At 69.7% G+C, this 56,233-nt stretch carries 55 protein-coding genes (2 of these 55 only partly in view); 20 read left to right on the top strand and 35 right to left on the bottom strand.

Annotation, left to right across the window (positions count from 1 at the left end; all coding sequences use genetic code 11):
• Both IEZ09_RS07180 and IEZ09_RS07175 read left to right on the top strand, forming a co-directional pair.
• Window positions 1–1,017, top strand: partial view of a sugar ABC transporter substrate-binding protein gene (locus IEZ09_RS07180; RefSeq protein ID WP_189252795.1) — the 3' portion only. It extends 18 nt beyond the left edge of the window; only the last 1,017 of its 1,035 coding nucleotides appear in the window; its start codon lies off the left edge, out of view; its stop codon occupies window positions 1,015–1,017.
• Window positions 1,014–2,936, top strand: coding sequence for a putative bifunctional diguanylate cyclase/phosphodiesterase (locus tag IEZ09_RS07175; RefSeq protein ID WP_189252794.1), 1,923 nt, complete (start codon window positions 1,014–1,016; stop codon window positions 2,934–2,936). The genes IEZ09_RS07180 and IEZ09_RS07175 overlap by 4 nt, the downstream gene beginning before the upstream one ends.
• A 142-nt stretch (window positions 2,937–3,078) precedes the next feature.
• Here the strand turns inward: IEZ09_RS07175 and IEZ09_RS07170 are convergent, their stop codons facing one another.
• Window positions 3,079–3,858, bottom strand: coding sequence for an aminoglycoside phosphotransferase family protein (locus IEZ09_RS07170; protein ID WP_229812314.1), 780 nt, complete (start codon window positions 3,856–3,858; stop codon window positions 3,079–3,081).
• A gap of 155 nt (window positions 3,859–4,013) precedes the next feature.
• On the opposite strand from IEZ09_RS07170, the gene IEZ09_RS07165 reads away from it, so the two are divergent.
• Window positions 4,014–6,842 carry a hypothetical protein gene (locus IEZ09_RS07165; RefSeq protein WP_189252793.1) on the top strand — a complete coding sequence of 943 codons (2,829 nt, stop codon included), beginning with the start codon at window positions 4,014–4,016 and terminating at the stop codon, window positions 6,840–6,842.
• Between the two features lie 60 nt (window positions 6,843–6,902).
• On the opposite strand, the gene IEZ09_RS07160 is transcribed toward IEZ09_RS07165, so the two are convergent.
• From IEZ09_RS07160 to IEZ09_RS07150, 3 genes are all read right to left on the bottom strand, one after another.
• A complete protein-coding gene (locus IEZ09_RS07160; protein WP_189252792.1) occupies window positions 6,903–9,914 on the bottom strand; it encodes a DPP IV N-terminal domain-containing protein in 3,012 nt (1,003 codons plus the stop codon).
• A gap of 78 nt (window positions 9,915–9,992) precedes the next feature.
• Complete coding sequence (locus IEZ09_RS07155) at window positions 9,993–10,424, bottom strand: SRPBCC family protein (RefSeq protein WP_189252791.1); 432 nt, start codon at window positions 10,422–10,424, stop codon at window positions 9,993–9,995.
• 34 nt (window positions 10,425–10,458) lie between these two features.
• Window positions 10,459–10,848: a hypothetical protein gene (locus IEZ09_RS07150; RefSeq protein ID WP_189252790.1), complete on the bottom strand. Its 390-nt coding sequence runs from the start codon at window positions 10,846–10,848 to the stop codon at window positions 10,459–10,461.
• 217 nt (window positions 10,849–11,065) lie between these two features.
• Between IEZ09_RS07150 and IEZ09_RS07145 the strand changes: the two genes are divergently transcribed.
• Window positions 11,066–13,909, top strand: a complete 2,844-nt coding sequence (locus IEZ09_RS07145) for a S8 family serine peptidase (protein WP_189252789.1) — start codon at window positions 11,066–11,068, stop codon at window positions 13,907–13,909.
• 194 nt (window positions 13,910–14,103) lie between these two features.
• Window positions 14,104–15,258, top strand: coding sequence for a metallophosphoesterase (locus IEZ09_RS07140; RefSeq protein WP_189252788.1), 1,155 nt, complete (start codon window positions 14,104–14,106; stop codon window positions 15,256–15,258).
• Here IEZ09_RS07140 and IEZ09_RS07135 read toward each other — a convergent pair.
• The 6 genes from IEZ09_RS07135 to IEZ09_RS07110 form a co-directional block, all read right to left on the bottom strand.
• On the bottom strand, window positions 15,245–15,775 hold the full coding sequence (locus tag IEZ09_RS07135; RefSeq protein WP_229812312.1) for a histidine phosphatase family protein: 531 nt from the start codon (window positions 15,773–15,775) through the stop codon (window positions 15,245–15,247). The genes IEZ09_RS07140 and IEZ09_RS07135 overlap by 14 nt on opposite strands.
• A complete protein-coding gene (locus tag IEZ09_RS07130; protein ID WP_189252787.1) occupies window positions 15,772–16,692 on the bottom strand; it encodes a hypothetical protein in 921 nt (306 codons plus the stop codon). Before IEZ09_RS07130 ends, IEZ09_RS07135 begins: the two co-directional genes overlap by 4 nt.
• Window positions 16,693–16,970: 278 nt before the next feature.
• The gene (locus IEZ09_RS07125; RefSeq protein WP_189252786.1) at window positions 16,971–17,270 is read right to left on the bottom strand and encodes a DnaJ domain-containing protein; all 300 of its coding nucleotides are present in this window, start codon (window positions 17,268–17,270) and stop codon (window positions 16,971–16,973) included.
• A gap of 6 nt (window positions 17,271–17,276) precedes the next feature.
• Window positions 17,277–17,666: a hypothetical protein gene (locus IEZ09_RS07120; RefSeq protein WP_189252785.1), complete on the bottom strand. Its 390-nt coding sequence runs from the start codon at window positions 17,664–17,666 to the stop codon at window positions 17,277–17,279.
• Window positions 17,663–17,848, bottom strand: coding sequence for an Rv3202a family protein (locus IEZ09_RS07115; protein ID WP_189252784.1), 186 nt, complete (start codon window positions 17,846–17,848; stop codon window positions 17,663–17,665). Before IEZ09_RS07115 ends, IEZ09_RS07120 begins: the two co-directional genes overlap by 4 nt.
• A gap of 250 nt (window positions 17,849–18,098) precedes the next feature.
• Window positions 18,099–18,392, bottom strand: a complete 294-nt coding sequence (locus tag IEZ09_RS07110) for a hypothetical protein (protein WP_229812311.1) — start codon at window positions 18,390–18,392, stop codon at window positions 18,099–18,101.
• Between the two features lie 119 nt (window positions 18,393–18,511).
• Here IEZ09_RS07110 and IEZ09_RS07105 point away from each other — a divergent pair, with 119 nt between their 5' ends.
• Window positions 18,512–18,829 (top strand): MerR family transcriptional regulator, encoded by a 318-nt coding sequence (locus tag IEZ09_RS07105; protein ID WP_189252782.1) that lies wholly within the window; start codon window positions 18,512–18,514, stop codon window positions 18,827–18,829.
• 105 nt (window positions 18,830–18,934) lie between these two features.
• Here IEZ09_RS07105 and IEZ09_RS07100 read toward each other — a convergent pair whose 3' ends face one another.
• Complete coding sequence (locus IEZ09_RS07100; RefSeq protein ID WP_189252781.1) at window positions 18,935–19,840, bottom strand: coiled-coil domain-containing protein; 906 nt, start codon at window positions 19,838–19,840, stop codon at window positions 18,935–18,937.
• Between the two features lie 68 nt (window positions 19,841–19,908).
• Entirely contained in the window at window positions 19,909–20,364 is a 456-nt protein-coding gene (locus IEZ09_RS07095) for an Hsp20/alpha crystallin family protein (protein WP_189252780.1), read from the bottom strand.
• A 141-nt stretch (window positions 20,365–20,505) separates the two neighbouring features.
• On the opposite strand from IEZ09_RS07095, the gene IEZ09_RS07090 reads away from it, so the two are divergent.
• Complete coding sequence (locus IEZ09_RS07090; RefSeq protein ID WP_189252779.1) at window positions 20,506–21,612, top strand: hypothetical protein; 1,107 nt, start codon at window positions 20,506–20,508, stop codon at window positions 21,610–21,612.
• On the opposite strand, the gene IEZ09_RS07085 is transcribed toward IEZ09_RS07090, so the two are convergent.
• The 3 genes from IEZ09_RS07085 to IEZ09_RS07075 form a co-directional block, all read right to left on the bottom strand.
• Window positions 21,590–22,768, bottom strand: a complete 1,179-nt coding sequence (locus tag IEZ09_RS07085; protein WP_268247606.1) for an MFS transporter — start codon at window positions 22,766–22,768, stop codon at window positions 21,590–21,592. The two genes, IEZ09_RS07090 and IEZ09_RS07085, sit on opposite strands and share 23 nt — an antisense overlap.
• Before the next feature lie 64 nt (window positions 22,769–22,832).
• On the bottom strand, window positions 22,833–24,185 hold the full coding sequence (locus tag IEZ09_RS07080) for a gamma-glutamyltransferase (protein ID WP_229812309.1): 1,353 nt from the start codon (window positions 24,183–24,185) through the stop codon (window positions 22,833–22,835).
• A gap of 72 nt (window positions 24,186–24,257) precedes the next feature.
• The gene (locus IEZ09_RS07075) at window positions 24,258–25,043 is read right to left on the bottom strand and encodes a hypothetical protein (RefSeq protein WP_189252777.1); all 786 of its coding nucleotides are present in this window, start codon (window positions 25,041–25,043) and stop codon (window positions 24,258–24,260) included.
• 182 nt (window positions 25,044–25,225) lie between these two features.
• On the opposite strand from IEZ09_RS07075, the gene IEZ09_RS07070 reads away from it, so the two are divergent.
• Window positions 25,226–25,819 (top strand): DedA family protein, encoded by a 594-nt coding sequence (locus IEZ09_RS07070; RefSeq protein WP_229812308.1) that lies wholly within the window; start codon window positions 25,226–25,228, stop codon window positions 25,817–25,819.
• Here the strand turns inward: IEZ09_RS07070 and IEZ09_RS07065 are convergent.
• The 3 genes from IEZ09_RS07065 to IEZ09_RS07055 form a co-directional block, all read right to left on the bottom strand.
• Complete coding sequence (locus IEZ09_RS07065) at window positions 25,726–26,952, bottom strand: MFS transporter (protein WP_229812307.1); 1,227 nt, start codon at window positions 26,950–26,952, stop codon at window positions 25,726–25,728. The genes IEZ09_RS07070 and IEZ09_RS07065 overlap by 94 nt on opposite strands.
• Window positions 26,953–26,966: 14 nt before the next feature.
• Window positions 26,967–28,172, bottom strand: coding sequence for an MFS transporter (locus IEZ09_RS07060; protein ID WP_189252775.1), 1,206 nt, complete (start codon window positions 28,170–28,172; stop codon window positions 26,967–26,969).
• A gap of 153 nt (window positions 28,173–28,325) precedes the next feature.
• Complete coding sequence (locus IEZ09_RS07055) at window positions 28,326–29,021, bottom strand: carbonic anhydrase family protein (RefSeq protein ID WP_189252774.1); 696 nt, start codon at window positions 29,019–29,021, stop codon at window positions 28,326–28,328.
• A gap of 248 nt (window positions 29,022–29,269) precedes the next feature.
• Between IEZ09_RS07055 and IEZ09_RS07050 the strand changes: the two genes are divergently transcribed.
• Together IEZ09_RS07050 and IEZ09_RS07045 are read left to right on the top strand one after the other, a co-directional pair.
• The gene (locus IEZ09_RS07050; RefSeq protein WP_189252773.1) at window positions 29,270–30,514 is read left to right on the top strand and encodes a serine hydrolase domain-containing protein; all 1,245 of its coding nucleotides are present in this window, start codon (window positions 29,270–29,272) and stop codon (window positions 30,512–30,514) included.
• Window positions 30,514–30,864, top strand: a complete 351-nt coding sequence (locus IEZ09_RS07045) for an MmcQ/YjbR family DNA-binding protein (protein ID WP_189252772.1) — start codon at window positions 30,514–30,516, stop codon at window positions 30,862–30,864. Before IEZ09_RS07050 ends, IEZ09_RS07045 begins: the two co-directional genes overlap by 1 nt.
• Here IEZ09_RS07045 and IEZ09_RS07040 read toward each other — a convergent pair.
• Both IEZ09_RS07040 and IEZ09_RS07035 read right to left on the bottom strand, forming a co-directional pair.
• Entirely contained in the window at window positions 30,861–31,760 is a 900-nt protein-coding gene (locus IEZ09_RS07040) for a YncE family protein (protein ID WP_189252771.1), read from the bottom strand. The genes IEZ09_RS07045 and IEZ09_RS07040 overlap by 4 nt on opposite strands.
• A gap of 83 nt (window positions 31,761–31,843) precedes the next feature.
• Window positions 31,844–32,713, bottom strand: coding sequence for an MBL fold metallo-hydrolase (locus IEZ09_RS07035; protein ID WP_189252770.1), 870 nt, complete (start codon window positions 32,711–32,713; stop codon window positions 31,844–31,846).
• 82 nt (window positions 32,714–32,795) lie between these two features.
• On the opposite strand from IEZ09_RS07035, the gene IEZ09_RS07030 reads away from it, so the two are divergent.
• From IEZ09_RS07030 to IEZ09_RS07020, 3 genes are all read left to right on the top strand, one after another.
• Window positions 32,796–33,617, top strand: a complete 822-nt coding sequence (locus IEZ09_RS07030; protein ID WP_189252769.1) for a LysR family transcriptional regulator — start codon at window positions 32,796–32,798, stop codon at window positions 33,615–33,617.
• Between the two features lie 75 nt (window positions 33,618–33,692).
• Complete coding sequence (locus IEZ09_RS47670; RefSeq protein WP_189252768.1) at window positions 33,693–35,087, top strand: fatty acid desaturase; 1,395 nt, start codon at window positions 33,693–33,695, stop codon at window positions 35,085–35,087.
• A complete protein-coding gene (locus IEZ09_RS07020) occupies window positions 35,084–35,641 on the top strand; it encodes a TetR/AcrR family transcriptional regulator (protein ID WP_189252767.1) in 558 nt (185 codons plus the stop codon). The genes IEZ09_RS47670 and IEZ09_RS07020 overlap by 4 nt, the downstream gene beginning before the upstream one ends.
• A gap of 44 nt (window positions 35,642–35,685) precedes the next feature.
• Here the strand turns inward: IEZ09_RS07020 and IEZ09_RS07015 are convergent, their stop codons facing one another.
• Window positions 35,686–36,093, bottom strand: a complete 408-nt coding sequence (locus IEZ09_RS07015; protein ID WP_189252766.1) for a MarR family winged helix-turn-helix transcriptional regulator — start codon at window positions 36,091–36,093, stop codon at window positions 35,686–35,688.
• 55 nt (window positions 36,094–36,148) lie between these two features.
• On the opposite strand from IEZ09_RS07015, the gene IEZ09_RS07010 reads away from it, so the two are divergent.
• Window positions 36,149–36,838 carry an alpha/beta fold hydrolase gene (locus IEZ09_RS07010; protein ID WP_189252765.1) on the top strand — a complete coding sequence of 230 codons (690 nt, stop codon included), beginning with the start codon at window positions 36,149–36,151 and terminating at the stop codon, window positions 36,836–36,838.
• A gap of 35 nt (window positions 36,839–36,873) precedes the next feature.
• Here IEZ09_RS07010 and ctaD read toward each other — a convergent pair whose 3' ends face one another.
• The 4 genes from ctaD to IEZ09_RS06990 form a co-directional block, all read right to left on the bottom strand.
• Window positions 36,874–38,589, bottom strand: coding sequence for an aa3-type cytochrome oxidase subunit I (ctaD, locus tag IEZ09_RS07005; protein WP_189252764.1), 1,716 nt, complete (start codon window positions 38,587–38,589; stop codon window positions 36,874–36,876).
• A gap of 97 nt (window positions 38,590–38,686) precedes the next feature.
• Window positions 38,687–39,079, bottom strand: a complete 393-nt coding sequence (locus tag IEZ09_RS07000) for a hypothetical protein (protein ID WP_189252763.1) — start codon at window positions 39,077–39,079, stop codon at window positions 38,687–38,689.
• A 68-nt stretch (window positions 39,080–39,147) separates the two neighbouring features.
• The gene (crtI, locus tag IEZ09_RS06995; RefSeq protein WP_229812341.1) at window positions 39,148–40,608 is read right to left on the bottom strand and encodes a phytoene desaturase family protein; all 1,461 of its coding nucleotides are present in this window, start codon (window positions 40,606–40,608) and stop codon (window positions 39,148–39,150) included.
• A 13-nt stretch (window positions 40,609–40,621) separates the two neighbouring features.
• Window positions 40,622–41,698 (bottom strand): polyprenyl synthetase family protein, encoded by a 1,077-nt coding sequence (locus IEZ09_RS06990; protein ID WP_189252761.1) that lies wholly within the window; start codon window positions 41,696–41,698, stop codon window positions 40,622–40,624.
• A gap of 120 nt (window positions 41,699–41,818) precedes the next feature.
• Here IEZ09_RS06990 and IEZ09_RS06985 point away from each other — a divergent pair, with 120 nt between their 5' ends.
• From IEZ09_RS06985 to IEZ09_RS06975, 3 genes are all read left to right on the top strand, one after another.
• Window positions 41,819–42,745: a phytoene/squalene synthase family protein gene (locus tag IEZ09_RS06985; protein ID WP_189252760.1), complete on the top strand. Its 927-nt coding sequence runs from the start codon at window positions 41,819–41,821 to the stop codon at window positions 42,743–42,745.
• A 10-nt stretch (window positions 42,746–42,755) separates the two neighbouring features.
• Window positions 42,756–43,718 carry a DUF5914 domain-containing protein gene (locus tag IEZ09_RS06980; protein ID WP_189252759.1) on the top strand — a complete coding sequence of 321 codons (963 nt, stop codon included), beginning with the start codon at window positions 42,756–42,758 and terminating at the stop codon, window positions 43,716–43,718.
• A gap of 81 nt (window positions 43,719–43,799) precedes the next feature.
• Window positions 43,800–44,087: a WhiB family transcriptional regulator gene (locus IEZ09_RS06975; RefSeq protein ID WP_189252758.1), complete on the top strand. Its 288-nt coding sequence runs from the start codon at window positions 43,800–43,802 to the stop codon at window positions 44,085–44,087.
• Between the two features lie 89 nt (window positions 44,088–44,176).
• Here IEZ09_RS06975 and IEZ09_RS06970 read toward each other — a convergent pair whose 3' ends face one another.
• From IEZ09_RS06970 to IEZ09_RS06955, 4 genes are read right to left on the bottom strand one after another with little or no spacing between them, the layout of a single operon-like run.
• Window positions 44,177–45,703 carry an FAD-dependent oxidoreductase gene (locus IEZ09_RS06970; RefSeq protein WP_189252757.1) on the bottom strand — a complete coding sequence of 509 codons (1,527 nt, stop codon included), beginning with the start codon at window positions 45,701–45,703 and terminating at the stop codon, window positions 44,177–44,179.
• A complete protein-coding gene (locus IEZ09_RS06965) occupies window positions 45,703–46,380 on the bottom strand; it encodes a class I SAM-dependent methyltransferase (RefSeq protein WP_189252756.1) in 678 nt (225 codons plus the stop codon). The genes IEZ09_RS06970 and IEZ09_RS06965 overlap by 1 nt, the downstream gene beginning before the upstream one ends.
• Window positions 46,367–46,678, bottom strand: coding sequence for a lycopene cyclase domain-containing protein (locus tag IEZ09_RS06960; RefSeq protein WP_189252755.1), 312 nt, complete (start codon window positions 46,676–46,678; stop codon window positions 46,367–46,369). Before IEZ09_RS06960 ends, IEZ09_RS06965 begins: the two co-directional genes overlap by 14 nt.
• On the bottom strand, window positions 46,671–46,997 hold the full coding sequence (locus IEZ09_RS06955) for a lycopene cyclase domain-containing protein (protein ID WP_189252754.1): 327 nt from the start codon (window positions 46,995–46,997) through the stop codon (window positions 46,671–46,673). Before IEZ09_RS06955 ends, IEZ09_RS06960 begins: the two co-directional genes overlap by 8 nt.
• Window positions 46,998–47,181: 184 nt before the next feature.
• Here IEZ09_RS06955 and IEZ09_RS06950 point away from each other — a divergent pair, with 184 nt between their 5' ends.
• Window positions 47,182–48,546 (top strand): alpha-amylase, encoded by a 1,365-nt coding sequence (locus IEZ09_RS06950; RefSeq protein ID WP_229812306.1) that lies wholly within the window; start codon window positions 47,182–47,184, stop codon window positions 48,544–48,546.
• Between the two features lie 2 nt (window positions 48,547–48,548).
• Here IEZ09_RS06950 and IEZ09_RS06945 read toward each other — a convergent pair whose 3' ends face one another.
• Window positions 48,549–49,079, bottom strand: a complete 531-nt coding sequence (locus tag IEZ09_RS06945) for a class I SAM-dependent methyltransferase (protein WP_229812305.1) — start codon at window positions 49,077–49,079, stop codon at window positions 48,549–48,551.
• A 67-nt stretch (window positions 49,080–49,146) separates the two neighbouring features.
• On the opposite strand from IEZ09_RS06945, the gene IEZ09_RS06940 reads away from it, so the two are divergent.
• Complete coding sequence (locus tag IEZ09_RS06940) at window positions 49,147–50,322, top strand: SGNH/GDSL hydrolase family protein (RefSeq protein ID WP_189252752.1); 1,176 nt, start codon at window positions 49,147–49,149, stop codon at window positions 50,320–50,322.
• Between the two features lie 24 nt (window positions 50,323–50,346).
• Window positions 50,347–50,853 carry a GNAT family N-acetyltransferase gene (locus tag IEZ09_RS06935; protein ID WP_189252751.1) on the top strand — a complete coding sequence of 169 codons (507 nt, stop codon included), beginning with the start codon at window positions 50,347–50,349 and terminating at the stop codon, window positions 50,851–50,853.
• Window positions 50,854–50,858: 5 nt separating this feature from the next.
• Here IEZ09_RS06935 and IEZ09_RS06930 read toward each other — a convergent pair whose 3' ends face one another.
• The 5 genes from IEZ09_RS06930 to IEZ09_RS06910 form a co-directional block, all read right to left on the bottom strand.
• The gene (locus IEZ09_RS06930) at window positions 50,859–51,368 is read right to left on the bottom strand and encodes a hypothetical protein (protein WP_189252750.1); all 510 of its coding nucleotides are present in this window, start codon (window positions 51,366–51,368) and stop codon (window positions 50,859–50,861) included.
• Between the two features lie 74 nt (window positions 51,369–51,442).
• A complete protein-coding gene (locus IEZ09_RS06925; RefSeq protein WP_189252749.1) occupies window positions 51,443–52,372 on the bottom strand; it encodes a hypothetical protein in 930 nt (309 codons plus the stop codon).
• Entirely contained in the window at window positions 52,372–54,411 is a 2,040-nt protein-coding gene (locus IEZ09_RS06920; protein WP_229812304.1) for a PQQ-dependent sugar dehydrogenase, read from the bottom strand. Before IEZ09_RS06920 ends, IEZ09_RS06925 begins: the two co-directional genes overlap by 1 nt.
• 166 nt (window positions 54,412–54,577) lie before the next feature.
• A complete protein-coding gene (locus tag IEZ09_RS06915; RefSeq protein ID WP_189252747.1) occupies window positions 54,578–55,369 on the bottom strand; it encodes an ABC transporter ATP-binding protein in 792 nt (263 codons plus the stop codon).
• A protein-coding gene (locus IEZ09_RS06910) for an ABC transporter substrate-binding protein (protein WP_189252746.1) crosses the window boundary here: on the bottom strand, window positions 55,366–56,233 show its 3' portion. It continues 137 nt past the right edge of the window; the window shows 868 of its 1,005 coding nt (coding positions 138–1,005); the start codon falls outside the window, past its right edge; it ends in the stop codon at window positions 55,366–55,368. The genes IEZ09_RS06915 and IEZ09_RS06910 overlap by 4 nt, the downstream gene beginning before the upstream one ends.

Genomic DNA, 56,233 nt, shown 5'->3' with positions numbered 1-56,233 from the left:
GTGCTGGGTCTGGTGGTCTTATCCGGGTGCGGTGGCGCCGCGAAGTCCGACGCGCTGCCGCACGTGGGTTTCGTCGTCAAGCGCACCGGCGGCTCCTTCGCGCAGGAGATGACCAGCGGGTTCCACGAAGGCGTCGGACGCATCGGCGGCGTCAGCGCCACCGTGACCGGGCCACCCGGCCAGGACGGGCACAAGGAAGTCGAGTTGTTCGCCGATTTGACGCTCGCCGCGAAAGGCGGAATCGCGGTCGCCACGTCCGAACCCGCGCTGATGGCGCCGGCCATCGGTGACGCGCTCGCCCAACACGTCGCCGTAGTCGGCGTGGACATGCGACTCACCACGAGTTCCGGGGTGAAACTGCACATCGGTAACGACAACTACGAACTCGGCGAAAAGCTGGCTGACGAGTTGATGCGCCGATTGCCCTCGGACGCGACCGGAACAGTGGTGCTGGGAAACACCTCGCCGGGACTCGCCGGGTTCGACGACCGGGCAGAAGGCATTCGAGGGCGATTCGCCGAGAAGCTACCGGGAGTACTCGTGCTGGGGCCGTTCGACACGCAACGTGACGATGAAGCGAATCGTGACGCGTGGCGCCGGCTCGTCACCGCGAACCCGGACGCGCTGGCGTTCGTTGGGACCGGTGACTGCGACGGGGTCAATCTCGCCGCGTTGAGAACCGAGAAGTCGGCGAGGTGGCTGGTGGGCGGTTTCGGGGTGGACCCGAGAACGTTGCAGGCGGTGCGGGACGGCGCGATGGTGGCGACGATCTCGCCCGAGCACTACCTCAAGGGCGCCGTCGCGGGCTGGCTGCTCGCACGGCACGCGACGGGCGCGGCCCCGTTGCCGGAGGGCTGGATCGAGACACCGGGGCTGACGGTGACCACCGCGAACCTCGAGCAGATCCTGCACCGGCAGGAGTCCGAGAGGGCTCGCAAGGAGTTCTTCCAGCCGCAGATCGACAGCTTCGTCGAGGACCCGGCGAGCTGGGTGCGACCGTTGGAGCAGGCACGGTGAGCTTTTGGGAAGGCCGCGCCACCGCGAGGGTGGCGACGGCGGGGCTGACGGCCGGGCTGCTGGTCCTGGCGGGACTGGCGCTCGTGAGCAGCGTCAGCGCGCAGGCGACGACCGCGCACGTGCGGCAGATCAACAACTCCAGTGAGCGGTGGAGCCGTGTGCTGGAGCACATCAACATCGCCGACAACGCGCTGCGGGACCTCCAGGTCGCCCGCACCCCGCAGACGATCGAGCCGTTGCAGAACTCGGTCGGCTCCGCGCGCGGAGACCTGGAGTGGCTGCGGACCCAGGGCCAGCCCGACGACATCGCGGACGCCACCAGCCTGCTGCCGCTGTACGACCAGACCACCGACATGCTGCGCAAGGTGATCGCCGGCGACAACCCGCTGCAGGCGGACCAGGCGAACCTCGCGCACTCGTCGCTGCGCCGCCAGATCTCCTCGACGATCGGCTCCAAGCGCCTCGACACCACCGAGTACCTGCGGGCCGCCGACGAGAAGAACTCGCGGCTGCGGCTCGCGCAGATCATCGCGTTCGTGCTGGACGCGTTCCTCGTGGCGCTGTTCGGCATGGTGCTGCTCGGCCACCGCCGCAAGATCCTGCGCCAGGCCGCCAAGAACGAGCACGAGGCCCACCACGACGCCCTGACCGGCCTGGCCAACCGCACGCTGCTCGCGCGCCGCATGGAAACGGCCGTCGCGAAGGCGTGCAAGAAGAACGAGCCGCTGGCGTTGCTGATCGTCGACCTCGACCGGTTCAAGGAGGTCAACGACTCGCTCGGGCACCACTCCGGCGACCTGCTGCTGCGCCAGGTGGCCAACCGCCTGTCGTGGGCCGTGCGCGACACGGACCTGGTGGCACGGCTGGGCGGCGACGAGTTCGCCGTGCTGCTGCCCGGCGTCGGCTCGGCGGACAACGCCCGCATGGTCGCCGAGAAGATCCTCTCGGCACTGGCCATGCCGGTCACCCTGGAAGGCCTGGAACTCGAGATCGCGGGCAGCGTCGGTGTGGCGTTGTGCCCTGCGGACTCGATGGACGGCCACGAGCTGCTGCGGCACGCGGACATCGCGATGTACGCGGCCAAACGCGAGAAGTCCGGTGTGGCCGTCTACGACGCACGCCTGCACGAGCGCGGCGCCTCGCAGCTCACCGCCGTCACCGAACTGCGGCACGCGATCGACCGCGGCGAGCTCTTCCTGCACTACCAGCCCAAGGCGCTGGCCAACACGGGCGCGGTGTGCGGGGTCGAGGCACTGGCCCGCTGGCAGCACCCGACCCGCGGCCTGGTGAGGCCCGACGAGTTCATCCCGATCGCCGAGGAGAACGGCCTCATCGAGCCGCTGACCCGCTACGTCATCGACGCCGCGCTGCGCCAGTGCCGGGCGTGGCAGGACGCGGGCTGGGAGGTCCCGGTCTCGGTGAACGTGGGCGCCGCCTGCCTGCTGCACGCCGAGTTCCCCGGCGACGTCGCCGACCTGATCAAGCGGCACGGCCTGCCGGCACGCCTGCTGACACTGGAGATCACCGAGTCGGCGATCATCTCCGACCCGGACCGCGCGGTGGAGGTGCTGCGCGGCCTGACCGAGCTCGGCGTCCGGCTGTCGATCGACGACTTCGGCACCGGCTACTCGTCGATCTCCTACCTGCGCAGCATGCGCGTGCACGAGATGAAGCTCGACCGTTCGTTCGTCACACACATGTGCACCGACGCGGGCGACAGCGCGATCGTGCACGCCCTGGTCGCCCTGGCCCGCAACTTCGGCCTGCAGGCCGTCGCCGAGGGCGTCGAGGACCAGGACACCTGGACGGCGCTGGCCGAAGCGGGCTGCGACGTCGTGCAGGGCTACTTCCTCAGCGAGCCGTTGCCCGCCGAGGAGATCGTGGCCTGGCTGGGAGACCGGGCGGCAGCTCACGCATAGGGTTCCGTGTCCCGCCACTGGTTGATGAACGGCTTCATGAACTCGACCATGGCGGGCAACTGGTCCGCGCACGAGAGGTAGGCCAGCACCCGGATCGCACCGACCGCGTTGACGAACCTGAGGACGTCCCTGTCGAGCGGCCTCAGGCGTTCCTGGCCGCACCGCGGTCGTACGCGGCTTCGAGCTCCGGCCCGAGGCCGCCGAGGTCCCACTCGACCGGCCCCTTCGTGATGAGCTCGAAGTCGGAGAACAGCGGCCCGTTCGTGCTCGCGAAGATGTTCGCGGGCGGCGAGTCGCCGTGGATGGGCTGCACGTCGACACCGGGAAACGCTTTCCGGAACTCGCTCTCGTCGCTGATGAGCGGTTCCAGGACCTGCCACTCCTTCTTGGCGCGCCGCACGTCGGCGGGGTCGACGACGTCCGGCTCGAGCCGGTCGAGGCCTTCCGTCACGAACCGCGGCTCCGCGGAGGACAGGAAGTCCAGCTCGCCGGGATAGTCCCGCAGCGCCTTGTGCAGGTCCGCGGTCAGCTCGGAGTTCCTGACGTAGTCGGGTTCCGAGCCCTTGTCCTCCTCGGTGAACGGCCAGAACGTGATCGAGAACCCGTCCCGCCGCACCGGCCTGCGCGGCACGAGCGGGCTGGGCGGGATCACCGGCGTGCCCTGGTCGTGCAGCCACTGCGCCACGTCGAGCTCCTGCTGCTGGCGCCGGGTCAGGTCGTCGGGCGTGGTGGTGTGCGGCAGGACCGTCGGGATGCGGGCCACGACCGGCGCCGGGGCGAGGTGCACCACGACGGAGAACAGCTCGTAGAGCACCTTGCCTTCGGTGATCTCGAGCCCGAGGTCGCGACCCGCTGCCACGGCGGCTTCCTTGGCCGCGTTGGTGCGGTGGGCGATCTGCTCAGGGGTCGCGAAGTCCGTCATGACAAGATCGTGTCACGACCCGCCAATCATCCGCAGATCATTTACGTCCCGCGCCAGACTGCGGCAAACGGGTGAACTTTCGTTGCTCCAGTCACGCCAGTCGGCGCAGCTGCGACGTTCCGGGCACAGATCTTCCTCAGGTCCGGAGGCCGCCCGTGGTGATCATGGTGGCGTTGGTGGCAGCCGTGGTGTTGGTTCTGCTGGTGCTCGCGGCGTCCTGGGTGCTGGTCGCGATGGGCGCGATGAACTCGCTGCTCGCCTCGGTGCAGGTCTCGACGGAGCAGGCGGGCGGCGTGGAGTCCCTGGCGTGGCGGCTGCCGCCGACCGGCGTCGTGGTGGACACGCAGTCGATCCTGAAGGCCTGGACCTTCAACGGCGAGATGTACGACATCGTCGGCGATGTCATGTTGGCGTACTTCGTCGCGGACTTCGCGTACATGGTCCTGTACACGGCGATCCTCTATCTCCTGTGGAGCTCCGCCCGCCTGACTCTGCAGCTCTTCCCGCCTGCCAGGCAGACGTGGCTCGGAACTTTGACGATGCTCAGGGGTCGACGGCGGCTGCGGCTGCTGCTCATCCTTCCCGTGGTCGACCTCGTCGAGAACTCGTTGCGGTTGTTGATGTTCGTCCACGCGCGTTCCGGCGTGCCGAAGGGTGTGATCTGGACTTCGTTCTCCGTCACCGCCCTGAAGTGGCTGCTGGTGCTCGTCATCGCGGGGATCTTCGCGGAGTGCCTGCGATCGCCTGCTCTCTGGGCGGTGCTGCGAGAGCGGGCGTGGCGGCTCGCCAAGGTGGTCTGGCGCGCCAGGCTGGCCACGGTCGCGGTGGCGCTCTTCGCCGGGCTCGTGTTGCTGGAGCCCACCGGACAGGTCAACGACCTGATCCGCCAGTGGTACGGAAACTTCTGGAGCGGTGTCGGCGTCGTTGCAGCCACCTGCGTGCTCGGTTTCGCCGCCGGCAGATCGGTGCACAGGCTGCTGATCGACTGCTATCCGGAGGACCCGAGTGCGGTCGCGCTCCGGCGTCGGGAGAATGCGCTCCGGCTGACGACCGCCGTCACGTGCGTGGTACTCGCCGGACTCGCCGTCGGGTTCAAGCTGCATCCCCTCTGGGGAATCTCCGGCGTGCTCGTCGGAATCCTGCTGCTCGAACTGCTCTGGCGCCATGCGTCCACTGTGGACTCCGACACCGCGGCGGCGGCTGCCCAGAAGGACCGGCGTCGGGACGCCGGTGATCCCGATCCCGTCGACGAGCCGATGATCCGTCTGCTCGCAGCCGTGCTCACCTGCGTGCCGCTGCTGGCGTTGCTGCTCGGAGCGGTGAAGGCCTACACACCCGCGTTGTTCGTGGTGGAAGAGAACACGATCAGCCGGGATGTCATCGTGCTCGTGTCGGGCATCCTGCTGGCGGGCATCGCACTCGGCGTTTTCCTCTGCTGCCTTGCCGCCAAGTTCCCCGCGGTGCTGGGCGCGGGCGTGGCCGTCCTCATCGAGATCGCAGTGTTGTCGACGGTGACGGACCGGATGCCGATCCCCTCGCTGGTCGTGCTCACGGTGTTCCTGACGTTGTTCCTCAGTGGACTGACTGTGGCGCAGCGGTTCTCGGAGCGGTGGCCGGTGCCGAAGGGGTTGCTGGTGCTGGGCTTCTCCCGGATACCCGTGGTGCTGCTGCTGGCCGCCATTCTCGGTGTGTGCAGCCTGATCGCGGACGGTTCCGCACACGACGCGCGACGCACGAACGACGCCTCGCCTTCATCGGACGGAATCAAGCTCAAGGATACCTGGACGGCCTGGAAAGCCGCGAACTGCGCGGACGGCACGGAGAGCGGGGAAGTCCCGCTGGTCCTCGTCAGCAGTCCGGGCGGAGGACAACGTGCCGCATACTGGACCGCCTCCACGCTGACCGACCTGTTCGGCACGAAGCTGGGCAATGGGTGCGGCGGCAATCCGGCGGCCGCGGTGTTCGCGCTCGGCGGCGCTTCCGGCGGAAGCCTCGGCAACACGGCATGGGTCGCCACCCTCGACGGTGCGGCGAAGGACAACCCGACCTGGTACTCCGCGCCGTTCGCCGAGTCCGATCCGTTGACGCAGCCACTCGCGTGGATGCTCTCGGTGGACCTCGCCCGGGCCTACGTCGGCTTCGGCGGACCCGATCGGGCAGCCGTTCTGGAGGACGGCGTCGGCCGCCGGGTGAACGGCCTGCACTCCAGCTTCTTCAGCGACGTCTACGGCACCGGCGGCGAACGCCCGCTGCTCGTGCTGACGGGCACGCAGGTCGAAACAGGCTGCCGCATCGCCATTTCACCCGTGCGGCTCGCCAGGGCCGGCCAGACGTGCAACGGCGTCACCGGCCACACCGGCGCCCCGATGACCAGCGACGTCCTCGACTACCTGTGCGCCGAGGACAGCACGGTGCCGGGCGGGCTGCGACGCTCGACGGCCGCACTGCTCTCCGCGCGGTTCCCGTACATCTCGCCGTCCGGCCGGATGTACCGCTGTTCCAAGGACGACATCGCGATCGGTGTCGTCGACGGCGGCTACGCCGACAACACCGGCATCGACGCGATGCTCGAACTCTGGCGCGAGCTGGAACCGATGGCCGCGTCGCACAACAGGATGTCGACACGGACCGTCAAGCCGTACTTCCTGGTGCTGGACAACCACTACCTGCCGATCGCGACACCGAGGGCGAACGGCCGGATCCAGGAGCTCTACATCCCACCGACAACGCGCGGCCTGCCGGACGAGCTCGACGACATCGGCGCCGAGCAACGCGCCAAAGCGACGTTCCCCGGCCGATTCCTCGCGATCCGCCCGGAGGTCTCCCCCGGCCTTCAGGCACCGCTGGCGTGGTCGCTCTCACCGTTGTCGATCAAGGACCTCGACACCCAGCGACGCAACGCGATGTGCAGGCCCGACGTGGTCGCGTTCAAGGAGAAGCTCCGGTTGCCGCTCGACGGCTGCGGTCACGAGCCGTCGCAGTAGATCCGTTCGCAGACCGCCTTCGCGCGGGCAGCCGACCTTCAAGCTCGGCGACACGGGACATCAGTGGTCGCAGCAGACGTGCTCGGCCCACTCCGGCTCGTGCCACCAGTGCTTGTTCTCCGCCGACGGCAGCGGTGCCAGAGCGTCCGTTGTGGACATGACTTGTGCCTGCTGCCGGTACGGCGCAAGGAGGTCCGCGATCTGGTGCACGTGTCCGCCGACCATGACCTGCTTGACGTCGGCGGCCGCCTTGATGTCGGCCAGCGGGTCGCCCGCGACGAACGAGATGTCCGCGGGCGCGCCCGGCTTGATCGCGCCGAGCGGCAGGCCCAGCCAGCGGGCCGGGTTGCGGGTGGCGGTGATGAGCGCTTCCCGTGGCGTGAAGCCGTATTTCACCATCGCGCGGAGGTTCATGTGCGTGGCGGTGGCGGGGGCGTCCAGCGGCGCGTCCGTGCCGCAGATGACCAGTCCGCCGCCGCGGTGCACGGCGAGGGCGAACTCGACCCAGTTGCGCAGGACGTAGGCGGACGTGCCGGCGCCGCCGCTGGTGGCGTCGGCGAGGTAGCGCTCGTACTCCCACGGCGGGAAGAGCACGCGGGTGCGTTCGTCGGTGGCCAGTGACGTGTCCTCGGCGAACAGTGCGCGGTTGTGGAAGAGCGTCGGTGTCATGGACATGCCGGAGCTGGTGAACAGCGACACCACGTCCTGGTAGGCCTTGCCCTGGCGGCTGACGGTGTGGGAGTAGCCGAGGCGGTTGGTGGCGCCGACGTGTTCCATGCCATCCATGCCGAGGTTCGCGGCCGGGTAGAGGTAGTGCGAGGACAGCGGGACCTTCGAGCGCTGGACGGCGGCGCGCTGGAGCTCGACGGGCAGGCGGACGTAGGTCTTGATCATGTCGTAGCCGAGCTCGTGCGCGCGGCGCAGCTCCAGGTCGAGCTGGGCGCGCGACAACGTGGGCCGCATGAAGTTGTAGTAGACGCGGGAGCCGTCGACGGCTTCGCCGGTGGCGTAGAAACGCGGTCCGGTCAGGGTTCCCGCTGCCAGGGCCTCGCGGGTCTCGACCATCTGGTAGACCGGGTCGCCCGGTGAGCGGACGGTCGTGATGCCGTACGCCAGCCACACGTTGCCCTGCCGCGCACCCCATTGGCGGCCGCGCAGGTGCCAGTGGTTGTGGGCGTCGATCAGACCGGGGATGGCGGTCAGCTGCGAGGCGTCGATGTCGGCACGACCCTGGTGCGGGCGGATTTCCCGGACACAGCCGTTTTCCACGACGATGTCGACGTTCTGGCGGAGGTTCTGCGCCTCGCCGTCCCAGTAGGCGCCGACGCGGACGACCTTGCGTTCGGGCGCCTTGGGCCTGCTCCAGTTCAGGTGCATGCGGATCGTGGACGTCTTTCCGTCCAGAGTGGACTTCCGCAGGCGGCCGTTGTTCAGGTACACCAACGCGTCGTTGCCGTGCCACGCCAGCGAGTCGGTGACTTCGCCGGTGACCTGGCGCGGCTCGCCCTGGAAGGTGCCCTTGGCGTCGACGGGAACGACCCACGCGACGCTTTCCACGACGAACGCGATGTGCCTGCCGTCCGGCGACCACACCGGACCGTCGTCGCCGCGGGTGGCGATGGAGCGGAACGGCATGGGCTCGGTGTACTTGAGCTCGCCGCTCGCGAGGTCGACGCTCAGCACCTGGCTGGTGCCCTCGCGGAACCGGCGGGAGAACGGCTTCACCGCGGCCAGCGCGACCACCGTGCCGTCCGCGGACCACGTCGGCCTGCCCGGCTGGAACAGCGTCGGCGTGATCTGGCGGCGACCGGTGGCGTCGGCGACCCAGACCTGGCCGTCCTGGTCCACGTAGGCCACCTTGGTGCCGTCCGGGGAGAAGCGCGGTGTGGTCTGCGCGCCCGGCGAGGGCGCGAAGAGCTTGTCCTCACCCGTGTTCAGGTCGCGGAGCCACAGCTGCGCGACGCCGGTGCGGTCGCTCGCGTAGACCAGCTTGGTGCCGTCCGGCGAGAAGTCCGGGTCGGAGTCGAAGTACCTGCCGTCGGTCAGCTTCGTGGTCTTGCCGTTGCTGAGCAGGTAAAGCGCGTTGAGCGCCCTGAACGCGATCTTGGAGCCGTCCCTGGAGACGACCGGGCTCGCGATGCCCTTCACCGGGCCGCCGCTGAGGTTGCGCGTGCGGTGCCGCTCCACCTTGCGCACCGGGACGGTCGCCTCGAACGGGATGTCGGTGACCGAACCGTTGGCGTGCCAGCGGATCCTGCCGTCCGCGGTGTACAACACGCGGTCGCCGTCCCACACCGGCGCGAAGCCGAACACGTCCTGCCCGGTGACGACGGCGGTGGTGCCGAGCATCAGGTCGGCCTGGCCGGGCCGCATCTGCGTGTAGCTGGGCTGGTCGCCGGGACCGAACGCGGCACCGAACAGCTGCGTCCCCGCGGGCGCGGTGACGAGCTTCTCCCGCTTGCCGTCCAGCGACACCACCTCGACGGCGGAGTTGCCGGTGATGAAGATGATCCGCTTGCCGTCCCTGGACCACTGCGGCGCCGACGCCTCGTCCGGAACGCCGGTCAGTTGCGTGACGGTCCCGGAAGCGACGTCCAGGACGTGCACGCCGTAGCTGCCCGCGCGGTCGCTCGTGAACGCGATTTTCGTGCCGTCCGGCGAGAACGCGGGCTCGCGGTGGTCGTACTTGCCGTGCGTGAGCTGCCGCAGGCCCGTGCCGTCCAGGCCGATGACGTAGAGGTGGTAGTTGCCGTCCCGATAGGACTGGAACGCGATCTGGTTGCCCGGCCCGAACGACGGCAGCGTGGCGTCCTGCAGCTCGTCGGTCAGCTTCCGCGCCGTGCCACCCGTCGCTGGCAGCACCCAGATCGCCGTGACGAGGTCGATCGCCAGCCATTTCCCGTCAGCGGAACGGGAAACCGAGATGTTGGTGCCCTGCGTCAGCTTCACCCCGGACTCGGCCCGCGCGCCGGAATCGGCCTGCGCGGTGCCGATCGTGAGCGTGGAGGCGGCGGTGGCGACTGCGGCTGCCTGGCCGGTGCGGGTCAGCAGTTCACGGCGCGACAGGTCCATGGTGGTACTCCCCCGAGAGTTGATCCCCTAGGAGATCCACCCTGCCACCAGGAACGCCGGGCACATCGGCCGTTCGGCCTAGCGCTCGATGTTCTGCTTGAGACGCTCGAGATCCGCGGCGATGCTGCGGCGCACCTGCCAGCGCATCAACGGCTCGGCCACCGCGAAGAACCCGCCCGGCGAACCGGTGGCCCTGATCGCCACGTTCGTCCCTTCCGGCGCGTCCTCCAGCTCGTACCGCACGACCATCGGGAACGGCTTCTCGACCTTCATCTCGACGAGCCGGTCTGGTTCGTGCGCCGTCACCACGTAGCCGTAGTCGAACGTGCGGCCCAGGAACTTCGCGGTGCGCACGACGGTCGCGCCCTCGACCAGCGGCCCCGGCTGCTCCGGCCGGCTCGCGGTGATCCCGCCCGTCCACGCGAGGTCGTTGGCGGGATCGAACATGTAGGCCGCGACCTCGGGTCGCGGCCTGCGCACCACGACCGAGGGCCGCACGTCCACGCTCATGGAGAGAGGCTAGACCCGCGGGAACGCCCCCGCACTAGATGACGAGCGCGCCCTCGATGCGGGCCACCATCGCGTTCTCGGAGTCCACCACCACGCCGTCGGCCTCCGCGACCTCGCGGCAGATCGCGAGCACCGCGCGCGGGAACGACGCGGCGTCCTCCGGCGAGCGGGCGGAGAGGATCTTCATCGAGCGGCGCAGGGCTTCCAGGATCACCGGTTCGATCTCCTCGTCCGTGCCGGTGGGGACGGACGGACGGGCTGCGCCCATGACGGTGCGCAGGTCGGGCGAGAGGTTCGTGAGGGCGCGCAGACCGGCGAACCGCTCCTCCAGCACGGGGCCCGGGTCGGCGTGGGAAACCAGCAGCATCGCGCCGTACACGGCGGTGCGCAGCGTGCGGCTCTCCTCGTCGGTGTAGAAGATCATGGGCCCTACCCTATGTCGGCTCGTCTGGATGTCGGTGAACGGTTGTGGCCGTTCCGGCACTTGTTCCCCAACGGCAGCTGCCGGAAGCGTGACCTGCATGAAAACGTTTCGCAGGTCCGCGCTCGCGGCGGCCGCGGTCTTGATATCAGGACTCGCGGTCGCCCCGGCGGTTGCCTCTCCAACGCAAACTGGGACCGTCCTCATCACCGGTGACCGCGTGAATGTCGTCACGCGCCCCGGCAGGCCACCGGACGTCGTCATCCAGCCCGCGCCGGGACGTGAGCGGATGCCGTTCCTGAAGACCGTCGACGACGGCCGGGTGTCGGTGATCCCGTTCGACGCTCAGCAGCTCGTCATCAACGGTGTGCTGGACGCGAAGCTCTTCGACGTCGGCACCCCGGCGCGCAAGGTCATCATCCGCTACACCGGCGACCGGGCGTTCAAGTCCGCGAAGGTCACCGCGAACCTGTGGCAGGAGATCAACCCGCACGCCCCGAACCAGACGGGCTCGCTGCCCGGCATCGCGAAGATCAGCCCCGACCGCATCCTCAAGCCCCTCGACCACGAGAGCGTCGCGCAGATCAAGGCGCAGAAGGCGTGGCAGCGCGGCCAGACGGCGAAGGGGGTGAAGGTCGCCGTCCTGGACACGGGCGTGGACGCCGGCCATCCCGACCTCCAGGGCCGCATCAAGGCCACCAGGAACTTCACCGACGAGGGCAGCACCGCCGACGAGCACGGCCACGGCACGCACGTCGCGGGCATCATCGCGGGCTCGGGACCGGAACCGGGCACGGCACCGGACGCGGAGCTGCTGATCGGCAAGGTCTGCGGGCCGCACTTCTGCGAGGAGTCGGCGGTCATCGCGGGCATGCGGTGGGCGGCAGAGCAGGGCGCGAAGGTGGTCAACCTGAGCCTCGGCGGTGAGGCGACCGACGGCACCGACGAGCTCAGCCAGGAGCTGAACGCGTTGAGCGCCAAACACAACATGCTTTTCGTCGTCGCGGCGGGTAACGTTGGGCGTGCGGAGTCGGTGGCCTCACCTGCGGCGGCCGACGCGGCACTGGCGGTCGCGAGCGTCACCAAGGACAACCAGCTCAGCTACTTCTCCAGCCGCGGCCCGCGCCTCGACGGCGCCGTGAAGCCCGAGATCAGCGCACCCGGTCACGCCATCGCGGCGGCACGGGCCCGAGGCACGAGCATGGGCTATCCGCTGAGCGACCGGCACACCCTGGCCAGCGGCACCTCGATGGCCGCCCCGCACGTCACGGGAGCAGCGGCGATCCTGGCCGGCCAGCACCCGGACTGGTCCCCCGCACGCCTCAAGGCCGCCCTCACCACCACCGCGGACCCGGTCGACGCCCCGGTCTTCGAGCAGGGCACCGGCGTCGTGAACCTCGACAGGGCAACGAAAACCCAGCTCATCGCCGAACCGGCGACGCTGAAGCTCGGCACCGGCACGGTCACCTATCGCAACGACAGCGCCCGGCCGATCAGGCTCAGCCTGAGCCTGCCGAGCACCGTGGAGGCGGACCGGACCACCGTCGACGTCCCGGCCAGGGGCACGGCGACCGCGACGTTCAAGGCGACCAGGCCCGGCGCCGGGGACGTGATCATCGCGCGCGACCGGGACCACGTCCTCCGCACAGCGGTCTCGACCTGGCAGAAGACCGAAGCCACCGCCCAGATCAAAGTCCAGTCGATCGACCGCGCCGGCTCCCAGAACGGCACCGGCGGCTACGGCTTCCTGATCGCGATGGCCAACCACACCACCAAGAAGCTCTACGCGGGCGGCATCGGCAACGGCCGTCCGCTCCAGGGCGAGATCCCGCAGGGCCGCTACACCGTCTACTCGTGGGTGCCGAGCCCGATCGACGGCCGCCCGCCGTGGGAGCCGTCGCAAACCGTCGTGAGCAAGGACGTCACGGTCGGCCCGGACGGCGCGGAGGTCACCCTCGACGCCAGGCCGGGCCGGCGGGTCGAGGCCACCGTCAACGGCAGGAAGGGCACCGGTCTCATCGGCACGAGTCTCGGCACCGCGAACGGATCGGCGTTCGCGAGCCAGGGCGACGAGGTCTACGCGGTTCCCGGCAGCGCGGAAGGCATGATCTACACGGCCGTGCAGTTCGTGCGCAACGTGCCGGGCAGCTCGACCTGCGGCGGCGACGAAAGCCCGTGCGCGATCGCGGTCAGCGAGGAAAACGCGGTCACCGCAACGTTTCCCGACGTCGGTGACGCCGATCTCGCGACCTCCACGGCCATGATCACGGCACCGGAAGGCACCGGTGAGTGGATCACGTTCGCCGAGCACCCGCTGTCCACGCCTCCACCCGGCGACAGCGCGGAACCCGTCCGGTTCCCCGGCAAGCACACGACCTACCACCACTCCACGGGCCACATCGAGTGGTGGGCGGCCCAGGTGCTGGACCAGGCCGTGGTGCAGGCGCGGACCTGGCGCGGGTACGCGAACGGCCGCGGCTACGAGGAGAAGTGGGGCAACGGCGTCCGAGGCCCGTCCGTCACCTCGACCACGCACCACCGCAACGGCGACCTGATCACCGCGGACCTCGCGCTGGTGTCCGACTACACGCCGAGCCACTACGGCACAGCGGGCGACGCCGGCGTCGAAGGCACCACCGAGCTGCGCCGCAACGGCAAGCTCGTCGACGGCACCGCGCACGCGGACGGCGGCGTCTTCCAGGTGCCGCCGGGCAGGGCCAGGTACCGCCTCGAAGCCAGGACAGCCACGATCAGGACCGCCTGGGAGTTCGAGTCGGAGCACGGCACCGGCCCGCTTCCCCTCACCGCGGTCCGGTTCGGCGACCGCGACGGCGGCACGATCCCGTTCCGGCTCGACAAGACGGCGACAGCGGGCCGGACCAGGAAGCTGACCGTGGACGTGTCGTACGACGACGGCAGGACGTGGCAGCAGGGCTCGTACGTCCTGTTCGGCGAGCGCGGAGTTCTGCTGAAAGTGAAACCTGGCCCGGTTTCACTTAAGACGCGTGTGACCGACGTCTACGGCAACTCGGGCGAACAATCCATCATCCGCGCGTTGACCTAGCGCCGCGGCAGTCAGCCTTTGCCCCGTATTCGGCGCTCAGACGGCCGCATCGTGGTGCCGGCCCCGCGCTCCTGTACTGGTTGTACCGGGGCGTGGGGCCGGTGCCGCGAGGTGGCCTGCTGAGCGTCGAAGACGCGGCGATGGTTGGCTGCCGCGGCGCTAGATTGGAAATGACAACCCCAGGAGGGCGAGCGATGACGACCACGGTGACCCGGCCCCGCATCACGGTACGGCGCGTGGTCTTCACGCTTGTCCTCCTGACGGTCACGACACTGCTGTTCTGGGTGCCGTTCGAGGGCCTGTTCGCGTCGAGCGCGGAATGGCCCGATCCGGTCCGCCCGATCGCCGCGGTCGTGTTCACCGCCGCGGCCGTCAGCATGATCGTCCTGTTCACCCGGCGGAACTCGGATCGCGCCGCGCGGATCTCCCAGTTCCTGCTCGGCTTCGTGTGGATCGCGTTCGTCTGGACGTTGATCACCGACGTCCTGCGGCTCGCGCTGGCGCTGGGCGGCGTCGAGAACCCGTTCCGCTCCCGCCTGATCGCGGTCCTGCTCGCCGGGATCATCGTCACCGTCACGATCTACGGCGTCTACGAGGCCATGCGCGTGCCGCGGATCAAGCGCCAGGACGTCACCATCCCGCGCCTCGACCCGGCGTTCGACGGCCTGACCGTCGCGGTCATCACCGACACCCACTACGGCGCCATCAACCGCGCGAAGTGGTCGCGGGGCATGGTCGACGCCGTCAACGGCTTGAACGCCGACGTCGCCGTGCACGTCGGTGACATCGCGGACGGCACCGCCGAGCAGCGCCTGGAGCAGGCGATCCCGCTCGGCGACGTGAACACGCCGCACCGCTTCTACATCACCGGCAACCACGAGTACTACTCGAACGCGCAGGGCTGGATCGACCTGATGACCCGCCTGGGCTGGAAGGCGCTGCACAACGAGCACGTGGCGCTGGAACGCGACGGGGCCCGTCTGGTGTTCGCGGGCATCGACGACATCACCGCCGACCACTCCGGCGAGCCCGGCCACGCCGCCGACCTCGCGCTGGCGTTGCGCGGCACCAGCGGCAGCGACCCGGTCGTGCTGCTCGCGCACCAGCCGTCGGAGATCCGCAAGGCCGTCGAGGCGGGCGTGGACCTGCAGCTGTCCGGGCACACGCACGGCGGCCAGATCTGGCCGTTCCACTACCTGGTGCGGCTGCAGCAGCCGGTGGTCGCCGGTCTGAGCAGGCACAGCGACCGCACCCAGCTCTACACCAGCCGCGGCGCCGGTTTCTGGGGCCCGCCGATGCGCGTCTTCGCGCCGAGCGAGATCACGTTGCTGACGCTCAGAGCGAGCTGAGATGACCGCTGTCGTTGAACCTGATCAATGCCGGTGACTTGCCCGTCGTGTAGCGGATGACGGTCAGCGCCGCGTTGTCGTGGTTCAACGACAACCACCGCTCGGGCGGGGCGTCCAGCGCGTCCCGCACCAGCCAGCTGATCAGGAACGAGTGGGTCACCACCAGCACCGGGCCGTCGCCCGGCCGGGCGAACCGCGTCTCGGCCTCGTGCGCCAGTGCCGGGCCGCGGGTGCGCTCGGACTCGGGGAACTGGTCGAAGAACTCGTCGTGGCCGGGGACGAAGTGCGGCACGTAGTCGTCGGCGGCGGCCTCGACCCGGCAGGGCACGCGCAGGACGCCGGCGATGATCGACGCGGTCTCGGTGGCACGAGGGAGCGGGCCGTGGTGCACCGCCGCGAAACCGATGCCCCGCAACCGTTCCGCGAGCAGTTCGGACTGCCTGCGGCCGCGTGCGGTCAGCCTCGTCTCGTCCTTCGTCGCCTCGCCGTGCCGGACCAGGTGGAGATCTCGAGTCACGCCGTGCAGTCTGCCTTGACCGCACTCGCGGCGTGATGGGCGTAGGTCGGTCCGGAGTTGTTCCAGTCCTGACCTCGGGTGAGGAGCTGCACCGTCAGGTTTCCGCTGGACTTGAACCTGCCCGCGCTGACCCACTGGCCGCGCTTCTCGACCTGCTTGATCGCGAACGACGCCATCGGGGTGCCGCCGACGCCGTTGCGGTCGTAGACGTAGTACACGGTCGGGTTACCCCCGACCTCCTCCAGGTTGCCGTTCGGGATGTGCACCGAGACGTCGCACGTGCCCGACACGGAGAACGTCCACTGCGCGTAGGCGGACGGGTCGTCGCGCCGCGCGTCACCGGACATCGGCACGGACACGAACGTCGAGCCGCACTTGCCGTCGCCGTGGTCGACCCAGCCCTTGCGGCCGTCGCGGTAGAGGCCGACGTTCGTGTAGCCGCCGCAGCCGGGGCCCATGGTGAGCGACTTGACTCCACTCGGTGGCCGGTTGTTGTTGTTGTTGTCAACGGGCGGGGGCGCGGGCTGGGTCGTCGGGATCAGGCCGAGCGCCGAGGACGCGAGCGTCGGGTTCGTGCTGGCCGACGGCGCCGCTGACGACTCCTCCGGCAGCTCTTCCGGCGGTGTGATCAGGCCGGGCACGTAGCTGTGCGAAGGCTGCGCGACGTCCGTGGTCGCGTCGTCGGACCCACCGCTGAACGTCACGATCGCCACTCCCGCGAGGGCGAGGAGCGCGACCACGGCGGCGATGAGCGCGATGCGGGGCTTGAACTGACGGCCCGGCGGCCGCTCCTCCTGCGCCGGCCGATCACCGGCGACGGCCCAGCGTTCGCGGCCCCTGGCGCGGGCGGCCTCCATCAACGCGGGGTCCGGCGCGAGGTGACGCTCGGTCGGTTCGTCGGGGAACTGGGTCGGCACGGAGCGCAGTGTGCCAGGGACAGAGGGCCACTCGAACGTGTGGCTCTTTCACGAACGTGTTGTTTGCATCCAACTAACCGCACGCTGTGTAGGCCGCTACGACATTTTGTCTACGTTCCGTCACATCGGCCGGTCGATCGAGGTCACGAAAACTGACTCGTGAGTCAGGCTAACTACCGTGCCGCACCTGCGCACACCCGTCCGAAAGCGGTGAAAAGACCGGATCTTGTTCCGGTTTTCTGGTCACGGTCGTGAAACACCTGCAGAACGCCTTGATCTCACGGCGTTTTCGAGTTCACGCGGACCGGGCCGACGCGGATGTCCGGCTGCTCGCGACGGGGCCTGCGGACGCGGACCGGGATCGGGACCCCGCTCGGCGGAGTGCTGACGGCGTCGCGCAGCTGGGCGTGCGCGGCCACGACCTCGGCCAGCCGGGCCGGGTCGGACGGCTCCGCGCGGGTGTCCGGGTGGAGGGCCAGGAGAAGAGCCCGGTAGGCCGCGCGGATCTCGGAGGGGGTGGCGTCGCGCGGCACCCCGAGCACGCGGTAGGGGTCCGGTGGGTCTCGACGCGCCGGCATGACGGATCACTTCCCCGGCGAGGTGGGGACAGGTCCGGTGCTGAGGTGGCTCAGCGAGGTGTAGGCCTCACGGCAGGCCTGCTGCGCGTCGTCCAGGGCGTGGCGCAGGTCCGCCCAGCCGCGGCAGGCGTGTGCCAGGTGCTGGGAGGGGTCGACGTGGTCGTCGGAGCGCAACCCGTGCCCGTGCAGGCAGTCGCCGGTGTAGGCCGCCAGCCCGGTGCTGAGATCGCTGAGCGCGCCCAGCAGGTGGACCAGCCGCCAGGTGTCGGCGCGCGCCGTGGCGAGATCGGGCGCGCAGCGCCGGTCGGCGTACTCGAAGGCCGCGTGGTGGGCGGCGAGCGTGGTCTGCTCCAGCACCGCGCCCAGGCCCGGTGCTCCTCTGTCGGCAGGGCTCATGTCCGGACTCCTGCCGGGTCCGGTTCGTCGTCGGGCAGCGGCACGACACGGCGCTGGTCGGCGACATCGGCGGGGTCGGCCTCGCGATCAGAAACACCGTCGAGGTCGATCTCCTCGACTTCCGGCCAGGCGGAACGCAACTGGTCGGCCACGTCGTTCCACGGCTTGCCCAGGTCGATCATGGGAGTTCCCCTTCCGCAGCACAACCCGATGCCCGCCACGGCATCCGGTGGCCGTGGCGGGCGTGATCGGACTCAACTCGGAGATCTGCAGAAGCGCATCGTCTCTGGCACGGTCCGGTCGCCCTCGTCGCGTCACGAGACGCAGACCGGTTGTCGCATCGAGGCGTGAACCGGCGGCAAGACGGGCGAACAGCCACGACAGTTCGAGCCGTGCCCTACCACTATCACCTCCTGCTCAGCGCTCAAGGTGTCAGATCCAGGGGTCGATCGCGGCGTACGCCGGACGCGGAGGAGAACGCTCCCGCGCGCCCACTCGTCGTGCCGTCCCGGCCAGGTCACCGGACTCGCGGCCGGACGGCCCGGTCATCCCGATCGGTGGTGCCGGGTGGCGAGGATGCTCGCGCGGGTGCCGGCGAGGGGGCGGGGCGGACTCGAGGAAGTTCGCGGCCACGATCGCGTCGAACTCCGCCCGCACCCAGTCGAGGTCGGCTGCGACCACGTCCGCGAACACCGGCGCGCCGCCGCGATCCACGTGGGGGACCACGCTCTCACCGACCATCTCGATCACTCCCGGGCAACTCTCACCTGGTCACTGACCGACACTTTTCTTATAGCGCGCACTGCAGATTGTGTCAAGCAAGTGCTTGAAGATAGCCTTCAGCCGTGCCCCTCGACGACCTCGACGACGCGGACTATCCCGCGTACACCACCGGGCAGGCGGCGGAACTGCTCGGTGTGCAGCAGGCGTTCCTGCGCAGCCTGGACACCGCCGACCTGCTGCGCCCGCACCGCTCCGACGGCGGACACCGCCGCTACAGCCGCCGCCAGCTCGAACTGGCCGGCCGGATCCGGGTCCTGTTCGACGAGGGCCACACGCTCGCCGCGACCGCCCGCATCATCGGGCTGGAGGACGAACTCGCTGCGGCCCACGACCAGATCACCGAACTGCGCCGCCAACTGGGGCAAGGGCCCGCGCACTGACGCCAGGCCCGCGCATCATCGGGCTGGCCGCCACGACACCAGCCGGGCGGGTGGGGCGCCGACCAGGTCCGACCACGGCCACACGCCCCCACGACCACAACCAGATCACCCAGCCGCGCCACCAACCGACGCAAGAACCCCCACACCAACCCCAGCTTCGCGGGCGGGCCGCTGATCCTGGTGGATCACGTCCATCGTCACCACGCCTTCCTCCGGCAGCGGCCCCAGCAGGGGCTCGATGTCGCCCAGAAGTGCTTGTGCGGCACGGAGTTCCTCTGCGACGTGCTCCCGGTGGCGGCGCAGGAGTTCCACGCGCTGCTCGGCCTCGGCGACGATGCGGTGCGCGTGCTCGGTGGCCTCGCGGACGATCTGGTCCGCACGCGCCTTGGCGGAGCGCTGCTCGTCGGCCAGTGCGCGCATCGCTTCTGCGCGGCGTTGTGCCATGGCCTGGTCGAAGTCCGCCTCGATCTGCCTGCGGAGCTGCGCGGCCTGGTCGTCGAGTTCGCGACGGCGGCGTTCTGCCTGCCGGGTCATCGTCTCGACCTGGGCGTGGGCGCGGTCCATCAGCTCGCGGTGCTCGGCCTCCGCGTCCGCGCGCCGCCGGTCGAGCTCGGCCACGAGGTGCTCGGCGCGCCCGCGCAGCCGGTCGGCGGCTCGGTGCGCGTTCGCCCAGTCCTGCTCGGCGGCGGTCCTGGCGCGTGCGGTGATCTCCTCGGCTTCGGCGTGGGCGAGTTCGACCATGCGCCGCAGCCGTTCGGTGAGCGCGCCGGGATCGATCGGGGTGCGGCAGATCCGGTCGACACGGGCCCGCAGCTCGGCGTTCTCCGCGCGGGCGGCCTCCAGCTGCCGGGAGAGCGACTCCGCGCGGGCGAGGGCCGCGTCCCGGTCGGCGGTGAGCACCTCCAGCTCACCTTCCACCGCGTGCACGTAGTGCTGAACCTGTTCGTGGTCGTAGCCGCGCCAGCGCACGTCGAAGTCGGTTCGCAGCGGCAACAACTCCACTTCCCCCATGCTCCTTCCGGGTACGACAGCGCCGCCGACCGCGATCCGGGTGGACCGTGATCGGCGGCGACGGGGTGTCACTTGCCGTTGATGGCGATGCGGCGCGGCTTGGCCGCCTCGGTCTTGGGCACGCGGACGGTCAGCACGCCGTCGGCGAGATCGGCCTGGATCTTGTCGGCGTCGACGTCCTGCGGCAGCGTCACCCGGTAGGAGAACTGCCCGACGCGCCGGGTGCGGTGGCGGAACAGCCCCTGCCGTTCCTTCTCCCTGACCTCACCGCTGATCGACAGCTCGGTACCGGCCAGGTCGACCGCGATGTCGTCGCGCTTGACGCCCGGCAGCTCGACCTCCACCAGGTAGGCGTCGCCGGTCTCGGTCACGTCGGCCAGCGGGGCCCAGGCGCGCACGCTCTCACCGACGGTTCCGGCGACGGACTCCATCCACCTGCCCAGCTGACCGTACAGGTCCTCGAACTCGCGGAACGGGTCCCAGCGGCCCAGCGGAGCCGACGATCGCACAGCAGGCAGTGCCATGACTTTCACCTCCAAGGAGAGTCACAACCAACACTCACCCTGAACGACGAAGTTGAGCCGGAGATTGTTCCCGAACCTGAGCCGGTTGGACTCAACCGTTGGGGTGACGTGGTCAGCGCGACACGGGTTAGGGTGCCCGCCATGTCAGGTAGACAGGTGGTCGTCCTGCTGGCCGTCCTCGTGGCGGGCTGCGGCACGGCGATCCCGGGCAACCCGGTCGCCGCACCATTACCCCCGGCGTCGTCTCCGCAGACCGTCACGGTCGTGACGACGACGCCACCCCCGAGCAGCAGCAGCGCCGCCCCTCCCACGCCCGCTCCCCCTCCTCCACCGCCTCCCGCGAAGTTCGGCAATCCCAGCGGTTCCGCCGCCGTACCAGCAGAAGCCGCCGCCGAGGACACCTCCAGACCCACCCGCGTGATCGGCACCGGCACGCCGGCGAGCTGCACCTCGCAGGCCGTGGTCGACGCGGTCGCCGCCGGCGGGGTCATCACGTTCAACTGCGGGCCGAACCCGCACACCATTCCCCTGGCCGCCACCGCGAAGGTCCGCGCGAGAACCGTCCTCGACGGCGGCGGCCGGATCACCTTGAGCGGCCAGGGACAGCGCCGGGTCATCGACCAGAACGGGCCGAGGCTGGTGGTCCAGAACATCACCCTCGCCGACGGCAACTCGACCGGCGACACGGCCGACGGCGGGGGCGGCGGCGCGATCATGGTGCGCGGCGGTCAGCTCAAGGTCGTGAACTCCCGATTCGCCAACAACAAATGCGATGCCAACGGTCCCGATCTAGGCGGTGCCGCGATCCGCGTGACGGACTGGGCCGACAAGGTGCCGGTCTACGTCACCAGCAGCACGTTCGAGGGCGGCGTGTGCTCCAACGGCGGTGCGCTGAGCAGCATCGGCGCGTCGTGGGTGGTGCTCAACAGCCTGATGAAGGGCAACAAAGCCATCGGCCGCGGCGCCAACCCGGCGCGCGGAGGCACGCCGGGCGGCGGCAGCGGTGGCGCGATCTACAACGACGGCAACACGTTCACGCTGCGGATCGCGGGGTCGCTGATCGAGGACAACCACGCCAACGAGGGCGGTGGCGCGGTGTTCTTCGTCAGCAACGACAAGTCGGGCTCGATGTCGGTGGAGGGCTCCACGTTGCGCCGCAACCCGAGTGACGGCTTCGAGACGATCAAGGGGATCTTCTACCTCGGCGCCGGGGAGAAGCCGAAGGTCACCGCCTCGACGATTCAGTGACCCTGCCCGCCACGACCAGCAGGGTCAGCCCGAGCGCGACCATCGAGAGGCTGAACCCGTAGATCCAGCGGAAGCCCAGCTGCGCGGCGAGACCGGTCAGCGCGCCCGCGATCATGCCGCCAACGATCTGGGTGTTGGTGAACATCGTCGAGGCGTGACCGGGACGGCCGGGGTCGAGGCTCTGGAAGTAGGTGATGCCCACACCCATCACGAGCGAGATGACGGTGGCGTGCAGCAGCTGCGCGGCCAGCACCTGCCAGACGGAGTCGGTCAGCAGCATCAGGCCGTGATAGCTCAAGCCGATCACCGCGCCCGTGACGACGAGCTTGTGCTGGGACACGCGGTTCGCCAGCGACCCGAACCAAAGGATCATCGGGATCTCCAGCGCCGCGCACAGCCCCATCGCGAGCCCGGCGTCACCCGCCGTGCCGTGCAGTTCGGTCGTGACGAACAGCGGCAGGCCGCCGACCGCGAGCCCGACCGAACCCTGCAGGAACACGAACGCGGCGGCGACGACCGCCATCCCGCCGCGGGTCGGACCCGCTGCCTCCTCCTCGACCGGCTTCTCCGGTTCCGCCGCGGGAACCGGGAGCGTCAGGGCGAGCACCGCGACGCCGAGCTGCAGCAGTGCCGTGGCGGTGAAGAGGCCGACCCACCCGGTCTTGGCGACCATCAGCGCGGCCAGCGGCGGACCCGCCACCCACGCGACGGACAGCAGCGTGCGCAGGACGCTGACCATCATCGACGGGCCCCGCGACGCCGCGCGCCCGTAGGCGAAGATCTGCGGGAGCAACGACGACGTCATCGCCACGAAGACCACGGCCGTGCCGAGCAGGAGCCAGTAGTCGCGCAGCACGGCGAACAGGCCGTAGCCGATCGCGCCGGCGACACCGCCCGCGGCGAGCAGGTAGCGGCGCTGCACCCGGCCGTCCGACAGCTTGCCCATGATCGTGCTGACGACCACGGACGCGAGCGGGCTCGCGATCAGGAACGCGCTCAGCTGCACCGGCGTCACCTTGACCTCGGCGGTCAGGAACAGCGAGTGGAACGGCATCGCGAACGCCATCGAAACGCCGGACACGACGCTGATGACGGAGAGTTGGAGGAACGTGCGGGAAAGGAGCGGCGAGGATGTTCTCTCGCGTAGTGCCGTCACCACGCCATCGTGCGGGTTGACTCGTTAATCAGGAAACTGGATTTCTCATTATGCGGGCAATGTCTCACACGATGACGGCCGCGCCGCCCCTGCGGTGATCCCCGCCACCCCTGAGCAGGCCCGATCCCGTCATCTCGACGACCTGACAGCCGCCGAAGAACATGCTCGGCGCGCGGAAATACGTCACCGGCATTTCACTTTCCGGTCGAATTCCCGGTTCGACGTGGAGGTGGTCTCCCCCGAGGTGCATCCGGGGCGCGTCGACGGCGTCCTGGGCGGGCATGCCGCGGTCGAGGACGTTCACGAGCACCTGCAGGACCGCGCCGCAGATCCGGCTGGAGCCCGCGCTGCCGAGCACGAGCTCGGCGCCGCCGTCGTTGGTCACGACGGTCGGGGACATCATTGACGGCAGCCGGTCGCCGGGGGCGTGGCTGAAGAAGCCGTCGGGCGAGAGGTCCTCCTCGCCCATCATGTTGTTCAGGTGCACACCCGCGATCGAGATGCCGGAGCCCGCGCCGTTGGTCGTCGTGACCGAGCAGGCGGTGCCGTCGGCGTCGAGCACGGAGATGTGCGTGGTGGAGCCGAGGCGGTTCAGGTGCGTCTTCGGGGCGGCCATCGCGCGGATCAGGTCTCGTTGCGACGGGTTGTCCGGCAACGCCTCCAGCATCTGCGTGAGCAGCGTGCCGCCCGCCGCCGGCGGCGGGTTCGTGTGGACGTCACGGCCGCGGTGGCGCGCGTGCAGCGGTTCGCGCGGGATGACGTCGTAGGCGGCGAGGTCCGCGCGGCCGAGGTCGCCGCCGGCCGCCGTGATCGTGTCGGCGATCGCGGCCGCGACGTCGCCGGTGTAGAACGGGGCCGCGCCGTCCCTGCCGAGCCGGTCGAGGGCCTCGGCGAGCTCGGGCTGGACGAGGAGCTCGCCCTCCTCGAACGCGGTGAGGCCCGCGCTGCGGGCGAGCGGCAGCAGCAGTGAGGTGACGTAGGCCTGGAACCGGTTGACGCGGTGGCCTTCGCGGGCGTGTTTCGCCGCGATGGCCACGAGTTCGTCGAGCGGCGCACGGCCGTACGCGGCGGCCTTCGCGGCACCGGCGGGCATCCCGTAGGCGGCGACCGACGACGGTCCGACGTGGAACTCCTGCTCGGCGTCACCGAAGTGGACGGTGATGGGGTCGAGCGGAGCCCGCGCGCCCGACGCCGCGCGACCGGGTGCCTCCGCCGAGAAGTCCAGCAGCACAGGGGGTTCCCCGGCCGGGGCGATGAGCATGTACCCGGCCGCGCCGAGGCCCGTCAGCAACGGCTCGGTGACGCACGACGTCAGCATCGCGGCAACGGCCGCGTCGACGGCGTTCCCTCCGGCGCGCAGCATCGCCGCGCCCGCCTGTGCGGTGAGCGGGTGACCCGCCGCGATCGCGCCTCGCACCGTCGACCTCCGTGAAGTGAAGGCAGTCAACGGTAGACCTCATCGCGATCAGCGGGCCACCCGGCCCTCACCTCACTTCTTGGTGGCCGTGTAGTTCCGGAAGTTGATGTAGGTGTCGAGGATGTCGGACGAGGCGCTCTCGACCGAGCGGTAGATGCCCCACTTCGGGCGCACGTAGTCGCCCTCGTCCGGGATCCGCACGCCGGAACGCTTGCCCTGCACCGCGATCGGCGCGTTCGCCCCCGTGCCGTTGCGCAGCACGAAGCCGACGGTGCCGCTCGAGCCCGGCGTGATCGTCCACTCGACGGTGACCCACTTGTCGCGCAGCGGGGCCAGGTTCGTGGAGGCGATGTCCGGTGCACCGGACGTGCTGAACGCGCGCGCCCGGATGGTTTCGGTGCTACCGCTGCGGCTCAACGACAGGGTCGTCCACGGGCCGCCGTTGGTGGACGGTGTCTTGGTCTGGAAGATGTGCGTGAACTTGCTTGTGCCGTGCAGCGACGACGGCATGTACATCTCGTAGGAGATGACCCACGTCTCGCCGTTCTTCATCTTGAGGGCGCTGCCGTTGGCGACCATGCCCTTGGACTCGGTGCGCTGACGGTCGCCACCACCGGTGGTGTCGCGGTCGTTCTTCCAGATGTTGAACCGGTAGTGGTCGCCCTCGACGACGATGTACTTGCCCCTGCGCTCGGGGAACTTGTTGCCGCGGTCGACCTCGATGCCCTCGAACGCCTTGAGGCCGTCGGTCGCGGGGTTGGGGTGCCACGCGGGGGCGAGGGCCGACGCGGGGTGGATCGTGACGAGCATCAGGGCGGCCGCGGTGAGGGCTGCCCTGCGGGTGATGCGCGATTCCATCGTTTCGATGCGTCCTTCCTGGCGGCGTACGACAGGGGAACACCACGAAGGTAGGAGGTCTCGACGCGTCGTGTCAACGAAAGTCACGCGTAATGCCAGAATTTGACATGATTCATCGGAGCTTGAGCGCTGGCCGGACCCTGTCGGTTGGAAGGCCGGGCAAAACGGGTAATTCGACGACCATGGAGTGGATCACTCGGCTGATGGAGGCGCTGGGATCACCCGGCGCGGGACTCGCGGTGGCGCTGGAGAACGTGTTCCCGCCGGTGCCGAGCGAGGTGATCCTGCCGCTTGCCGGGTTCACCGCCGGCCAGGGCAGGATCTCGCTCGTCGCCGCGATCCTGTGGACCACGGCGGGTTCTGTCGTCGGCGCGCTGGTGCTGTACGGCCTGGGCGCGTGGCTGGGCCTGGACCGCCTGCGCCGGGTCGCGGGGAAGCTGCCGTTCGTCCAGGTGTCCGATGTGGACAAAGCCGACGAGTGGTTCGACCGGCACGGCAACGCCGCCGTGTTCTTCGGGCGGATGGTGCCGGTCGTGCGGAGCCTGATCTCCGTGCCCGCCGGGGTGTCGGGCATGCCGATCGCGAAGTTCACGCTCTACACGGCGGCGGGCAGCCTCGGGTGGAACACCGCGCTGATCCTCACCGGCTACGCGCTCGGCGAGAACTACCAGCTGGTCGACCGCTACCTGGGCTGGGTCTCGACGGCGGTGCTGGCCGCGCTCGCCATCGCCATCGTCTGGTTCGTGGTCTCGCGCGTCAAAGCACGCCGTTCGTAGGCCACCGACGCGAGTGCGATCGCCAGTCCTGCCAGCGAAAGCGCGACACCGACCCACGCCGTGGAGGTGTAACCCCAGCCCGCCGCGATCGCCAGGCCGCCGAGCCACGCGCCCGCGCCGTTGGCGACGTTGAGCGACGAGTGGTTCGACGAGGAGGCGAGCGACGGCGCGTCCGGCGAGGCGTCCATGAGCCGGATCTGCAGCGCGGCGGCCAGGATCTGCACGACGAACCCGAGCAGGAACAGGAAGAAGAACATGAACGCGGGGACCGTCGCCGTCAGTCCGAAGAGGACGAGGATCAGGCAGACCGCGACCAGCCCGCCGAACACCGAGCCCATCGCGGACCGGTCCACGAACCGGCCGCCGAAGGTCGCCCCGAGCGTCATGCCGAGCCCGAATACCGCGAGCATCCACGGCACCGCGCTCGCCGGCAGCCCGGCGACCTCGGTCGTCAGCGGCGCGACGTAGGAGTAGACGGCGAACATGCCGCCGAAGCCGATCATGCCGGTGAAGATCGCGAACCACACCGTCGGCCGCCCGAACGCGCGCACCTCGCCCTTCATCGACGCGCCCTCGACCTTGGGCACTCGCGGCACCCATGCCGCGATCGCCGCCGCCGTGACCAGCGCGATCACCGCCACCGCGAGGTACGCCGTGCGCCAGCCGATCTGCTGCCCCGCCGCCGTCGCCAAGGGCACGCCGACAAGGTTCGCCACGGTCAGACCGACCATCACGCGCGCAACGGCCGTGCCACGCCGTTCGGGAGCCACGAGCATTGCCGCCACCACCGCCGCGATGCCGAAGAACGCGCCGTGCGGCAGCCCGGCGACGAACCGGGCGACGAGCAGAAGAGTCTTGTCCTGAGCCGCGGCCGACAACCCGTTGCCCAGCGCCACCGCGAGCATCAGCCCGATCAGCATCCCCTTGCGCGGAAGCTTGGCGCCGAGCACCGCGATCAACGGCGCACCGACGACGACACCGGCGGCGTAGAGGCTGATGGCGTGGCCGGCCTCGTAGTCGGGGATCTTGAAGGTCTCCGCGATCTGGGGCAGCAGCCCCATCGTCGCGAACTCGGTCGTACCGATGCCGAACCCGCCGAGCGCGAGCGCGGTCATGGCGCGGGTCGTGTTCACAGGGTCCCCCGGAGTTAGTTAGCTACCGGAACGACTTTACGGTCCTTCTGACGCGCTTCAGAAGCCTTCGTGCCGCTGCTCACACGCCTTTCGAGCAGGATCGAGACGCCAGCGGTGGCGAGACCGCCGATGGCCAGCAGCGCGCCGATCCAGTTCGGCGCCGTGTAGCCGAGCCCGTTCTCGATCGCGAGCCCGCCGAGCCACGCCCCACCGGCGTTGCCGAGGTTGAACGCCGCGATGTTCGCCGCCGATGCCAGCGCGGGCGCGTTCTTCGCGGTCTGCACGACCCGCATCTGCAACGGCGGCACCGTGGCGAACCCGGCCGCGCCGAACAGCACGATCGTGACGGCGGCGAGCGGCATCGAGTGGGCGGTGAACACGAAGGCCGTCAGGACCGCGGCCAGCGCGGCCAGGATGACCACCGTGCTCTTCATGACCGAGCGGTCCGCGGCCTTGCCGCCCAGCAGGTTGCCCGCGAAGAGGCCCACGCCGAACAGCACCAGCAGCCACGTGACGGCACCCGACGAGAAGCCCGCAACCTCCGTCATCATCGGCGCGATGTAGGTGAACGACGCGAAGACGCCCGCAAACCCGAGCGCGGTCATCAGCAGTGCGAGCCACACCTGCGGGTTGCGGAACACGGCCAGTTCGCCACGCAGGTCGCCGGCTTGCTTCTCCTGCCGCGGCACCAGGAACAGGATGCCGAGCAGCCCGATCACACCGAGAGCGGTCACCGCCCAGAACGTCGAACGCCACCCCAGTTGCTGCCCGAGCGCCGTGCCCATCGGCACGCCCAGAACGTTCGCCACGGTCAGACCGGTGAACATCAACGCGATGGCGCTCGCCTTGCGTTGTGGTGCAACGAGGTCGGCGGCGACGACCGACCCGACCCCGAAGAACGCGCCGTGGGCCAGCGCCGCGACGACCCGGCCACTCATCAGCACGCCGTAGGTCTCGGCCAACGCCGAGATGAAGTTGCCCGCGATGAACAGGCCCATCAGCGCCATGAGCATCGTCTTGCGCGGCAGGCGCCCGCCGAGAACGGTCAGCAACGGGGCGCCGATCACGACGCCGAGCGCGTAGCCGGAGATCAGCAGGCCCGCAGAGGGGATGGAAACGCCCAGGTCAGTCGCCACTTCGGGGAGCAGGCCCATGATCACGAACTCGGTCGTGCCGATGGCGAAGGCGCTGATCGCGAGGGCGAGCAGAGCGACAGGCATGTCACACAGTCCTTGAAGTCGTAGGTTGTCCGCGTTGGCAATAGTTGCACACGCGGACAATTGCAGGCGACTCCTGAATCGGTGAAGCCCGTCACTCCGCACACGCGAAAGGCCGGCCCCCGACCAGGGACCGGCCTTCCAGCGAGCGGTGGATCAGATGCGCGGGACCTCCACGATGGTCCTGCCGTTCAACGGCTGCACCGCCCGAGCGTTGCCCTCGGTGAACAGACCCTTGAAGCGCGCGATGGTCGCGGCCGTCACGTGCTGCTCGCCCGTCAGGTACCACTCGACGCCCTCGGTGAACGGAGCCGTGGTGAGCGAACCGGTGTAGTGCAGCGTCTGATGGTTGAACGGCAGCAACCGGTTGAGGTTGACGGGCTCGATGTCCACCGGGTCGCCGCATTCCGGGGCGAGCTTCGCCAGGACGTCGTCGACGACGGAGTGCGTGCCGACGACCAGCGGGACGCCGATCACCAGCAGTTTGCCCTCCGCGCTGCGGTGCACGAGGTGCATTTCGAGCGGCGTGTTGCGACCACCGAACTGGTGCTCAGAAGGCGTGTGGAAGTGGAACTGCACCAGGTCGTAGCGGGTGCCGGCGACGGTGACGTGACCGGAACCTGGCTGGACCTCCGCCTCTTCGGTTTCCTCGTGGTCGCGGGTCGTGCAGCCGTCGGACTTGGCCGCGTCCTTGCGGATGTACTTCAGTTCCAGCGCGGAGTAGCCGTACGTGACGTCCAGCTTGGGCGCGTGCGGGTCGAACCGGATCGCGCCGGGCGTGACGTTGACGGGACTCTGCTTCGGTGTCCCCGACTCGGCGGTGCCCACCGCGGCGAAAGACGCGGCGAGCACCAGCGGTAATAGAGCCGGAAGGGACCGTCTTAGGTTCATTGGCTCACTTTTCACCCGATCGAGTGAAAAGAGAACTGGAGTGTGGTCTCGCTCTCACCGTTCCGGATTCATTCCGGTCTCAATTGGAGGCCGACCTCTATAAGCGCGAACAACAATGGCACACTTGATCTCGATTGTCCGATTCGTTCTCATTTGCCTGGCTTTGAATTGAGCGACCACAACACGAACGCCCTGCCGAGGATCTCCTGATGAACCTGAGCGAGCTCATCGCGAAGCACGACGTCCCGGGCGCACAGGTCGCGATCCTGGCGGACGGCGAGATCCGGGACGAGGCCGCGGGCGTGCTCAGCACCCGCACGCAGGTGCCGGCCACCACCGACTCGGTGTTCAAGATCGGCTCGATCACCAAGATCTGGACCGCCACCCTGGTCCAGCAACTCGTCGACGAAGGCGCCCTGACCCTCGACGACCCCGTCCGCGACCACCTGCCCGGCTTCCGGTTGAGCGACGACCAGGCCACCGAAGCCGTGACCGCACGCCACCTGCTCACCCACACCAGCGGCATCGCGCCCAACCACTTCACCGACACCGGCTGCAACGACGACGCCATCGCGAAGTTCGTCGCCACCCTCGCCGACGAGGAGCACCTGCTTCCGCCCGGCACGCTCCTCTCCTACTCCAACACCGGGTTCACCGTGCTCGGCAGGCTCGTGGAAGTGTTGCGCGGCAAGCCTTTCCACGACGTCCTCCGCGAACAGCTGGTGGCCCCGCTGGGCCTGACCACCGTCGCCACCATCCCGTACGAGGCGATCCTGCACCGCGCCGCGGTCGGTCACGCCGGAACCGTGCCCACGAAGAAGTGGGCGGTCTCCTACCGCACGGCTCCCAGCGGCTCACACCTCGCGATGAGCGCCCGCGACCTGCTGACGTTCGTCCGCCTGCAGCTGACCGACTTCGCCGGGCTGCGCGAACCGCAGGTGAACGACGTCCCGGACTTCGGTGACGACATCTCCGGCTGGGGCCTCGGCTGGATGCTCCATCCGGGCAACGTCGTCGGTCACACCGGCGTCTCCAAGGGACAGAAGGCGTTCCTGCGCGTCGATCCGTCCCGTGGCCTGGCGGTGGCGGTGCTGACCAACAGCACCAACGGCCGGCCGCTGGCCCACGAGATCTTCACCGAGAACGGCATCGACGTGGCACCACCACCCACGCCGCCCGCCGACCCCGCCCCGATCGACGACCGGATGCACGGCACCTACCGCAATCCGTTGTACGACATCACCCTCGACAGCACGTGCCTGACCTACCGCCCGCGCAGCGACCTGGCCGCGTCGTTCCTCGGCGACCGCACGGATCCCGTCGAGGTGGTCCGGCTCGGCGACGACACGATCATCACCACCCGCGGCCACGAGGTCATGTCCCTGATCGGTTCCGACGGCACCGGTCGCGCCAAGTTCCTGCACAACGGCGGCGCGGCGTACAGGATTGCCTGATGGTCACCGTCGCCGACGTCCGCGCCGTGGCACTGTCGCTGCCACGCACCACCGAACACCTGATCCGCGACCGCGTGAAGTTCCGCGTGGGCAAGATCGTCTACGCGGCCCTCTCCCGCGACGAGACCGTGCTCGGCTTCGGCTATCCGCGCGAGGAACGCGAAGCCCTCGTCGCCGGCGACCCGGTGAAGTTCGCGTTCCCCAGCCAGTCCGACATGCGGTTCCAGTGGGTGCACGCCTCGATGGCCGAGCTGGACGTCGAGGAGATGACAGAGCTCGTCGTCGGGGCTTGGACGATGTGCGTGCCCAAGAAGGTCATCCGCGCCTACCTCGGCGAGGATTGTCTTTAGTCAACACTGAAGCTATAGAGCTGACCGTCGCGCAGTTCGGCGAACGTCCCCTCGCGGTGCGCGATCGGCCGGAACCCCTCCACCAGGCCGACGCGCGCGCCGCGCTCGGGGTCCCAGACCTCGAGCCCGGCCGTCGCGCTCACGTACAGCAGCCCGCGATGCGCCCACATGCGGCCGGACGGTCCCTCCACGGGTTTCAGCGGAGGTCCGTCCGGCACCGCGTACAGCTCGACGCCGTCGATCATCTCCTCGTAGCGGGTGCCGATCCGTTGAATCGCAACGACTTCCGACGACACCCATGCCGCCGGTTGGTCCCACACGCCGTCGCGGTCCGAGAGAGCGACACCGTCCGGATCTCCGCCCGTCCGCAGCCAGTGATCGACGTCGACGACCGAGGGCAGGCCGAACGGATGCCACACCCACCTGTCGTCGAGGAACCACCGCCCGCACGGGCTGACGGTCAACCGCCCGTGGTAGAGGCTGAAGTCGGTCTCCCGCTCGGTCAGCACCGCGCCGGTCGTCAGGTCGACCACGTCGAGCCGGTTGACGTGCGTGGCCGCGACGACGCGATCACCGGGCAGAAACGCGATCGGGAACGGTGTCGTCGTCGCGGTGTGGACGTGATCGCGGTCCAGGCTCAGCACCACCTCCCCGGAGGCGAGGTCGACCACCACGGCGAGGTTGCCGTAGTCGTTCACCACGGCGGCGTAGCGGCCGTCCGGCGACGTGTGCAGTGCCGGGACCGCCTCCCGCCACGCCTCGTCCCCGTAGTCCTCCACGACGAGCGGCGGCGGGCACACGAACCCCGCGTGGAGTGCGACGAGTCCGTCCGCGGTGCGGGCGAGCCAGTCGCCGGGCAGCGGCGCGAGGCACCCGGTCGCTGAGCAGTTCAACATCCCACGGCACGTTTTGCCGTATACCAAAACGTTTTTCCATGTCGAGACGAGAGTGAGGCGGAGACCTCGACACCGCAAAGCGATTATTCAGCGCACAGGCACCCGACCCCGCGTTCGATCCACTCCCGCCCCGCCCACTCGGGATGCCGCTCGACCAACACGGCCCGCACCTCGGCCACGACGTCGGCCTCCTTCATCGCGGAGTCGCGCCGCCGCCAGGTCTCGTCCCGCAGCTCCCGCAGGTAGTCCCGCACACCCTCCAGCACCTCCACACCACCCGGAGTTCCATGCCCCGGCACGACGAAGCGAGGCCCGGCCGCGATCAACCGGTCCATCACCCCGATCCACGCAACCCCGGACACGTCGGTGTCGTGCGGCGGGAACCACGGGAAGATCGCGAACTGCCCGGTCTCGGCGAGGTCCCCGGTGAACAGCACACCCGCGTCCGGCACCTCGATCACCTGGTCCCCCAGCGTGTGGCCGCGTCCGGTGGGCCGCAGCAGCACGGTCCGGCCGCCGAGATCGAGCGAGTGCACCCCGTCGAACACCACGTCGGGCACGGGAACCTCGGCCCCGGCCAGCCGGTCGGCGATCACCCCGCCGAACCCGCGGAACATCTCCAGGTAGCCGGATCCCTTGCGCCGCAGGTCATCCGCCTGCGCCCGGTTCACCACGTACGAACCCACGAACACGGAAGCTCCGAACGCGTGCTCCGGGTGGAAGTGCGTCGTCGTCAGGTACAGCCGCCGCCCGCGAGCCACCTCCGACGCGAACTCCAGCACCGCGGACGCGTTGGCGACACCGAGCCCGGTGTCCACGACGAGCACGGCCTGCGCGCCACCGATGATCCCGATGTTGGGCACGAGCGAGACGTCGTGGTTCGGGATCACCAGGACGTCGGACGCGATCTCGGCGGCACCGGACACGTCCACGACGGGGTCGGGAATGTTCATGCCCCCACTCCACCGCCGCACCCCGTGACCGGTCCAAGACCAAGTGGGTGGCCCCGATACCGGACGAGTATCGTGCCTGATCATGGAGCTGCGAACGCTGCGCTACTTCGTCGCGGTAGCCGAGGAACTCCACTTCGGCCGGGCAGCGCGACGGCTCCACCTGAGCCAGCCACCGCTGAGCCGCGCGATCAAACACCTCGAAACCGACCTCGGCACCACGCTGCTGCACCGCTCCCCCGCAGGCGTCACCCTCACCGAGGCGGGCCACACCCTGCTGCGCGAGGCGAAAGCCCTGCTGGACCACGCCGACCGCATCCGCGCCACGCTCGCGAAGGCCACCATCACCGTCGGCATCCTCGCCGACCACGGCGCCGCCGGACTCGCCGCGGCGTTCCGGCAGAAACACCCGAACGTCGAGGTCCGCATCCGCGAGGCCGACCTCACCGATCCCACCTGCGGCCTGCGCACCAACCAGGTCGACGTCGCCCTCACGCGCGGGCCGTTCGACACCCAGGGCCTGAAAACCCTTGTCCTGCGCCAAGATCCGATCGGTGCGGTGCTCAGAGCCGACGACCCGCTGGCCGGCCGCGAGCGCCTCACCACGGCGGACCTGGACGACCGCACCTGGTTCCAGTTCCCCGAGGGCACCGACGAGATGTGGCAGAACTACTGGAACGGCGGCAAATCCCGCCGGGGCCCGGTCGTCCGCGCGGTGCAGGAGTGCGTCCAGTCGGTGCTGTGGAACGGAACCGTGGGCCTCGCGCCGCTCGGTCACGACCTCGGTGAGCTCGTGGTCGTGCCGCTCGACGACCTGCCGCCCAGCCCGGTGGTGATCGCGTGGCGCGGGGACGACCCGCTCGTCAGGAGCTTCGTCGAGGCGGCCGTCGAGGCGTACGGGTCCTGACTTTACAACTCAGCCCCACTTGTCAAACCGTTTTACATCTCCTACGGTTTTGTAAAGCCCACGGGAGGAGCGACGATGACAGGCACCGTCACACCCGGCTCAACCGAGCAGTGGAAGGACCGCAAGCGGTATCTGTGGCTGATCGGCCTGGTGGTCCCGTCGCTCGCCTTCGTGGCGCTGGGGATGCACGCGCTGACCGGCTGGGGCGTGTGGCTGTGGACCGGCCCGGTCGTCGTCCTCCTGATCGTCCCTGCCATCGACCTGATGGCGGGCCTGGACCGCTCGAACCCGCCGGACGAGCTGATCGAGGCGCTGGAGCAGGACAGGTACTACCGGTGGATCACGTTCCTGTTCCTGCCCATCCAGTACGCGGGCTTCGTCACGGCGTTCTGGGTGATCGCGACCGGAGGTCTGTCCGTTGTGGACAAGATCGGGCTGGCGATCTCGATCGGCTGCATCGGCGGCATCGGCATCAACACCGCGCATGAGCTGGGGCACAAGAAGGAGAGCCACGAGCGCTGGTTGTCCAAGATCGCGCTGGCGCAGAGCTTCTACGGCCACTTCTACATCGAGCACAACCGCGGGCACCACGTGCGCGTCGCGACGCCGGAGGATCCCGCGAGCGCGCGGGTCGGCGAGAGCTTCTACCGGTTCTGGCCGCGCACGGTCGTGGGATCGGTGAAAAGCGCGTGGCGGCTGGAGAAGAAGCGCTACGCACGCCGTGACCGCCACCCGTACCGCATCGGCAACGACGTGCTCAACGCGTGGCTGATGTCGGCGGTGCTGTGGGGCGCGATGATCTGGTGGCTCGGGTTCGGGATCCTGCCGTACCTGGTGTTGCAGGCCGTCGTCGGCTTCTCGTTGCTCGAAGTCGTGAACTACATGGAGCACTACGGCATGCTGCGGCAGAAGGTCGGGATCCCCGGCCGCGTCCGGTACGAGCGGGTGAACCCCAGCCACAGCTGGAACTCCAACAACATCGCCACCAACGTGCTGCTGTACCACCTGCAGCGGCACAGCGACCACCACGCCAACCCCGTGCGGCGCTACCAGACGCTGCGCGACTTCGAGGAGTCGCCGGTGCTGCCCACCGGGTACGCGGGCATGATCCTGCTCGCGCTCGTGCCGCCGGTGTGGCGCCGTGTCATGGATCCGCGCGTGCTCGCCCAGTTCGACGGCGACATCAGCCGGGCGAACATCCACCCGCCCGCGCGGGCGAAGGTGCTGGCCCGCTACCCGCTGCCGCCCGCGCGGACGGTGGCACCGGCACCGGACACCGCCGCGGTGGTCGACCGGGACGCCGAGGGCGGCCGTTGCCCAGGGTGCGGTTACGTTTACGACTCCGCGGTCGGCGCTCCTCGCGAGGGCTTCCCCGCGGGCACGCCGTGGTCGGCGGTGCCGGACTCCTGGTGCTGTCCCGACTGCGGGGTGCGGGAAAAGGTCGACTTCGTCTCCATCGGAGCCCCATGACACCACTGCGCGACGCGATCCTGTCGGCCACCGCCAAGCTCATCACGGACCAGGGCTGGCAGGCGGTCACCATGTCGCGGCTGGCCGGCGAGCTGAGCGTGAGCAGGCAGACGGTCTACAACGAGGTGGGCTCCAAGCCCCAGCTGGCGGAAGCGGTCGTGCTCGCGGAGCTCGACCGCTTCCTCGCGGTGGTGACCACCGCGTTCGGCGAGCACCCCGAGGACGTGCTCGCCGCGATCAACGCCGCCGTGCGCGGCGTGCTGGAGTTCGCGCAGGACAACGCTCTGCTGCACGCCGTGGTGTCCGCGACGCACGGGGCGAACACGGAGTTGCTGCCGCTGCTCACCACCCACACCGACGGGTTGCTGGACGCGGCGAAGGCCGTGGTGTCGCGGTGCCTGGAGCCGTATGAGCTGTCGCTCGAACCACACGAGCTGGACATCGCGGTCGACCTGATCGTCCGGCACGTGCTCAGCCACGTGATGCAGCCCTCCGGCTCCCCCGCCGACACGGCCGCGGCGGTCGCCTGGGCAGCCGGGAAGTTGCTCGCCTGACCACGCTCAGCAAGGTTTGCCGCCGACGCCGTCGGCGAACCGCGCTAGGCGAGTGCGGCCTCCAGGAGGTCACCGAGCTGGTCGAGCTGTGCGGGCGACAGCGCGCTGAACGACGACTCGGTCACGCCGTCGACCAGCTCCTGACCGGCGGCTCGCAGCCGTTCGCCCTCCGCGGTGAGCCGGTGACGCACCGCCCGTCCCGGTCCCGGCACCCGCTCGATGAGCCCGCGTTCGGCCATGCGCACAGCCAGCGAGCCGAAGGACTGGTCGGTCTGGAACGTCAGCACGGCGAGGTCGTGCAGCGAGGCGTCCGGCTGCCGGTGCAGGTGGCGGAGGGTGTCCCACTGCACCAACGACAGCCCGAGCGGTGCCAGCGCCTGGCTCAGCGCGCGGTGATGACGGTGTTGCAGGCGCTTCACAGCGAGCGCGACGTCAGCGGGACGGTGCTTCACGCCGACGATCCTAACCATCTTGCTTATATAAGGAAGCTTATCTAAGGTTCCTTATATGGAGACCCTTCAGGCATACCTGCTGCTGCACGGCGGAGGCGGCGTGCACACGATGACCGCGTTCGCGAACCTGCTGGCCGAACGCACCGGAGCCAGGGTGCTGACGCCCACCCACCCCGGGTTCGGCGGCACGCCCAGGCCCGCGGAGCTGACCGGCGTCGCCGAGCTCGCCCGGTACTACGTCACGATGCTGGACGAGCTCGGCCTCACGGACGTGACGGTGCTCGGCAACTCCTTCGGCGGCTGGCTGGCCGCCGAGATCGCCCTGTGCGCGAGCCCGCGCGTCACGTCGGCCGTGATCGTCAACGGGATCGGCGTCGAAGTCGACGGTCACCCCGTGACCGACATCAGCGGCTTCACCCCCGCCGAGGTCCAGTCGTACTCCTGGCACGATCCGTCCAGGGCGCCGAGGCCGTCCGGCACAGGTCCGAGCCCGGACGTGCGGGCGCTCATCGGCTACGCCGGCCCGTCGATGTCCGACCCGTCCCTGCTCGACCGGCTCCGCGACGTGAAGATCCCCGTGCGCGTGCTGTGGGGCGAGAGCGACCGCATCGTCGGCTCCGCGTACGGCAAGGCCTACGCGGCCGCGATCCCGTCGTCGACCTTCACCGTGCTCCCCCGCACCGGCCACCTGCCGCAACTCGAGACGCCCGAGGAGCTCCTCGGGGCCCTGCTCGCCGCCGGCTGACGACCTGCCGCCACTGGTCCGCGCCGAAACGCGGCTCAGCCGTCGTGATCACCTGTGGGCAGTGCCCGCCCGGTGAACCCGACGTGCGCCTCGCGCCGCGCCCTCTCGACCAGGTGCGGGTAGTGCAGGTCGAACGCCGGCCGGTTCGAGCGGATCCGGGGCAGTTCGGTGAAGTTGTGCCGCGGCGGCGGGCACGACGTCGCCCACTCCAGCGAGTTGCCGAAGCCCCACGGGTCGTCGGCCTCGACGACCTCGCCGTACCAGTAGCTCCTGATCACGTTCCAGATGAACGGCAGCGTCGAGGCACCGAGCACGTAGGCGCCGATGGTGGACAAGGTGTTGAGCGCGGTGAAGCCGTCCGACTCCAGGTAGTCGGCGTAGCGGCGGGGCATGCCCTGGTTGCCCAGCCAGTGCTGCACCAGGAACGTGAGGTGGAAGCCGATGAACGTCGTCCAGAAGTGCAGCTTCGCCAGGCGTTCGTCCATCATCCTGCCGGTGATCTTCGGGAACCAGAAGTAGATCCCGGCGAAGGTCGCGAACACGATCGTCCCGTAGAGGACGTAGTGGAAGTGGGCGACCACGAAGTACGTGTCCGAGACGTGGAAGTCCAGGGGCGGCGCGGCGAGCAGCACCCCGCTCAGCCCGCCGAACAGGAAGGTCACCAGGAAGCCGACGGAGAACAGCATCGGCGACTCGAACGTGAGCTGTCCCTTCCACATCGTGCCGATCCAGTTGAAGAACTTGATCCCGGTCGGCACGGCCACGAGGAACGTCAGCAGCGCGAAGAACGGCAGCAGCACGGCACCGGTGGCGTACATGTGGTGCGCCCACACCGCGACCGACAGCGCGGCGATCGACAGCGTCGCCCAGACGAGTCCCTTGTAGCCGAAGACCGGCTTGCGCGAGAACACCGGGATGATCTCCGAGATCACCCCGAAGAACGGCAAGGCCAGGATGTACACCTCGGGATGGCCGAAGAACCAGAACATGTGCTGCCACAGCACGACACCGCCGTTGGCCGGGTCGAAGACGTGCGCTCCCAGCAACCGGTCCGCGAGCAGCCCGAACCCGGCCGCGGTGAGGATCGGGAAGACGACCAGCACCAGGATGCTGGTGACCAGGATGTTCCAGGTGAAGACCGGCATCCGCCACATCGTCATGCCGGGACCGCGCAGGCACACCACGGTCGTGACCATGTTGACCGCGCCGAGGATGGTGCCGAGACCGCCGACGGCGACACCGACGATCCACAGGTTCGCGCCGACGCCGGGCGAGTGGGCCGCGTCGGACAGCGGGACGTAGGCGAACCAGCCGAAGTCGGCGGCGCCGCCTGGGGTGAGGAACCCTCCCAGCATCAGCAGGCCGCCGAACAGGAACAACCAGAACGACAGCGCGTTCAGCCGGGGGAACGCGACGTCCGGTGCGCCGATCTGCAACGGCAGCACGAAGTTGGCGAACCCGAACACGCTCGGCGTCGCGTACAGCAGCAGCATGATCGTGCCGTGCATGGTGAACAGCTGGTTGTACTGCTCGGCGGACAGGAACTGCAGCCCCGGCCTCGCCAGCTCGCCGCGGATCAGCATGGCCATGGCCCCGCCGACCAGGAAGAAGGCGAAGGTCGTCACGAGGTACATCACGCCGATCTGCTTGTGATCGGTCGTGCGGAACAGCTGCAGCAACGCCGAGCCCTTGCGCGGGGCTCGTGCGGTGTCGGGGTGAACTTCGATCGGGGCGGGAACCAGTGCCGTCACGGATCTCTCCAGCGTCGTCCGGGGAACCCCCACAGACTGATCTCGCTGGAGCGAGCCCTTCAGGGCCCAAGGTCACCTCGGTCAGGGACCCGCGTCCCTAGAAGTGATCGTTCTCGGTCAGCTCGTGCTCGATGGCGTCGGCACGGCTCACCAGCAGGCCGAGCGGTCGTTCGAACTCCTCCCGCACGCTCAGGTCCTCGAGCGGCACCACGTGCTTGAGCAGCGCGATCCCGTCGACGACCGCCGCGCCACCCACCTCGGGCTCACCGGCGAGTTCGAGCAGGCGGCGCAGGTCGATCTCGTCGGCGCGGCCGACGGGCGAGGAGATCTCGAGCCACGCCGTACCGTCCACGTCCGGCAGGTGGTGCACGGCGACCTGTTGCGTCCGCTCCCCCGCCGTGTCGAGCCGGAAGCGCAGCCACTCCTCGGTCTCCTCCAGCACCTCGTACCGGAGCCGGACATAGTTGATCACTTCGATCCACGACGTCACGCCAGGACCCGCCCCTCACGCCACCGTTCGCCGCTCTGCCGGTGACCACCGTAGAGCCAGAAGCCGCGTCAGTGGCGGAGACGCCCCGCCGCGAGCCTGCCGGAGATGAGCACCGGCGGGATGCCGACGCCCGGTGTGGTGCCGCTGCCAGCCAGCACGACGTTGCCGTCGCGGAACGGCAGGTTGCGCGGGCGGAACGGGCCGGTCTGGGCGAACGTGTGGGCGGCGGAGAACGGGGTGCCCGCGGCCTGGCCGGCCGCGGCCCAGTCGTCCGGCGTCACCACGGCGAGCGGCTCGGGGTCGACGACGAGCTTGCGGGCCGTCATCTCGGCGATCAGCTCCTCGGCGTAGCGGTGCGCCACCGCGTCCCAGCGGATCGGGGCGCGGTCGAGGTTCGGGCACGGTGCCAGCAGGTACTGCAGGTGCCGGTCCGGCGGCGCGAGGGCCCGGTCGGTCAGGGTCGGCGTCGTCAGCAGCAACGACGGGTCGCTCATCAGCTCGCCCCGCCGGATGATCTCGTCGAACGTGCTGTCCCAAGCAGCGCCGAACGAGATCGTGTGGTGCGCCAGGTCGTCCGCCACGCGGGCGGCGGACAGGTGCACCACGACCGCGGACGGCGACCACCGCAGAGGCGTGATCCGGCGCGGCCGGCCGCGCAGCAACCGGGTGCTCTGCGCGGGGCCACAAGCGAGCACGACCGCGTCGCACGGGAACCGCGCGTCCGGCGTCCGCACGGCGGACACGCGGTTTCCCGAACGTTCGAGCGACTGCACCTCCACGCCGTACTCGAACCGCACGCCCGCGCTCGACGCCGCGTCGGCCAGCGCCTGCGGAACGGCACGCATTCCGCCGCGCGGGAACCACACGCCCGCCACGGTGTCCATGTAGGCGATGACGGCGTACGCGGCGAGGGCGTCCCGCGGTGCGACGCCCGCGTAGAGCGACTGGAAGGTGAAGACGCGCCGCAGCCGGTCGTCGTGCAGGAACCTGCCCACGGCCTTGGCGAGCGAGCCGAAGCCGCCGAGCCTGGTCAGCGTGACCAGCTCCGGCCCGAGCAGGTCGAGCGGCGAGTCGAAGCTCGCGCCGATGAACCTGTCGCGTTCTGCCTGGTAGAGCCGGTGCAGCCAAGTCCTGAGCTCGCGATAACCCTGTGCCTCGCGGTCACCGGCGAACTCGCGGACCTCCTGCTCCATGCGGGCCGCGTCGGTGTGCACGTCGAGCGCGCTGCCGTCGGCGAACGTCGCCCGGTAGGCCGGGTGCAGCGGCAGCAGCTCCAGGTGGTCCTCGCGGCGCGCGCCCACCGCGGCGAACGCCTCGTCCAGCAGCTCCGGCATGGTGAGCACGGTCGGACCGGTGTCGATCAGGTGGCCGGCGACGTCGAGCCTGCCCGCGAGGCCGCCGGGGTGCGGGCGCTGTTCGAGCACCGTCACCTCGTGCCCAGCGCCGCGCAGGTGCAGCGCGGCCGACAGCCCCGCGAGACCCGCTCCCACCACGACCACGCGGTCCGTGCGGCCTTTCACGACGTGCACCACGGGGATCTCCTCAGGTCGTTCGCGTCACGGCGCGGCCAGCCAGGCGCACCAGCACCCGGCGTGCCTCGTCCTCGATCACCGCGCGCTCCAGCGCGGCGAGCCCCGAGGTCGCGAGCAGCTCGATGTGCTCCTCGACGGCGGCGACGGCACCCAGCTCCACCAGCAGCGCGCACACGTCGTCGACGGTCCGGTCGCTCACCGGGCCACCATCGAGGCATCGCCGCAGCAGTCTCAGCGCGGCCGGCCGGTCCTGGGCACGGGAGAGCGCCATGGCCATCAACGGTGTTCGCTTGCCCTCCCTGAGATCCTCGCCGACGGGCTTCCCGGTGACCGAGGTGTCGCCGAAGACGCCGATCAGGTCGTCGCGCAGCTGGAACGCCACACCGATGTCGTGCCCGAACGCCCGCAGGCACTCGACGACCTCGGGGCGCGCTCCCGCGAGTGCGGCACCGAGGTGCAGCGGCCGTTCCACGGTGTACGCGGCGGTCTTCAGCGCCGCCACCCGCACCGCGTGCTCCAGCGACTCGTCCCGCCGCGCGACGGCGAGGAGGTCGAGGTGCTGGCCCACGATCATCTCGGTCCGCATGGCCTGCCAGGGTTCCCACGCGCGCCGCAGCGCGTCGGAGGGCAGGCCGGCGGTCACGAGCGCGTCGTCTGCCCACGCCAGCGCGAGGTCACCGACCAGCACGGCAGCCGAATCGCCGTACTGGCGAGCGCTTCCGGCCCACCGCTCCCGCCGGTGCCGCGCGGCGTACAACTCGTGCACCGACGGCCTGCCGCGGCGGGTCGGCGAGCGGTCCATCACGTCGTCGTGGACCAGCGCGCAACACTGCAGCAGTTCCAGCGCCACCAGCGCCCGCACCACGGCGTCCGCCCGGTCCGCGCCACCCGCGGCCCGCCATCCCCACCAGGCGAACGCAGGCCGGATCCTCTTGCCGCCGGCGAGCACCATCCCGCGCAGTTCCGTGGCGAGCTCAGGCGCGTGGTCGTGCCTGGAGTGCAGGAAGTCGTGCAGGGCCCCTTCGAAGAGGACGGCGAAGTCGTCCACCTGCGACGTGCGAGCGTTCACGCTGGTCAGCAGCGACATCGTCGCCCCCTCGGAGTCGGCCGGGATTGCGGTGAATCGAGCTAAGCAGCGCGGTGAGCGGTCTGCATGATGAGTGCCGCTCGTTGTGCGGGAGGCAACTCACCGACTTAGCGTTGAGGAATGTCGGCTGAGCGTGAACTGGACGCCGCGGGCGTCACCGTCCCCGCACTGCGTGAGGCGTACCGGCGCTGCCGTGCGCTCAACGCCGAGCACGGGCGAACCTATTACCTGGCAACGAAGTTGCTCAGCCCGGAGCAACGACCTGCCGTCCACGCGCTGTACGGGTTCGCCCGCTGGGTGGACGACATCGTCGACGATGTCCACAGTGGACAGAGCGAGAAGGTCACCGCCCTCGATGGCATCGACGCGCGCCTGAAGGCAGCCTTGGCGACCGGGACGACGGACGACCCGGTGCTCGCGGCGCTGCTCGACACCGTGCGCCGCTACGACATCCCGGTGATGCACTTCCACGACTTCATGGCTTCGATGCGGATGGATCTCACGATCACCGACTACCCCACGTACGCCGACCTCGAACGCTACGTGCACGGCTCGGCCGCCGTGATCGGGCTGCAGGTGCTGCCGGTGCTCGGCACCAGCGCGCCCCGCGAGGAGGCCGAACCCGCGGCCGCCGCGCTCGGCATCGCCTTCCAGCTCACCAACTTCATCCGCGACGTCGGCGAGGACCTCGACCGCGGCCGCGTCTACCTGCCCGCGGACGAGCTGTCCGCGTTCGGCGTCGACCGGGAACGGCTGCTGCACGCGCGGGCGTCGGGTCATGCCGACGACAAGGTCCGCGCGGCGCTGCGCGACCAGGTGCGGCGCGCGCGGGAGGTGTACACGCGGGCGTGGCCCGGCATCGCGATGCTCGCGCCGCGCTCACGCCCGTGCGTGATGACCGCGTACCGGCTCTACGGACGCATTCTCGACCTCGTGGAAAACGCCGACTGCGACGTGCTCTCCCGCCGTGTCGTCGTGTCCAACGGCAGGCGGCTCGCCGTCGCGCTGCCCGCACTCGCACGGGCGGTTCTCGCCCGTGCGGCCTGAAAGGACGTTCATGCGCAACCGCATCCCGTTGCGGATCTACTCCAGCCCGCCGTGGCGCGAGCAGCGGCCGACGTGGCAGGACGCGAAGCCCGCGCTGATCGAGGCCGCGCTGAAACGCGCCACCGCCCGTCCGTCCGGCAACTGGTTCGTCGCCGGGGCCAGCAGGGACGTGGTGCGCGGCAAGGTCTGCGGACGCACGATCGCCGGCCGTGAGGTCGTGCTCTGGCGCGGCCCGCACGACGTGCTGATGGCGGGCTCTGGCTCCTGCCCGCACCTCGGCGCGCCGCTGTGCGACGGTGCCGTGGCCGGCGGCGAGCTGATCTGCCGGTGGCACGGGCTTTCGTTGAACGGCAAGCGTTTCGGGGCGTGGACGCCCTATCCCGCGCACGACGACGGTGTGCTCGTGTGGGTCCGTCTGGACGAGGCGAGCGGCGAGGAACCGTTGCCCGCGCCGGTGCTGCCCGCGCGGCCGCCGGAGGGCTCGATCGACGCGGTCGCCACGCTGATCGGCCGCTGCGACCCCGAGGACGTGGTGGCGAACCGGCTCGATCCGTGGCACGGCGCGTGGTTCCACCCGTACTCGTTCGCGAACCTGCGCGTGGTGGAGACACCGACCGAGGAACTGGACCGCTTCCTGGTCGAGGTCACCTTCCGGCTGGCCGGACGGGTCGGCGTGCCCGTCGTCGCCGCGTTCACCTGCCCGGAGCCGCGAACCGTCGTGATGCACATCGTCGAAGGCGAGGGTGCGGGCAGCGTCGTCGAGACGCACGCGACGCCGATCCGCGAGGGCAGGACCGCCGTGGTGGAGGCGACCATCGCGCACTCGGACCGGCGCGGGTTCGCGCTGGCCAGGCCGGTCGCGGCCGCGTTGCGACCGGCGATGCGGTGGGCGGCGGCCCGGCTGTGGCGCGACGACCTCGCCTACGCCGAACGCAGGTACGCCCTGCGGCGCGACGGCCGCTTCCCCGGCTGAGCGCGTCGAGTTGAAACGATTTTGAATCGATTCTAGGCTGGGCACGTCATCGTGGGTTCGACTCGCCGAAGGACGTGCGCCATGCCCGAACTGTCCCGCTTGCCGCGACCGGTCACCGAATCGTGGGACTGGCAGCTGTCCGGTCTGTGCCGAGGCATGAACAGCTCCGCCTTCTTCCACACGCCCAACGAACGCGGTGCCGCGCGCGAGGCCCGTGAAGCGGCGGCGAAGGCGATCTGCCAGCGATGCCCCGTCATGCAGGAGTGCCGCTCCCACGCGCTGGAGGTGCACGAGACGTTCGGCATCTGGGGAGGTCTGGGCGAGAGCGAGCTGCGGGCCATGCTCGCCGAGCGCGCCCGCGAGTCATGACCTGCGCGCCGCGGGCGGGCACCGCCGCTACCTGGACGCGGACGTCGCTCTCCACCGACACGCGGTCGAACGCAGGCGCCCCACCACGCTCACAACGTCCTCCACCGCCGAGCCACCGCGCGCAACAACGGCACCCGCCCCTGCCTCGGCACCGACCACAGCTCGACTCCCGCCACACCCCACCTGCTCAACAACCGGTTCGCCGCCGCGAACCCGGTGGTCGCGGCACGTTCCATCAGCGCGACCGGCAGGTCGATCCGCGCCAAATCCCCCGCGACCACCAGGAACTCGTCCGGCGTGCGCACACCGGGCCGGTCCGCGTACCCACCGGCCGGGAACAGCGGGCAGTCCTCCCGCAGCTCGTGCCGCGAGTCGACCACCCCGGCGCGCTTGGTCTCCGGATACACCTCGGTCAGCTGCTCCCACAGCCGCCGCCGCGCGTCTTCCTCGTCCACATCGGACGGAAGGGCGTACCCGTGCAGCTCCACGACGGAGCCGCCGGTGCGGGCCGCCCACGCCCGTGCCTCGTGTTCGTAGTGGTCGAGCACGCTGATGTTGTCGAGCAGGTCGAACCCGCTGGTGCCGACGAAGCCCGGCCGGTCCGGCTCCACCGGGCGGTCGAGCCAGTAGCGCGACACCAGGAACCTCGGCGCGGTCCGCAGCCGGGAGACCTGGGCCCGCCACGCCGCGTCCGCGAGGCCGGGTGAGGCGTCGACGATCGCGCGGAGGCCGCGGACGTCCGCTGCCAGCACCACGGCGTCGGCCTCGATCGCGCCGCTGCCGATCGTGACCGAGAAACGCTTCTCGGTGCCCGGCAGGATCGACCTGACCTCCACGCCCGTGCAGATCGTCGTGCCCAGCGCGGCGAGGTGGCGGGCCAGCGGATCCCACAGACCGTGCGGGAACGGGTCCGCGGCCACGTCGAACAGCAGGCCCTCGCTGGAGCCGAGGAAGTAGATGTGGAACATCACCGCGAGCTCGGCCGCCGACATCCGGCTGGGGTGGGCGAAGAAGCTGCGCGAGAACACCTCGAACGCGAGGGCGTGCGCGGGGCGGGGGAACCGCAGGCTTTGCAGGTACGCGGCGGCGTCGATGCCGTCGAGTTCGTCGTACACGCGCGGCACCGACACGTCCAAAAGCGACAGTGCGGCGCGTGCGTCGACCTCGGGGAGGTCGCGCCAGCGGAAGGTGGGGCTGCGGCGCAGGAACGCCAGCGCGTTGCGGGGCACGGCGGTCGGCAGGCCGGCGAAGGAGTCGCGGTGCCCGGAGGCGTGCCACAGCGGGTAGTCCGGCAGGGCGGTCAGCGCGCGGCCGGACGGGTCCGCCCGGCGCAGCAGCGCCCGCAGGTTGTAGTACTGGCGGAAGAACGCGTGGAAGCCGCGGGTCATGGTGACCTCGCTGCCGTCCGCGAGCCGGGTGCTCCAGCCGCCGACGCGGCCGCCGAGGTAGTGCTCGCGTTCGCACAGCACGACCCGTGCCCCGCGTTCGGCGAGCGGTGTGGCCGCCGCGAGGCCCGCGACACCGCCGCCGACCACGACGACCACGGGTGCGTCTCCCGAGAACTGCGCTCGTCCGGCGGGTGCGGGGATCCGCACCGCCCTGGGATCTCTCGTCACTACCGCTCCCGGCCGAGGAAAGTGTGCACGACACCGAGTTGCAGACCTGGCACCGGCGCGCTGCGCACGCCGACGAAACCGTTGCGCCGCAACCGGTCCCGCAAAGCGCCGGCACCGTCGAAGTCCATCACGCTGCGCCACAGGTAGGTGTAGAGCGACCGGTCGCCGGTCACGAGCCAGCCGACCGGGACGATCACACCGCACAGCAGCGTCCACAGCGCCGTGCGCAGCCACGAGTCCCGCACCGAGTACTCGTGCAGCACCAGCGGCGCACCGGGTTTCAACAGCCCGCGCACGTGCCGCAGGGTGGCGTCCGGGTCGGGCAGGTTGCGCACCAGATAGGCGGCGAACACCGCGTCGAACCGGCCCTCGTCCACGTCCTCGGCACGGCTGTGCACGAAGCGGACGGTCGGGGGCCAGCGCTTCTGCCGCGCCCGCGCCAGCATGCCCTCCGACGCGTCCACCGCCACGACCTCCAGGCAGGGCACGGTGGCCAGCAGCGCGGCGGTCGAGGCGCCGGTGCCGCAGCCGAGATCGAGCACCCTCATGCCGGGTCTCAGCCCGAGCGCGCGCGCCGACCGGCGCAACGCCTGGTGGTAACCGGGATTCAGCCCGACGAGCAGGTCGTACCCGCGCGCGGCCCGGTCGAACTTCCTCGGCACCTCAAGCTTGTTCACGTGCTCCCCGCTCCCACAGCAGCAACACGGCGGTGACCATGGCGAAGCCGTACAGGAAGTCCTCGACGGGGATGTCCCACGGCGCGCGCACCCCGCTGATGGCCCAGTCCGCGTACATGACGACCGGCGCGTCGAGCTTCGTCAGCCACCCGTCCACGAGCACCTGGAACCCGAGCACGATCACCATCGTGATCCAGTACGCGGGCCGCTTGAACAACCCGGTCCGCAGCAGGCACAACTCGAGCAGGACCACCACGACAGCCGCGGCCGACGCGGCGAGCAGGTATTCCTCAACCATTCGGCAACCAACGTTCTGAGCGTTCCTGCACGGCCTCGTAGGTCAGCAGTGCGCAGATCGGGATGGCCAGGAAGAACAGCACCTCCTCGATCGGCAGCACGCCGCCGATCGTCACGCCCGTCGTCGCCTCCGGGTGGAAGCTCCAGTGCCCGCGCAGGATCGCGACGACGTCCCACACCACGAGCACGAGCAGCACCGGTGTCACCGCCCGCGCCAGCTCGGGCCCGCGCCGGTACACGCCCCTGCCCATCCACTCCAGCGGCATCGTGATGAGCAGACACACGCCCAGCACCGCCAGGTACTCGTACTGGCTTCGCATCACCGACCTCCTGCAACGACCGTATGGGCGCCGCGGCCGGTCCGCACAACGGCGAGGAAAGTCCACGACGGACTCCAGCCGTACGCCCTGCGGACGAATTCGGCGCGAAAGTTCTTGCAACGCTTCCCGGTACGAGCGACGGCTGGTACGAACGGGTGAACTACCCCTGCTGCAAGGAGACATCGTGGTTTCCTCTGCTCTTCGCGTCCTGCTGACGGCCGTGCTGGCCGCCGCCGTGTGCACACCGGTGCAAGGTTTTGCGGCCCCGCCGGGCAACAAGGACGTCACCGTCACCCTGTTCCAATGGCCGTTCGCCCGTGTGGCGTCGGAGTGCACCACCGTTCTGGGCCCCAAGGGCTACGGCTACGTGGAGGTGTCACCTGCCACCGAGCACGTCCAGGGTCCGCAGTGGTGGACCTCCTACCAGCCGGTCAGCTACCGGATCGCCGGACGCCTCGGCGACGAGGCCGCGTTCCGCAACATGATCACGACATGCCACAACGCGGGCGTCAAGGTGATCGCCGACGCCGTGATCAACCACATGAGCGCGGGAGCGGGCACCGGCACCGGCGGATCGGGCTACTCGAAGTACAACTACCCCGGTGTGTACAGCGACTGGGACTTCCACTCCTGCCGCACGGCGATCAGCAACTACCAGGACCGTTCCAACGTCCAGAACTGCGAGCTCGTCAACCTGTCCGATCTGGACACCGGCAGCGACTACGTGCGCGGCGCGATCGCCGGGTATCTCAACCGGCTCATCGCCATGGGAGTGGACGGGTTCCGCGTCGACGCCGCCAAGCACATCGCCGCCGCCGACCTCTCCGCCATCAAGGCCAAGCTGAGCAACCCGAACGTGTTCTGGGTGCACGAGGTCATCTACGGCGCCGGTGAGGCGGTGCAGCCCGGCGAGTACACCGGGTCCGGTGACGTGGACGAGTTCCGCTACGCCTACGACCTCAAGCGGATCTTCCAGAACGAGAACCTCGCGTACCTGCGCACGTTCGGCCAGTCGTGGGGCTTCCTGTCCAGCGGCCAGGCCAGGCCGTTCGTGGACAACTGGGACACCGAGCGCAACGGCTCCACACTGTCCTACAAGGACGGTTCCACCTACACGCTGGCCAACGTGTTCATGCTCGCCTGGAACTACGGCGCGCCCCAGGTGTACTCGGGCTACGAGTTCACCGACAAAGACGCGGGCGCGCCCGGCAACTCGGTCTGCTTCAGCGGCTGGAAGTGCCAGCACCTGTGGACCCAGATCGCGAACATGGTCGCCTTCCGCAACACCGTCGCCGGCACCGACGTGAACAACTGGTGGGACAACGGCTACGACGCGATCGCGTTCGGCCGCGGCGGCAAGGGATTCGTCGCGATCAACCGGGAGACCTTCCCGGTGACGCACACGTTCCAGACCGCGCTACCCGCCGGAACCTACTGCAACGTCCAGGAGAACGGCTGCGTCCGCGTCACCGTCGACTCCTCCGGCAGGTTCACCGCCACGCTCGGAGCCGGAACCGCGCTCGCGCTGCACGTCAACGCGAGGGCCTGACCTCAGAGCGCGTGCACGGACACCGCGTAGTTCCCGCCGCGGAACTCCTCGCGGTCCCAGGTAGCGAACCGCTCGACGAGCGTCAGCCCGGCCAGCGCGCAGTGCTCGTCGTACTCCTCGGCCGTGTACCCGCGGTCGAGGCTGAACCCGGCGATCAGCAGGTTCCCGACGTGCTTCGCGACGCCCGCGACGAGCTTGTCCTGGGTGCCGGGTTCGGTGAACAACGGCACGTTGCCCGCCATCACGACGACGTCGAAGGTACGCCCGAGATCGAGTTCGGCCAGGTCGGACCGCACCCACGTGAGACCGGGTGCGGTCTGCCGCGCGTGCGCGAGCATCGAGGGGTCCCGGTCCGCGCCGACGACCTCGATGCCGTGCCGCGCCAGTTCGATCGCCACCCGCCCGGTGCCGCAGCCCGCGTCCAGCACGGTCTTCGGCGCGTAGGCACGCACGAACGCCGCCTCGCCGTGCACGTCCATCCCCGACTCGGCGAGCGAGTCGAACCTGCGCTGGTACTCAGCCCCGTTCCACACGCGTCCCAGGATAGTTCCGGAGATCGGCGGCTACCGCCCCGGCGAGAGCGCTGCCAAGGTCGAGTGCATGACACGCTTTCTGCTGGCAGTGGCGTTGTTGGTGGCGGCAGCCGCTCCCGCGGGGGCCGCACCGCCCAGATGGGTCGGAACGTGGGCGACAGCACCGTCGTCGGCAGTCCCCGGAACCGAGAACGGCTACCCGAACTTCTCCGTGCGCAACATCGTGCACGTCAGCGCGGGCGGCAAGGAGATCCGGGTCCGCCTCTCCAACGCCTACGGCCGCACGCCGATCCAGTTCGGCCAGGTGACGGTGGCCCGCGCGGCCGGTCCGGACACACCCCTGGCGTTGCCGGGCACGATGCGCACCCTGACGTTCGGCGGCTCGCAGTCGATCACCGTCCCGCCCGGCGCGGACGTGATCAGCGACGGCGTCGCCCTGACCGTCCCCGCCGACTCAGACCTGCTGGTCAGCGTGTTCACCCCGGCTCCGGGCGGCCCGGTGACCCACCACCAGCTGACGATGCAGAACTCCTACTTCACCCGCGACGGCAACCACACGGCCGACGAGTCCGCCGCGGCCTTCCGCGAGCGCACCACGTCCTGGCACTACGTCTCCGGCGTGGACGTCCGCACCTCGACCCTGCGCGGGAGCGTCGTGGCCCTCGGCGACTCGATCACCGACGGCGCCAACTCGACCTGGGGCGCCAACCTCCGCTGGCCCGACCAGCTCGCCGACCGCGTCAACACCCGCCTGGGTGTGCTGAACGCGGGCATCAGCGGCAACCGCCTCCTCCTCGACGGCGGCTCGTCCGGCCCCAACGCACTGGCCCGCCTGAACCGCGACGTGCTCACCCAGTCCGGCGTGCGCACGGTCATCGTCTTCGAGGGCATCAACGACATCCAGCAGACCCCGCACGAGACCGACCCGGCCAAGATCATCGCCGCGCTGAAGCAGATCGCCCAGCGCTCGCACGACCGCGGCCTGCGGGTGATCGGCGCGACCATCACGCCGTTCAAGGGCTGGTACAGCTACACCGAGGAGCTGGAGGCGGTGCGGCAGGCGGTGAACGCGTTCATCCGCGGCAGCACGGACTTCGACGCCGTGGTGGACTTCGACGAGGTGATCCGCGATCCCGCCGACCCGCAGCGGATCCGGCCCGACTACGACCAGGGCGACCACCTGCACCCCGGTGACTCCGGCTTCGAGGCGATGGCGAAGGCGGTCCGGCTCGGCACGCTCTGAAAGCTTGATGCCTACGATGTGCAAGTGCATTCGTATGGCATCAGGGTGGCGACGCGGGACGACCTCGGCGAGGCACGAGCGGTGATGCTCGACGCCCTCTACCGCGACTTCGGGACGGGGTACGTGCCGCGGTGGCACGAGGACGTCATCGACGTCGAGGGGTTCTACCTCGGCCCTGACCGCCATGTCCTCCTCGTCGCGTACGACGAGGAGGACGGCGCGGTCGTCGGCACCGGCGCGTTGGACTCACGGGGCCCACGGCACCCGCAGTGGCTCGCCGACCGCTATCCCGACGGTGAGACGGCTCAGCTGCGGCGGGTGTACGTGCGGCCGGAACACCGCAGGCGCGGGCTGGCCGGCCGGATGGTCGCCGAGCTGCTGGACTTCGCCCGGCAGGACGGCCGGTACCGCTCGGTGTACCTGCACACCTACCGGCACTCGCCGGGAGCGCTCGACCTGTGGCGCACGCTCGGCAAGGAGCTCTGGGAAGAGGACGACGGCGTGGTGCACTTCGAGATCCCCCTGAGCTGACGGCCTCAGGACTCCTCCAGGCGCCGCAACGCGTCGGCGAGCCGTTCCCTGCGGACGCGTTCCGCCCGCCCGGCGATCCACAGGCACAGCACGCCGAGCGGCAGCTCGACGAACAGCGCCTGGGCCCAGGCGAGCGGGCGGTCGCGGCGCGGGCTCGACATCGTGTCGAACCACGCGTCCACGAACAGCAACGCGCCCGTCACCGCGGCGGGCAGCTGCACGTGGTCCCGTCGCCGCAGGGCCAGCCAGCCGGTGACGACCAGCATCACCGCGAGCGCTACGTCGAACACGACCCAGGAGATCGTGTACTGGCGCAGCGAGGTGGTCAGGAACGCCCCGCAGCGCAGCCTGGTGTCCGGGCAGCGGGACGGCGCGTTCAGGAAGTCGTTGAACAGCACGCCCGCCCAGACCAGCGTGATCACGCCGGCGGCCAGGTAGAACGGGCCCGCCCAGCGGGGCAGCCCCGCACGCTTCTTCTCTCCCGCCACACCCGCCAGCGTAGTGACCCTGATCATCACCCGCCGGAGTGAGCGATGAACGGCGCATTTGTCCACCTGAGGTGCACAAATGCGCCGTTCATCGGTAGCCGTCAGCCCTTCATCCAGTGGTACTGCAGGTGCACCTCCCACGGCTTCGCGACGCGGTCGAGGAACATCAGGCTGTCCATCCGGCAGTTGCAGGCGTTGCCCTCGCGGGTGTTCTGCGGGTAGCTGCCGCCGATCTTGATCCCGCGCGGGTCCGTGGCCGACGCCAGATCCGGTTCCGGTTCACCTTCGAGCTTCCACGGATCACCCGCCACGACGTACTTGCCCGCCAGCGGCTTTCCGTTGCGGTACAACGCCATGGCGCCGGTGTCGAAGTCGAAGGTGGCCGCGAGGAACACCCATTCGTTCTGCGGCAGCAGCTTCTGCCAGGGTTCGGTGGCCGCGAACGTCTGCGAGTCGCCGCCGTCGATCCGCCTGGCCAGCGCGACCAGCTTCAGCTCCCCGTCGACCCCGATCAGCTCCAGCAACGCGCGCACCGCGTGGCCGTTGGAGTCACCCGACAGCACACCCGCGAGGCCGATCGCGCCGTAGAAGTCGTCCGGGTTGGCCGAGTTCGAGTTCGGTGCCGGGTTCTGGCCGGTCATCTTCACCCAGCCCATGATCGACGCCTGGCGGGCGCCGTTGAACGCGCGCAGGCTCGGCACGCCGGTGTCGCTGTAGAGGCCCGCCTTCCAGTCGTCGTTGCCCGCGGTGGTGGGGTTGACCTGCTTGAGCTGCAACGAGGTGCGGCTGCGCCGGAACGCGCCGTCGCGCACCCGCATGCCGGCGCCGCCGTTGATCAGCTGCAACGCCGTGCCGGAGCGGCCGCTGTCCTGTTCCAGGGCCTTGTTGCCGCGCACCGGGTGTTCGAAGTCGTAGTACGACACCAGGTTGCGCGACAACGTCGGCAGAACCGTGCCGAACGTGGCCTGGGCAGGAGCCGCCAGACCCACGCAGAACGCGGCCACCAGACCGGCGACGAACAACCTCCGCATCACCGCACCCCCTCGCCGTGCACGCGCAGGTCGCGCATTCTGCCGATGTTGTCGAACGAGCCGAAGCCGACGCGACCGGACGAGAAGGTCCTGTCCACGGCCGTCATCAGCGGGAACGGCGAGCCGTCCAGGTACACCGCGATCTCGCCCGAGCCGGCGCAGTGCCGCACCCGCACGCGGTGCCAGGCCGTGTCCGAGACGGCCGGAGGGGCACCGACGGACCGTGCGGCGTCCCACTGGTGGTCGAGGCGCAGGCGGTCGGCGTTGTTGACGACGAAGATCCCGTTGTGCGGGTAGATCTTGTTGTCCGACGACAGATGCGCGTAGTAGAACTCGGTGTCCGACCGGTGGCCGAACACGATGATCACGTCCCGGTTGGACTCGGACACCGGCGTGTCGAGCCGCACCGAGGCGTCGATCTGCACCGAGCCGAACGCCGGGCCCTTCCTGAGCACCGCGTACTCGAACGGCCGGCGCGGGCCGGGACGCGCGACCCCCGGTTGTGCCAGCACGACCTCGCGGCCGGGGAACTGCCACAGCGCGGGCGTAACGGGCTCCCACCAGCGTGCCGACCCGCCGCCGACGACGAAGTCGTGGCCGGACCGGCAGGAGGCGAAGGTGCGAGCACCCGTCACCTTCCAGACCTTGCCGTTCGCCTTGGCCAGCACGTAGAGCTCACCGGCGGCGTCCTGGCCGAAGCGCAGGTCGACGCGGTTCGGATCGTTCACGAGCGCCTTGAGCGTCGTCAGCTGCCCGCCGGCGTAGACCATCATTTCGCGCGTCGCGGCCATCGGCCGGCCCAGCCGCATCTCGCGTTCCTCGGCGTAGTAGACGAGGCCCTTCACGCCTTCGCCGTAGATGTACTTGCCGCGCAACGCGGGGATCTTCCAGCCGCGGTAGACGAAGCCGCCCATCAACGCGTTGCCGCTGTCGGCGCAGGGCCTCGAGGAAGCGAGCCGGTTGTGGTCGAACGCCGTGACGGGGTAGGTGAACCCGTACTCGGCGTCGTCCGCCGGCAGCGGGAACACCCCGCACGACGGGTCGCCGCGCCGGAACTCCCACAGGCCCTCGCGTTCGCTCCAGCCCAGGTTGGCGCCCTTGCGCACCTCGTACACGGAGTCGACGGCCTTCTCCCCGATGTGGCCGAGGAACATCTTGTGCGAACCGCCGGAGTCCCAGCTGAAGCGGTACGGGTCGCGCATGCCGTAGGCGTAGATCTCGCCCAGCGCACCGGAACGCGACACGAACGGGTTCGAGCGCGGGATGCCGTACTGGCCGTTGACACCGTTGCGGCCGGCCGGGTCGATGCGCAGGATCTTGCCCTGCGGCAGCGCCAGGTCCTGCGGCACGGTCGAGGAGACGCCGATGCCGCCGTCGCCCGACGCGACGTAGAGCAGGCCGAAGTCCTCGTCCCACCAGCGTGCCGTCGGGTTGAACCCGATCTCCTGGAAGCCGTGGATGAACGACGCGTAGCCGACGCGCAGGATCTCGCGGCGCGTGCCGGAGAAGACGTCGGAGCGCGGATCCGACGCGGTCCACTCGGTGATCACGCCCTGGACGACCATGTCGGGAGGTGACGGCAGATCCGGCTTCTTCGACGTCAGCGCCGCACCGGCTTCGGTGTGCACGGTGTAGAACTTGCCGTTGCGCCGGAAGTTCGGGTGGAACGCCGCGAACCCGAACCCGCTGCCCAGCCCGCGGTGGCTGTGGAAGTCGGCGCCCACGAGCGCGCCCAGGTCCAGGAACGCGTGCTGAACCCCGTTGTCCAGCAGGTAGAGCTTGCCGTTCATGTCCGGGACGAACAGGCGGCCCGACCCGTCCGGAATTTCGCCGAGGTAGTTGATCCGGTTGTAGCGGCGCAGCCGGGAGTCGGTCGGCGGCGGCACGGGCTTGGACTCGGGAAGCTGCGCGACCTCGGTCAGCTCCAGGCCGATGCCGGAGGTGCCCGGGGTGGGCAACGGGTCGGCGATCGGCACGTCCGGCTGGGCGGACGCGACGGGCACGAGCAGCGCTGAGATCACGAATGTTGTGACAGCCAACCAGGACAACCGTCTGGACATCCCCACCACCCTGTGGGCCAGGCCGTGGCAGCACGGCAGCGGAAAGCGCTTTCCGTGGCGACGGTGACCGGAATCTACCCAGCCGATGGACCGGTTACAACCCCTCCGACCTTTCACGCACCAACGGCGTATGTCCCACCGGAACTCAATCGTGCCCCGTCACGGCTCCCAGGAGATCCCGGATGCGCGCAGTCGCCGCCGCGAACTCCGGACGAGCCATCGTCGCGGAGTAGTCGCGCTCGCCCGGCAACTCGACGTCGATGACCTCCTTGACCAGCGCGGGACGCTGCGTCAGCACGATCACCCGGTTCGCCAGGTACACCGACTCCGCGATCGAGTGCGTCACGAGCAGCACCGTCGTGCCGGTCTCCCGCCACACCCGATGCAGCTCGACGTTCATCTGCTCGCGCGTCAACGCGTCCAGCGCGCCGAACGGTTCGTCCATCAGCAGCACTCGCGGCTGGTGCAGCAACGCGCGGCACAACGCCACGCGCTGCTGCATGCCACCGGACAGCTCGTGCGGCAGGGCGTTCTCGAAGCCGGTGAGCCCGGTCATCTCGATGAGCTCGTCGGCGCGCCTGCCCGCCTCCGCCGAGCTCATGCCCCGCATCTCGGCCTGCAGCAGGATGTTGCGCCGCGCGGAGCGCCATTCGAGCAGCGCCGCCCGCTGGAACACGAACCCGATGTCGTGCCGCGGCCCGCGCACCTGCTCGCCCAGCAACGTGACCGAGCCCGATGACGGTCGCAGCAGTCCCGACACCAGCTTCAGCAACGTCGACTTGCCGCAGCCGGACGGGCCGACGATGGACACGAACTCGCCCGGTGCGACGTCGAGCGAGACCTGCTCGATCGCGGTGGTCTCCGCGCGCTTCGACCGGAAGCGCACGGAGACGTCGTTGATCGCGACGGCGGAGGTGGTTCCCAAAGTTGTGCTCATCCCTTCGGAGCCACGCTTTCCTCCCAATACGCAGACGGTTCGGAGGCTTCCTTGATGATCCCGGTCTTCTGGAACGTGTCGATCGTCTTCTTCCAGTCGTCCGCGGTGTTGACGCCCGGCGCCTTGTCCTTCGTGGCGTCGGTGTGCAGCAACGCGAGCGTCGTCTTGAACTGCTCCAGCACGACGGTCGGCGACGGCAGCTGCTCGGCGGCGCCCTTCATCGACTCGGCAGCGGCCTCCGGCGCCTTCTCGGCCGCGCTCCACGCCTCCTGCGTCGCCGCGACCATCTTCTTCACCAGCTCGGGATCCTTCTGCAGCATGGCCTTGCCGGTGAGCAGCCCGTTGCTGAAGTAGTTCAGCCCGAACTCGGAGAACCGGAGGTAGCCCACGTCCTTGCCGGACTTCTCCTTGATCGTCGGGCCCTGGTCGGACGCGAAGCCCAGCAACACGTCGGTCCGCCCGGAGATGACCGCGGCCATCTTCCCGGCGGGGTCGATGTTCTGGATGGAGACGTCCGACTCCTGCATGCCGTTCTGCTTCAGGAACGCGGGGAACGTCTTGGTCAGCGCGTCACCCGCGGTCGTGGCGACCGACTTGCCCTTGAGGTCCTCCGGCTTCTTGATGTTCTTCTCGCTGAAGAACTGCACGGACGCGGGCGTGGTCTGCAGGAACACGCCGACGCTCTTCACCGGCACGCCCTGCTCCACGGCGGTGGCGAGCGCGGACGTGTCGGCCCAGCCGAAGTCGGTCTGGCCGGCGCCGGTCGCCTGGACGGTCTTGCCGGAGCCCTGGCCGGCCTGGATCTTGAGCTTGATGCCGTGCTTGTCGAAGATGCCCTGCTTGACCCCGTAGTAGAACGGCGCG

The organism is Lentzea flava, assembly GCF_014648475.1.
Classification (GTDB): domain Bacteria; phylum Actinomycetota; class Actinomycetes; order Mycobacteriales; family Pseudonocardiaceae; genus Lentzea; species Lentzea flava.
This window is presented reverse-complemented; position numbering and strand designations above follow the sequence as displayed.

Excerpts from the sequence above, each read along its gene's own strand:
- IEZ09_RS06955 (WP_189252754.1), bottom strand. The coding sequence starts at position 46,997 with ATGCGAAGCCAGTACGAGTACCTGGCGGTGCTGGGCGTGTGTCTGCTC.
- IEZ09_RS07115 (WP_189252784.1), bottom strand. The coding sequence starts at position 17,848 with ATGATCGACCTGGGCAAGCCGTGGAACGACGTGGCCGACCAGTTGCGT.
- IEZ09_RS07155 (WP_189252791.1), bottom strand. The coding sequence starts at position 10,424 with ATGAGCGTGGACGTGCGGCCCTCGGTCGTGGTGCGCAGGCCGCGACCC.
- IEZ09_RS06990 (WP_189252761.1), bottom strand. The coding sequence starts at position 41,698 with ATGTCGCTGCTGACCAGCGTGAACGCTCGCACGTCGCAGGTGGACGAC.
- IEZ09_RS07010 (WP_189252765.1), top strand. The coding sequence starts at position 36,149 with ATGGAGACCCTTCAGGCATACCTGCTGCTGCACGGCGGAGGCGGCGTG.
- IEZ09_RS07170 (WP_229812314.1), bottom strand. The coding sequence starts at position 3,858 with ATGACGGACTTCGCGACCCCTGAGCAGATCGCCCACCGCACCAACGCG.
- IEZ09_RS06915 (WP_189252747.1), bottom strand. The coding sequence starts at position 55,369 with ATGAGCACAACTTTGGGAACCACCTCCGCCGTCGCGATCAACGACGTC.
- IEZ09_RS07140 (WP_189252788.1), top strand. The coding sequence starts at position 14,104 with ATGACGACCACGGTGACCCGGCCCCGCATCACGGTACGGCGCGTGGTC.
- IEZ09_RS07160 (WP_189252792.1), bottom strand. The coding sequence starts at position 9,914 with ATGGACCTGTCGCGCCGTGAACTGCTGACCCGCACCGGCCAGGCAGCC.
- IEZ09_RS07045 (WP_189252772.1), top strand. The coding sequence starts at position 30,514 with ATGGTCACCGTCGCCGACGTCCGCGCCGTGGCACTGTCGCTGCCACGC.
- IEZ09_RS06940 (WP_189252752.1), top strand. The coding sequence starts at position 49,147 with ATGACACGCTTTCTGCTGGCAGTGGCGTTGTTGGTGGCGGCAGCCGCT.
- IEZ09_RS06930 (WP_189252750.1), bottom strand. The coding sequence starts at position 51,368 with ATGATCAGGGTCACTACGCTGGCGGGTGTGGCGGGAGAGAAGAAGCGT.
- IEZ09_RS07035 (WP_189252770.1), bottom strand. The coding sequence starts at position 32,713 with ATGAACATTCCCGACCCCGTCGTGGACGTGTCCGGTGCCGCCGAGATC.
- IEZ09_RS07100 (WP_189252781.1), bottom strand. The coding sequence starts at position 19,840 with ATGGGGGAAGTGGAGTTGTTGCCGCTGCGAACCGACTTCGACGTGCGC.
- IEZ09_RS06975 (WP_189252758.1), top strand. The coding sequence starts at position 43,800 with ATGCCCGAACTGTCCCGCTTGCCGCGACCGGTCACCGAATCGTGGGAC.
- IEZ09_RS07060 (WP_189252775.1), bottom strand. The coding sequence starts at position 28,172 with ATGCCTGTCGCTCTGCTCGCCCTCGCGATCAGCGCCTTCGCCATCGGC.
- IEZ09_RS06985 (WP_189252760.1), top strand. The coding sequence starts at position 41,819 with ATGTCGGCTGAGCGTGAACTGGACGCCGCGGGCGTCACCGTCCCCGCA.
- IEZ09_RS07090 (WP_189252779.1), top strand. The coding sequence starts at position 20,506 with ATGTCAGGTAGACAGGTGGTCGTCCTGCTGGCCGTCCTCGTGGCGGGC.
- IEZ09_RS07040 (WP_189252771.1), bottom strand. The coding sequence starts at position 31,760 with ATGTTGAACTGCTCAGCGACCGGGTGCCTCGCGCCGCTGCCCGGCGAC.
- IEZ09_RS07020 (WP_189252767.1), top strand. The coding sequence starts at position 35,084 with ATGACACCACTGCGCGACGCGATCCTGTCGGCCACCGCCAAGCTCATC.
- IEZ09_RS07120 (WP_189252785.1), bottom strand. The coding sequence starts at position 17,666 with ATGAGCCCTGCCGACAGAGGAGCACCGGGCCTGGGCGCGGTGCTGGAG.
- IEZ09_RS07050 (WP_189252773.1), top strand. The coding sequence starts at position 29,270 with ATGAACCTGAGCGAGCTCATCGCGAAGCACGACGTCCCGGGCGCACAG.
- IEZ09_RS07030 (WP_189252769.1), top strand. The coding sequence starts at position 32,796 with ATGGAGCTGCGAACGCTGCGCTACTTCGTCGCGGTAGCCGAGGAACTC.
- IEZ09_RS07075 (WP_189252777.1), bottom strand. The coding sequence starts at position 25,043 with ATGGAATCGCGCATCACCCGCAGGGCAGCCCTCACCGCGGCCGCCCTG.
- IEZ09_RS07150 (WP_189252790.1), bottom strand. The coding sequence starts at position 10,848 with ATGATCTTCTACACCGACGAGGAGAGCCGCACGCTGCGCACCGCCGTG.
- IEZ09_RS07070 (WP_229812308.1), top strand. The coding sequence starts at position 25,226 with ATGGAGTGGATCACTCGGCTGATGGAGGCGCTGGGATCACCCGGCGCG.
- IEZ09_RS06980 (WP_189252759.1), top strand. The coding sequence starts at position 42,756 with ATGCGCAACCGCATCCCGTTGCGGATCTACTCCAGCCCGCCGTGGCGC.
- IEZ09_RS06925 (WP_189252749.1), bottom strand. The coding sequence starts at position 52,372 with ATGCGGAGGTTGTTCGTCGCCGGTCTGGTGGCCGCGTTCTGCGTGGGT.
- IEZ09_RS47670 (WP_189252768.1), top strand. The coding sequence starts at position 33,693 with ATGACAGGCACCGTCACACCCGGCTCAACCGAGCAGTGGAAGGACCGC.
- IEZ09_RS06960 (WP_189252755.1), bottom strand. The coding sequence starts at position 46,678 with ATGGTTGAGGAATACCTGCTCGCCGCGTCGGCCGCGGCTGTCGTGGTG.
- IEZ09_RS07095 (WP_189252780.1), bottom strand. The coding sequence starts at position 20,364 with ATGGCACTGCCTGCTGTGCGATCGTCGGCTCCGCTGGGCCGCTGGGAC.
- IEZ09_RS07125 (WP_189252786.1), bottom strand. The coding sequence starts at position 17,270 with ATGCCGGCGCGTCGAGACCCACCGGACCCCTACCGCGTGCTCGGGGTG.